This window comes from Caulobacter sp. FG121, assembly GCF_057809815.1.
In genome coordinates, this window is record NZ_JBMDKR010000002.1 from 333,314 (window position 1) to 386,865 (window position 53,552).

The window sequence follows — 53,552 nt, forward strand, 5'->3', positions numbered from 1 at the left end:
GCCATCGGCGAACCGCTTGAGGTAGGGAAGCCGCCCCTCCGGTCCGAGCGCCGCCCAGGCCGGGAAAGCCCGGCGCGCGGCGTCGACCGCCTGATCAGCCTCGGCCTTGCCGCCCGACGCGACGTTCGCCAGGTGTGAGCCATCGACCGGCGACAGGTTCTCAAACCGCTCGGACGAAGAGACGCGGCGTCCGTCGATCCAGTGATCGGTCGAGACCTCTACGCCCGCGACTGTAGCTGTGTTGCTGGCCACTCTTCGTCCTCCCTGGCGCGCAGCTCTGCGGCTGCGTCTTCGCGTCAGGCCGGATCGACACTGACGGTCTTCATTTATGACTACAGTCAGTTTATAGAGGAGTCCGTCGCCGTCAACCCCGCTCGGCACGGCGATGGGAAATGGTCGCGCCGGCCGCATTGACTTTGGACCGGCAAGCCCGAAAGGGTTGGTCAGACGAGCGTGAGCCGGAGGTCGGAAACAGGTGGCTGGACAGCGGAAAGCGCAGAGCGTCATGAGCGACACCCCGGACGCCTCGGCGCCCCGCGTCGGCCGGCGGGAGCGCAACAAGCAGGAGAAGCTGGCGCGGATCGTCGGGGCCGCCCGCCAGCTGTTCCGCGATCGGGGCTTCGCCGAAACGACCACCCAGCAGATCGCCGAGGCCGCCGACATCGGCACCGGCACCCTGTTCCTCTACGCGCGCTCCAAGGAAGACCTGCTTGTTCTGGTGTTCAGCGACGAGATGCTGGAAACGGCTCGCGTCGCGTTCGCCAACGTGGAGCCGGATGCGCCGCTGCTGGACCAGCTGATGCAGGTCTTCTCGTCCATGCTGGCCTACCATGAGCGCGATCCGGACATCGCCCGGCTGCTGCTGAAGGAAGTGATGTTCCCCGATGTCATCGGGCGCAGCGCCAACATCACCGAGCTGCTCGATGTGATTTTCGCCGGTCTCGCCGACCTGGTGGTCAGGGCGCGGTCCGCCGGAAAGTGTCACCAGGAGGCCCCGCCCTTGATGATCGCGGAGAACCTGTTCGCCAACTACTATCTGGATCTGCTCGGTCGCATGGGCGGGCGGACGACGGCGGCGCAGTTCCAGACGCGCCTGCGGCAACACCTGGCGATCACCATCAACGTCCCGGCCTGAGGGTCCGGGCGTACCTGGCCGCCCGATCTATATTGACCCTAGTCATTTATGATGACACTCATTTCATAAGCGCCGCCGCTCGCGAGCGGGCTGTGAACACGGGGAGGATCAGGCTTGTCACTCAAGACCCGCTGGGCGGCCGGCGAAGCAACCCTGGGCGCCTGGTGCATGATGCCCGGCGCGATGTCCGCCGAGGCGCTCGGCAAGGCCGGCTTCGACTGGGTGCTGATCGACATGCAGCACGGCTGCATGGACTACGAGATGGCGCTGTCGATGATCCGCGCCGTCGACCTGAGCGACGCCGTCCCGATCGTCAGGGTCCCCTGGAATGATCCCGGCATCATCGGGCGTGTGCTGGACGCCGGCGCGCTGGGCGTCGTCATCCCGATGATCCAGTCCGCCGCCGACGCCCGCCGCGCGGTCGACGCCTGCCTCTATCCGCCGGCCGGCAGCCGCAGCTTCGGCCCCGTCCGGGTCGGCCTGCGGGATGGACCTGGCTACTTCGCCACCGCCAACGCGCGGGTGGCAGTGATCCCGATGATCGAGACCGCCCAGGCGCTGGAAGAGGTCGAGGAGATCGCCCGCACCCCCGGCGTCGACGCCCTGTTCGTCGGCCCGTTCGACCTGTCGATCGCGCTCGGCCTGCCGCCGGGCGACAATGACGGCGAGCCAGTATTCGACGCGGCCATCGCCCGGGTCGCCGCCGCCGCCAAGGCCGCCGGCGTCGCCACGGCCGTCCTGTCCAACGCGAAGGTCGCGCCGCTGCGGCTGAAGCAGGGCTTCCAGATGGTCTCCGTCGTCACTGACATCAACGCCCTGACCATGGCCGCCCGCGCCGACCTGGACACCGTCCGCCGCGCCACCGCTCCCGGAGAGACCCATGCTTGATCAGGCCACCCGCGCGAAGATCGTCGAGGATCTGATCGGGACCTATGAGACCCGCCAGGGCCTGCCTTTGCTGTCGAAGGGCTATCCCGGCATCGAGGTCGAGGACGCCTACCGCATCCAGGAAGCCTTCGTGGCCCGCCGGGTCGCGGCCGGCGCGCGCATCAAGGGCTACAAGGTGGGCCTGACGTCCAAGGCCATGCAGGAGATGTCCGGCGCGACCGAGCCCGACTTCAGCGCCATGACCGATGACCTGTTCCTGCCGGAGTCCACGCCGCTGCCGATGGCGCGCTTCTTCGATCCGATGGTCGAGATGGAGATCGCCTTCGTGATGAAGGACGCCCTCTCCGGCCCGGGCATCTTGCCGATGGACGTGATCCGGGCCACCGACTTCGTCGTTCCGGCCATCGAGATCGTCGACTTCCGGGTCTCCCGCGCACCGGGCATGAACATCATCGACACCGTCGCCGACCTCGCCGCCTGCGGCGCAGCCGTTCTGGGCGCCAACCCGCGCCGGCTGGACGCGATCGACATCCGCCGCGTGAAGGGCGAGATCCTGCGCAACGGCGTCGTCGAACACACAGGCGAGGCCTCGGCCGTCCTGGGCAATCCGGTCACGGCCGTGGCCTGGTTGGCCAACAAGCTCGGCGAGTTCGGCGTCAGCTTCCAGCCTGGCGACGTGATCCTGACCGGCTCCTTCGTCCGCGCCTTCCCGGTCAAGGCCGGCGACGAAATCCTCTGCCGCTTCGACCAGGGCCTCGGCGATGTGGCGACGTCGTTCGTGTGATCACTACGGTTGCAAGTCAGCTGAAAGTCGATCTCGCACGGCTCCGCTTGCACCTGCGGATGCCTGCAGAAGGGTACACCCTAGCGTCAGCCCGGCCGGGTGAGTGCCTGGGGCTGACATACGGGTTGTCTGGGACTTTCGTCAGTCGGTGGCGGCCGGGTTAGCCTTAACGTCAGCGCCCTGCGCCAGCCGCTTCAGCTCTCTGTGCACAGTCGTCGGCGTCACGCCGATCTTCCTGGCGATGGCCGTCGGCCCCAGCCCTTCGGCCCTCAGCGCGGCGATCTCCGCAGGCTTCACCTTCTTGGGCCGGCCCTTGTAGACGCCCTTGGCCTTCGCCGCGTTGATCCCGGCCTGTTGCCGTTCCCGCAGGAAGCGACGTTCCAGTTCGGCGACCATTCCCAGCACAGTGACTACGATCCGCCCGACATCGCCTGCGGTGGTGATCTCAGGTTCGAGGACGCGGAGACCGGCGCCGCGCTCGTCTAGTTCATGGACGATGTTCAGCACGTCGCGGGTCGAACGACCGAGCCGGTCGAGGCGAACGACTACCAGTTCGTCGCCCTCCCGGATGAACTCCAGAATGGACCGAAGTTCGTCCCGCCCCTCGCGTGACTTGCCACTGACCTTCTCCGCCCTGATCGGCGAACACCCCGCTGCCTCCAGCCGCACGCGCTGGGTCTCAAAGTCCTGGTCGAGCGTGCTGACCCGCGCATAGCCGATTTTCAAAGCGCACCTCCCTGGCTGTTCGGCATCGGCCTAGTGCCAAGGAGGCTTGCGGGCGACCGGAGAAGGCTGGGTGACGGTGAGAAGGTGAAAGCGAGGCACTATCAGGCGAACCGTTCTTCCTCGCGCGTCGGACTGTCCTCATCGTCCGACTGGGAGCTGCCGTGGACGGCCCTGAGCACCTTCCTATGCTGCCGGATATGAGCCAACGGATCCGGGTATCGAAACAGGTCCCTTACGACATCGACTGCACGAACTAGCGCTTCAGGGGCATGGAAGGCGGCCTCCTTTTCGAGATCAAAAATGGCGTTAGCGCTCCGTATGGCGGCCAACTGGCCCTCAAGGTTATGGTTCGTGAGCATGATCCCGGAAAGCTCATCGTAGGCGTTTCCGTTCCGGTAATCCGTGCGGACGCAGAGATCGCCCATGGTCAGTCGGTCTCCGATTTGGCTTCGGAACGGATATGGGGAGGCCTTCCCTATGAGTGCATCGCCGCTCGGCGACGGCGCTGTCGTGACGCTGAAGCGCTTGGTGTTCATCGTGACACCGGCAATCGCCTTGCCATTCTGGGTAAGGATACTCGGCATCGCGGAGTCGAACGTAATCCGGAACGAAGGAAGCTTTAGGTGTGTGCGGACGGCACGCTGAAGCGCGGTAAGGATCACGGCCATGCTGAGCCTAGATGTCCCCAGCACGTGAAGGTGCAGGATCGCTTTTCCGGGAACTGCTGCCAGCGTCCGCCGAGACAAGCATCATCGAGCCGCGCATGGAATTTGCGCAACTGGGCCTCCACCGCACTGACGGTGGTCTGGCGGTTTAAGGCGAGCGTGATGAAGAGGTGGGGGTCGAAGTCGGCGATAACCCGTTGAATGCCATCCCGGAAGTCCTGCGCACCAACGGATACGGCCTTCGGCCGTGTCCGTTGATGCTTCGGCTGCGCCAGGTCCAACCTCCCGGCGACAAGGGCAGCTCTTTCCTCGTCAGTGGGAATGACGGGTTGGGAGCTGCGTCCGTATGACCTGCGGACGGCGTGAGCCGTCGGCGGTGTGGTGCGTAATGTAGTCTGGTGGCTAAGGCCCGCGGTTGGATTGTGCGGCATGTTGGGTCTCCGGCTTCGTTCACATCTATTTATGCCGGACGGTCAGATGGCCCCTTCGGCCAAAGACGCTCACACAGGGGCGCCGCCCCCCTCCCGCGCCTTGTAAAGAGGAACGCCCTGTTCGCCCCTTGCTGAGCGCCGCAGGGGGTCAGTGAATTGCCCGCACGCGTTCTCCACCGGCCAAAGTCGCCGGCACCGTCGCCATAGCGTGCGGGTGAACTTTCTGGTCTGGCGACCACCGCCTTTTCGGTCGCAAGGCTGGAGAGCGGCATTAGAGCGACGACATCGGAAACCAACGAAGGAGTTGCCCATGTCGGTCCTCAAGACCCTGAAACTTGCCGCCCCCGTGAAGCCCGCCGCCGCGCCGGCCAACCCCACCGAACGTGGCCGCGCCAAGCTGCGCAGCTACCTCGCCGACCAGCGCGCGCTGCTCACCGCGACGCTGGAAGGCAAGCCGTTCGCCGCTGTCCGGACGGTCAACCGCAAGGATGAAGCGGGCAACCGCGTCCGCGCCGAAGTTCCCAAGATCGTCCGCCAGGGCTGGTTCGCCGGTGACGGCGGCAAGACCTACTTCCAGCTCCTCTACGGCGCGAAGCCTCTGGAACTGGCCAAGGGCATGACCGCCGTCGAGATCGAGAAGCTGGACGCCCTGCCCGGCGTCATCGACACGCTGGATCAGGCCGTGGTCGCTGGCGAGTTCGACGCCATCGTCGCGGCGGCAGCGAAGGAGCGCGGGGACGCGTTCAAGTCGCGGGAGAAGAAGGGCTAGCCACTGCGCTAGAGCGAGTGCGACGGGCGGCGATGCCGCTCGTCGTCATCTCACCGGAGTAAGAACCGTCATTCGTAAACAGGCCTGCGCCAATGGTCGATACGGCTACCCTAGCGTCAAGGCCACGGATTTGCCAGCAGCTTCCTTCAACACCGCCACGTACCCGCCTCGTTCAATCAGCATCCTTTCGTGAACGCCTTTCCGTTCAAGCAGCCTATGCAGTTTCGGCAAATTGTAGCAGCATACGTGCATGAACATGTGATGTTCGCAGTGATAGTTGACGTAGTAGGGCGCCATCATAAGCCGGGCGACGGGTCCGGCGATCGTGGTGCGGGCATGGCGCAGGGGATCGGGCTGGTCCTTTCCGACCAAGGCGTGTTCGGCGATGTTCCGCAGGCGGGTGATCAGCGGATACCAGGTCGCCATCGGCAGCAGCCACAACACCGGCCAGGCCCACCACAGGCCGACCGCTGACAACAGGATGATCAGCGGGATGTGGAAGACCAGGAACGGCTTCCAGAAGGTCAGCACGCCCTTTAGCGTCTTGCGGAACGGGATGCCCTTCTTGGCGCCGGTCCTGAACGCGTCGAGGCTGGGCTGGATGCGCTGCTTGTAGAAGGTCTGGCCGGTCAGGTCGCGGACCGCCTTGCGCCACAGCGAGTTGCGGGTGATCGGGAACGGTGCGGAGAGGCCCAGATCCGGGTCTTCGTCCTGCTGGGCGAACTTGTGATGCTGCAGGTGATAGTCGCGGTAGCGCCGAAGGTCGCCGTTGGTCGGGGCGCCGCAGAGCCAGTGGCCGACCCAGTCGTTGACCTTCTGGTTCGGGTGCAGGCAGCCGTGGGCCCCGTCGTGCATGAGGATGGCCAGGCCGAGCTGCCGGCCGCCGATGATCATCACCGCCAGGACCAGGGTCAGCGGGTTGGGCCAGACGACGAACATCGCGCCGGCCGCCAGGATGGTCAGCCAGGCGTGGGCGATCATCCAAAGGCCCTTCCAGGACGAGCGAGCGGCCAGCGGCGCCCACTCCTCGTCGGTGAAGAAGTCCTTCGGTTTTACGCGTGCTGCGACGGCCATGGGTCGACTATCTCACTTCGGCGTCGGGATGTGTAGGATGACCAAACGTCACTTTCCGGAGGCTCTTCCATGCGTGTTCGCCTGTTCGCCGTGGTTCTCGCGATCGGCTTCCTCGGCGCCGGAGCGGCCAGCGCCGCCAGCTTCGACTGCAACAAGGCCCGCGCGCCCGACGAGAAGGCCATCTGCGCCGACCGGGCCCTGAACGACCAGGACGTTCGCATGGCCCAGCTCTACGACATCGTCCGCCATCTGGTGCCGATGGGGACGCGCGGCGCGATCATGGACGATCAGGGCGCCTGGCTGCGGCAACGCCATACCTGCGGCGCGGGGCGGGCCTGCATCGCGCGGGCCTACGTGACGCGCATCGGCCAGCTGAACCAGGTGCTCGAGACCCGGGTCTATCCGAACGGTCCATTTTAGGCGTGACCGGAGCCGCGCCCTCTCTGGATCGATCCGTCCGGTCGTTTCTGCTGTTGCTGTTCGGGCTATCGCTGCCGTTCTGGCTCGCCGGCGCGGTCGCGGACCGGTTCCTTCCGGCCTCCATGCCCATCAGCCTGCCGCCCAGCGCCCTGATGGCCTTCATGCCGGTGGTCGCCGCCCTGATCCTGACCGCGAGGCAAACCGGCGCCGCGGGCGTTCGCGCGCTGCTGGCGCGGGCCGTTGATGGCGGGCGCGTCCGCGCGCCTGTCTGGTGGCTGGTCGCCCTGCTGCTGATGCCGGCGGCGATGCTGCTGGAGTACGGGCTGATCCTGTTGCGGGACGGGCCGATCAGCCATCCCGTATTTCCACTAGCGCGCCTGCCGCTGTTCTTCCTGATGTTCCTGGCCGCAGGTCTGGGGGAGGAGCTCGGGTGGCAGGGCTTTCTCTACGAGCGGCTGACCCCGCGCCTGAGCGCCCTTGGCGGCGCCCTGGTGATCGGCGCGATCTGGGTGGTCTGGCATGTCATTCCCATGAGCCAGACCGGCCACGACGCCGCCTGGACTGCATGGCAGCTGGCGGCGATGATTCCCTTGCGCGTCATCACGGTCTGGCTGTTCGCCGCCTCCGGCCGCAGCGTTCTCGTGGCGGCCGTCTTCCACGCGATGACCAACGTTTCGGAGTTCATGTTCCCGAACTACGGGTCGCACTTCGATCCGTTCCTGACCTTTCTGATCCTGGCGGTCATCGCGGTGGTCGTGGTCCTCGGCTGGGGCCCGGCCTCTCTGGCCGGACGTCGGCGTTAGAACATCCCGCCCGGCTTCCAGACGCCGACCGCCAGGGCCACGACGAGAATCACGCCGGCCCAGGTATTGGACTTGAACAGCGCCAGGGCACCGGCCGGATCGGCGACGTCGAGCTTTGACGCCTGCCGCGACAGATGCAGGGCGAACAGCGCCGCGGGCGGCAGGAACAGCGGGCCGAGGCCACCGATCCAGGCGCCGATCAGCACGAGCGCGAATGAAAGCCCATAAAACAGCAGCACGGCCTGCGGCGCCTGGGCGCCCAGGGCCCGGGCCGAGGACTTGACCCCGGCCAGCGCGTCGTCCTCGAGATCCTGCACCGCGTAGATGGTGTCGTAGCCGAGGGTCCAGAAGACGAGCCCGGCGTAGACGAGGACGGCAGGCCAGCCCGGTGCGCCGGCGACGGCCGAAAAACCCATCAGCGCCCCCCAGTTGAACGTCAGGCCCAGCCAGGCCTGCGGCCACCAGGTGATCCGCTTCATGAACGGATAGGCCGATACCAGCGCCAGCGACGCGACGCCCAGGCCGATGGTCCACCAGTTCATCGCCAGCAGGATCAGCAGGCTGACGAGGCAGCAGCTGATGACGAAGGCCCAGGCCTGCTTGACGCTGATCTGGCCCGACGGAATCGGCCGGCCGGCGGTGCGGGCGACCTTCGCGTCGATGTCGCGGTCGACGATGTCGTTGTAGGCGCAGCCGGCCGCCCGCATCAGCGCGGCCCCGAGGAAGAACAGGATCAGCAGCACCAGATCCGGCGCCTTGCCGCGCATGGCGGCGGCGAGCGCCAGACCCATCCAGCCCGGCAGCATCAGCAGCCAGATGCCGGTCGGCCGGTCAAACCGCCCCAGCTTCAGCCACGGCCGCAGCGCGGGCGGCGCGTGCCGGTCCACCCAGTTGGTCGGCGCGGCGTCGGGGAGGATGGAGGTCATGGCGTGTTGGTGGCGGAAAGCGGCGCAACCCGCAATAGTCGCCGCCATGGAGAGCCCGCTGCCCAACCGCCGCCCGGGCCGCGCTCGACGCCCTGGGCGCGACGCTGGTCGCCGTGGGAGCGGTGCGCATCGTTGCTCGGCCTGTCGGATACCCGCAATACGCGAACCTCTTTGCAATCTGAACGTGAAGCCACAGGCTAGGCTGGGGCGTGACCGCCGGGGGGCATCGAATTGGATACAAGCGTCGAACAGGTGCGCGCGCCCGCATTTGTGACCAACGAGTCCAAGGCCAAGAAAAGCCAACGGACAAAGCACCCCGAAGATCGGCGCCCGGTTCGCGCCGTCATGCAGGGTGTGGTCATCTTCATGTGCGTGAGCGCGGCGACCATCGCCCTCCTGCTAACCGTTGGAATTGTCTTCGTTTGGCGAAACCCAAACATCTTGCCAGGGCATTGGTTCACCGACCCAGGGCTGATCGAGAACATGCTCGCAGGGGCGGTGTTCTTCTGGCTCGAACTGCTCGGAATCGTCGCCGGCGCGCGGCTTCTCTCAGAGCTGAGCGACTGGTTTGACCAACGCTATCTCTACAAGAAGCAGCTGTCGGAATTTCACGAGCGCCTCGCCAATCTGATTATCAAGATCGACGACGCCCGTTTCGACTTCGCCGTCAAACTTGATAAACATCGGACGCCGAAGGGCTTCTACGACACGCCGCTACACGAAATCGAAGTCTGTCTGAAGTTCTTTCGTGACAGGTTCCACGTGAAGGAACTGTCCAATCCCGAACTGACCTCAAGGGCGCGAGAGGTGCTGATCGAGGTATACGACGAGCTTGAGCGTATGACTGAGCAAGTCTACTGGGCGGTAGACCAATGCATCGATGCGATGCGGCGAAAGGATGCCAGCGGGCTCGATAGCGCTCTCACCCGGCTCTTCGCCGAATGCGACGTTGCACGGGAGCCCGGTCTCCTCACGATCTATGATAAACTCTACGACCTTCGAGGCTTATCCCGTCCGACCTGACCGGTTGTGGCGTTGGCGTCGCTGGTCGGGAAATTCCAACTGCACCTCTCCCGCCGATCTCCGTTCAGGACTAAGACCGTCCCACAGGTCTTTCCATGAGCGAGCAATACGAAGACGAGGCGGTCACCCGGGGACGGGTGCTGTCCAACGGCCAGGTCATGGCCTTCATCGCCGGCTTCTGGCTGCGGCGGCGATGGCTGCTGCTCGGCTCCGTGGGGGGCATGCTGGCGGCGATGGGCTGTGAGCTGGCGTTGCCCTGGGCGGCGCGAGGTCTGGTCAACGCCGTCACGCCACCGGCCTCGCCGTCCCGCACCGTGTGGGTCGCCTGGGCCCTGTTCGTCGGCGCCTTCCTTGGTTTTTCGCTCCTGCGCAACGTCGCCTTCCGCATGTGGAATCCGCTGGCCGCGCGGAACATGGAGGAGATGACCAACGAGGGGTTCCAGCGCGTGCAGTCCTTCTCGGCCGACTGGCATGCCGACACCTTCGCCGGCGCCACGGTGCGACGCCTCTCGCGCGCCATGTGGGGCTATGACGGAGTCTCCGACGCCGTGGTGCTGTGGCTGGCCCCGGCCCTGCTGCTGCTGGTCGGCCAGTCGGTGCTGATCGCGCTGCAGTGGCCGCTGATCGGGGCAACCGCCCTTTTCGTGATCTTCAGCTTCCTGTGGCTGAACCTCTGGATGGTGAAGGTCTACGTCCGGCCGGCCAATCTGCGCTCCAACGCCCTGGACTCCCGCATAGGCGGCGCACTGGCCGACGCGCTCGGCTCCAATCCGACGGTGAAGAGCTTCGGCGCTGAAGCGCGGGAGGAGGCGCGGTTCGCCGAGCTGACCGCGGAATGGCGCGCCGCGGTGCAGGTGACCTGGGGACGGTTCATGGACATCTGGCTGACCCAGAACCTGCTGACCATGCTCCTGCAGGCGGTAATGACCGGCACGCTGGTCTGGCTGTGGACGAAGGGTCGGGCCAGCCCCGGCGACATCGCCTTCGGCATCACCACCTTCATGCAGATGAACGGCTATCTGCGGAACATCGGCGAGAACGTGCGCATGTTCCAGAAGGGGGTCGATGACGTCGAGGACGTCGCCAACTACGCGCGAATGGCTCCCCAAGTGGCCGACCCTGTCGAGCCGGAGGTCTTCAAGGGCGCCGAGGGCGAGATCGTCTTCGACGCTGTGACATTCCGCTACAAGAGCGCGGACACGCCGCTGTACGACGCCTTCTCGCTGCGGATCGCCCCGGGCGAGCGAGTGGCGCTGGTCGGGCCAACGGGCGCCGGCAAGTCGACGTTCGTCAAGCTGATCCAGCGGCTCTACGCCCTGAACGCCGGGGCCATCCGCATCGACGGCCAGGATATCGCGGCCGTCGCCCAGGGCGCGCTGCGGCGGGCCATCGCCGTGGTGCCGCAAGACCCTGCCCTGTTCCACCGCACCATCGCCGAGAACATCGGCTACGCCCGGCCCGACGCGACGCTGGACGAGATCCGCCTGGCGGCGAAACGCGCGCGAGCGGACGAATTCATATCGAAGCTGCCGAAGGGCTACGACACCCTGGTCGGCGAGCGCGGCGTCAAGCTGAGCGGCGGCGAGCGCCAGCGTGTGGCCATCGCCCGGGCCTTCCTGGCCGACGCGCCGATCCTGGTGTTCGACGAGGCGACCAGCTCGCTGGACGTCGAGACCGAACTGTCGGTCCAGGCGGCGATGGAAGAACTGATGGCCGGCCGGACGACGATCGTGATCGCCCACCGCCTGTCGACCATTCGCCATGCCGACCGCATCCTGGTGTTCGACCGGGGCCGGATCGTCGAGGAAGGAAAGCACGCCGAGCTGAAAGCGCGCGGCGGGGCCTATGCGCGGCTGGCGGCGGTGGCCGAGGGGACGGCTTGATCGCTTTCCTCTCCCGGAGGGAGAGGGGGACCATGCGGAGCATGGTGGAGAGGGAGACGCCGGTGGCGGATCACCCCGCGCGAAATCTCCGGCCGTCGCGCCTCCCTCTCCGACCCGGCTCCGCCGGGCCACCTCTCCCTCCGGGAGAGGAAGGACGCGGACAGAGCTTGACCGGTTGTAACTTTCCCCCCGCCCCCCGGCCCGATACCCTTTCCGGCGACATGTCGTTCGGGGGGAGTCACCATGCGTGTTCTGACGGTTCTGGGCCTGGCGGCCGCGTTGGCGCTCGGCGCCCTGGGCGCGGCGCAGGCTGCGGACAAGCCCGCCGACGCCGCGGCCGGCAAGGCGCCTGACGCCGACCTGCCGCCGTTCCCCGCCGACGCGACCGTCAAGCAGGTGACCCACGTCGCCGGCAAGACGCTGAACTACACGGTCACGGTCGGCTCGCTGCCGGTGCGCGACGACAAGGGCAAGATCACCGCCGAGGTGGTGTTCACGGCCTACGTGCTGGACGGCCCGCGCAATCCGGCCCGCCCCGTGACCTTCGCTTTCAACGGCGGGCCGGGGGCGGCCAGCGTCTATCTGAACCTCGGCGCCATCGGGCCCAAGCGGGTGCAGTTCGGGGCCCAGGGCGACGCGCCGTCGGACTCAGCGGTGCTGCAGGACAATCCCTACACCTGGTTGGACTTCACCGATCTGGTGTTCATCGACCCCGTCGGCACCGGCTTTTCGCGCTCGCGGACCAGGCCGGAGGAGAGCAAGAAGGCCTTCTTCGGCGTCAAGCAGGACATCGCCTACCTCTCGCGCATCGTCTACGACTGGCTGCTCAAGAACGGTCGCATGACTTCGCCCAAGTATATCACCGGCGAGAGCTACGGCGGATTCCGCGGCCCGCGCCTGACCCACTATCTGCAGACCGAGCTCGGCGTCGGCATCAACGGCGTGGTTCTGGTCTCGCCCTTCTTCGACGGGACCAGCTGGTCGGGCGGCGACTTCTCGCCGATGCCCTGGGTCGTCACCCTGCCGTCGATGACAGCCGCGAACTACGAGCGCCAGGGCAAGACCCTGTCGCCGGAGCTGATGGCCGAGGTCGAGGGCTATGTCCGCACCGAATTCCTGACCGATTTCATGGCCGGCCGGACCAACCCGGCGGCGCTCGAACGGATCATCAAGCGGGTCACGGCCTATACCGGCCTCGACGAGCCCGTCGTGCGCCAGATGGGCGGCCGGATCGACAGCCGGGCCTTCCTGCGCGAGCTCTATCGCAAGGAGGGCCGCATCGGCAGCTGGTACGACTCCAACGTCACGGCCTGGGACCCCTACCCTTTCTCGCCCAGCCAGCGCAGCGGCGACCCGATCCTCGACGCCCTCATCGCGCCGACGACCAGCGCGATGGTCGACTTCGTCACCCGCGTCGTCGGCTGGAAGGTTGAGGCCCGCTACAACGCCCTCAGCGACGCGGTGAACGAGGCCTGGGAGGACGAGCTGCCGACGATCGAGGCGGTGTCCGCCTTCCGCAAGGCGCTGGCCAACGATCCGAAGATGAAGGTGCTGATCGTTCACGGATACGACGACCTGAGCTGCCCCTATTTCTCCTCGCGGATCGTCATCGACCAGCTGCCGCCGATGGGCAATCCAGGCCGGGTGCAGCTGAAGGTCTATCCCGGCGGCCACATGTTCTACAGCCGCCCCGACAGCGGCGCCGCGATGCGGCGGGACGTCATGGCGATGTACGGGGCGTCCTAGGTAGTTGCTCCCCATCGGGGGAGCTGTCGGCGCGTAGCGACGACTGAGGGGGTCCGCTCAGATTTCGGGTGACCCCCTCCGTCCCGGCTTCGCCGGTCCACCTCCCCCGATGGGGGAGGATCTTGAGTCAGGCCCCTGCGAACAGCAGGCGGCCGGCGTCCATGTCAGGGCGCAGGGCGCCCAGGTCCGCCTGCGAGACGGCGAAACAGCCGAACGAACGGCCGAGCTTGCCATTGGCGGCCAGATAGGACGGCTCGCAGTAGTCCGCCGCGTGGACGATGATCGCGCGGTCGCGGACTTCCGAATTGGTCGGGTCCAGCCCGTCCAGCAGGACGTTCGGGCCGTGCTTGGAGCCCCAGGCCTGACCGACGGTCAGATAGGCGCCGACCGACGAGGCGTTCGAGTCCGGCACGTTGGAGAAGCGTTCGGCGTAGCCGGTGTGGGCCGGATCGGAGCCCCGGCCGTGAGCCGTATGATAGGCCTTCGCCTCGCCGGTCGTCAGGTCGAGACGGAACAGCCGCGGCTTGCTGGAGTGGGCCTGGAAATCGACGATGTAGAGCCGGTCTTCATGGGCGACCTTGCCGCGATGACGCTTGAGGGCGTCGAGCGCCGCGTGCATCAGCGGACGTCGGATCAGGCCCTGGGGATCGAGTTCCGGGCCGAGCGCCACGGCAGGCGGCGGCGGAACGGCGAGCGGAGGCGCGGCGGGAACAGGATTGAAGGTCTGCGAAACCAGCGCGGGTTTCGGCGTCGAGGTGGCGCAGGACGCGGTCAGCGCCGCCAGTCCGACAATAAGGCCGCGTCGCGACAGACGTGGATCCAGCTCTCTCAAGATGGCTACTCCGCTTGGCGCCCCCGCGCGGTCGAGGGGCGTCGATAGCCCATCATCTCGCAGTTGCGAACCCGACCCGGTGTCGCACCCGCTCACTTTCTCGCTAGTGATCAGTTCGCGGGCGCCTGAAGGGCTGACTGCAAACGGCCGGCCAGATCGCCCTTGCCGGCAACCTCGACCCCCTCAAGGCCGAGCCATCCGGCCATCCTCGTCAGCTCGGCGGCGAGCGCCGTCGGAGTTTCCGGTCCGGCTTCAGGCTCGGCATGGGCGGCCTGAACGCGCAACACCTTCGCCTGCCGGTCCGCTTTCAGATCGACGCGCGCGGTGATCGCCTCGCCCTCGAGGAACGGCAGGACGTAGTAGCCGTGCACCCGCTTCTCGGCCGGCGTGTAGATCTCCAGGCGGACCCGCAGGCCGAACAGCCGCTCGGTGCGGTCGCGAAACCATATGAGATTGTCAAAGGGCGACAGCAGGGCGTGGGCGTTGATCCGCTTCGGTCTGGCGTCCGGATGCAGGTAGGCGGGCTTGTCCCAGCCCTGGACCCTGACCGGCGTCAGGGCGCCGGCCTCGACCAGCTCGCGCACCGCCCGGCGGGCGCCGTCGAGCGGCAGGCGGTAGTAGTCGCGCAGGTCGGCCTCAGTCGCCACGCCCATGGCCTTCGCCGAGCGCAGGACGAGGTCGCGCAGCGCGTCGGGCTCGTCGGGCGTCGGCAGGTTCATGACCGCCGCGGGCAGGGCTCGTTCGGTGAGATCATAGACCCGCTCGAACCCGCGCCGGGTCGCCGTGGTCAGGTAACCGGTCCAGAACAGCCACTCGAGCGCGCGCTTGCCTTCCGACCAGGACCACCAGCCGGGCTGGCCGCGCGGGCCGGTGGCGAAGTCGCCGCCGGTAACCGGGCCGCGCTGCTCGATCTCGGCGAGGATATTGTCGATGTAGTCGCGGCGCTCGCGGCCGAAGCGCGCCAGCCCACCCCAGGTCTCGCCGGCCTCGGCGCGGGCCATGCGCCAGCGGAACAGCGGCTGCATCTCCAGCGGCAGCAGCGACGCCTCGTGGCCCCAGTACTCGAACAGGGTGCGCTTCTTGCCCCAGGCCTCGGCCTCCAGCACCGCCTGCGGATAGTCGCCCAGCCGCGAGAAGGCCGGCAGATAGTGGGTGCGCGTCAGGACGTTGACGCTGTCGATCTGGATCACGCCAAGTCGCTCGGCGACCTTGCCGAAATGGCGTTTACCCGGGGCGTCGTGGCGGCGCGACTCGGCGAAACCCTGGGCGGTCAGGGCGATGCGGCGGGCCTGCTTGAGGGAGAGGTCGAAGCCCTTCACGCGTGGTCCAGCACGGGTTTGGGTTTGTAGGGTTTCTCCAACGTGGCGACCTCATCGCCGCCGAGCGCCACGTCCAGCGCCGACAGGGCGTCGGTCAGGTGATGCAGCTTCGAGGCCCCGATGATCGGGGCGGTGATGGCCGGATTGCGCAGCACCCAGGCCAGGGCGACCTGCATGTTCGACAGCCCCCGCGCCCCGGCGATGGCTTCGACCGCCTCGACCACGGCGAAGTCGGCATCCTGATAGTAGAGGCGCGGGGCGAACTCGTCGGTGCGGGCGCGTTCGGTGTTGCCCTCACCGACCTTCGCGCGGCCGCCGGCCAGGAAGCCGCGCGCCAGCGGCGACCAGGGGATCACCCCGATGCCCTCGGCCTTGCAGAGCGGCAGCATCTCCCGCTCTTCCTCGCGATAGACGAGATTGTACTGCGGCTGCATCGAGACGAACTTCGTCCAGCCGTTCTGCGCGCTGACGCTGAGCATCTTCGCGAACTGCCAGGCGTACATTGACGAGGCGCCGATGTAGCGGGCCTTGCCGGCCTTCACGACGTCATGCAGCGCCTCGAGCGTCTCCTCGATCGGAGTGTCGTAGTCGAAGCGGTGAATCTGGAAGAGGTCGACATGGTCGACGCCCAGCCGCTTCAGGCTGCCGTCGATCGAACTCATGATGTGCTTGCGTGACAGGCCCTTGTCGTTGGGCCCCGGCCCCATCGGGAAATGGACCTTGGTGGCGATGACCACCTCGTCCCGGCCCGCGGCGAATTCCTTGAGCAGCTTGCCGGTGACCACCTCGCTCTGGCCGAGCGAGTACATGTTGGCGGTGTCGAAGAAATTGATCCCGCCTTCGATGGCCGCCTTGAAGAACGGCCGGGCCGCGTCCTCCTCCAGCACCCACGGCCGCCAGCTGCTGGCGCCGTAGGTCATGCAGCCGAGGCAGAGGCGGGAGACCTTGAGGCCGGTCCTGCCGAGTCGCACGTATTCCATGAGCCTTCCCTTGCGGCTGTCGTGACAGGCCGCCGGTTCCCGTCGCATAAACGCTCCCCGGGGGCGGCCTGATCAGGCTGACGGGGGAGAGTGACGACGTTGACGACTTTGACAAGAAGCGACGTGCCGGAAATCCAGCGCGGGGGCGAGGCTGCTGACAGGGCCTTCCGCCTGCACTGCATCAATCGCGACAGCACCAACGGCGCGCTGCTGAAATATCGCGACTGGCAGGGCTACATGGTCACTGGCCAGCACTCGGGCACCCACTGGATCAAGTGGATGCTCAGCCACGCGATCGCCCACCGCTACGGCGTCGAGCCGCCGCGCTATTTCAACAATTCCTCGTCCAACGAGATCATCGGCCACCCCAAGCACAAGCGCATTCACGGCGCCCTGCCGCGAATCGCCAGCTCGCACTCGATCCCGCCCTATGCGCTCGACTGGGGCTGGCTGCGGGGTCTGGCGCCCGTTCCGCCATACGGCGTGGTGGTGCGGAACATCCGCGACGTGATGGTGTCGAACTACGAAAAATGGCGGGGAACGGATCGCAAGACCTATGACGTCCCCTTCTCGCGCTATGTCGCGGGCGACCCGACCGGCAAGGCCTACGTCTGCGATGTCTGGTGGTACATCCACTTCCTCAACCGTTGGGGCGAGGTGGCCAGCCGGTTTCCGAAGGAGACGCTGGTGATCCGCTACGAGGACTTCCAGGCCGACCGGCGCGCGGCGCTGGAAAAACTCGCCCGGCATCTGGGACTGGACCTGGGCGCGGCATCGCTGGACGTCGGTGCGGCGGCCGGCGCCAAGGACGTGATGGCGAACCATCAGGATCCCGAGATCGACGAAAAGCCATTGCGCGTGGACGGCGTGCCGGCTGCGACCTTTTCGGACGCCGACGAGGCGCTGCTGAAGGGCATCCTCGACCGAAACCTCAAGCACGACTTCGGCTATGGCTATTGCGGCGCGCCGAGAGGGTTTCAGGCCTAGACGTGAAGGCGGCCGTCCGTCAGGGCGGCTGGGTCGAAACGGAAAATCACCTCGCCGTCCGGCTTCTTCACGCCCTTGACGACCTTTTCGGGCGCGATCGTGTGCAGCATCCAGCGCAGGATGTTCAGGCGGGCCGCCTTCTTGTGATCGGCACGAACACAGACCCATGGCGCCTCGTCGCAGTCTGTCCGGCGCAGCATCTCATCGCGGGCGGTGGTGTAGTCCGACCACTTTTCCTCAGCCACATCGTCAAGCGGGCTGGTCTTGAAGACCTTGAGCGGATCGGTGCGGCGGGCCTTGAGGCGCTTGGCCTGTTCCGCCGGGCTGATGTCGAGCCAGAATTTCAGCAGCTTCACGCCGCTGGCGACCTGCATCTTCTCGAAATTGGGGATCTCGCGCAGGAACTCCTCGTGTTCCGCGGCGGTGCAGAAGCCCATGACCGGCTCGACCCCGGCGCGATTGTACCAGGACCGGTTGAACAGCACGAACTCCCCAGCCGCAGGCAGGTGCGCCACGTAGCGCTGGAGATACCACTGGGTGCGCTCCCGGTCGGACGGCTTGGGCAGCGCCACGACACGCGTTTCCCGGCGGGCGAGCGGCCCGGTGATCCGGGCGATAGCCCCGTCCTTGCCGGCGGCGTCGCGGCCCTCGAAGATCGTCAGGATCTTCCAGCGGTCCTTGATCGCCTGCTGCTGCGTGCGGATCATGGCGATCTGCAGATCGCGCAGTTCGTCGTCGTAGGCGTCGTTTTCCATGCGCGGACCCTACCGCCGGAACACGGTCCGCGGCTAGAAGAGTCCGGATGATCCGTCTGTATGTCCCCAACGATCTCGCCGGCGGCGGCGATATCAGCCCGTCACCCGAGCAGGGCCGATACCTGACGGCCGTCATGCGGCTGGCCGTTGGGGCAGAATTGCTGCTGTTCAATGGCCGGGACGGCGAGTGGCGCGCGACGCTGGTTGAGGCGGGCAAGCGCGTCTGCCGCCTGACCGTCGGCGCGCGGACGCGGGCCCAGTCCACCGGGCCGAACCTCGATCTGGTCGTGGCCCTGGTCAAGCGCGCCCGCCTGGAGACGATCATCGAGAAGGCGGCCGAGCTCGGCGCGCGGCGCGTTCGCCTGGCCATCACGCGGCGGACCAACGCCGACCATACGAATGTCGCCCGGCTGCAGGCTATCGCGATCGAGGCCGCCGAACAGACCGGCCGGCTGGACGTCCCGGTGATCGTCGCACCGGAGAAGCTGGACCGGATGCTGGACGGCTGGGAGGCTGACCGAACGCTGATGTTCTGTGACGAGGGCGGGGGTGTCCCGCCGGCGCTTGAGGCCCTGCGGGCTGCATCCGGCGGCCCGGGCGCAGTCCTGATCGGGCCGGAAGGCGGCTTCGCCCCGGAAGAAGGCGAGCGGCTGCGCGCCCTGCCCTTCGTCACGTCTGTCTCGCTCGGCCCGAGAATCCTGCGCTCCGACACCGCCGCCATCGCCGCCCTGACCTTGTGGCAGGCGGCGCTTGGCGACTGGCGGTAACAGTCGCTGTCACGAAGCCTTGCGACGAGCGTGATTGTCTCCCACCTGCACTTGAGCGTATTGATCGCGCCCGGTCGGGGAAGGGGCCTCCCTAACCACTGCAAAATGCCTGGGGAGGCACCAAACTATGGCCACGACCGTCCGTGACGACCGGCCCCTTACACTCGATGACCTGACCGGATGGTTCGCCTCCGGCAGCAAACCCGCGAGCGAATGGCGCGTCGGCGCCGAGCACGAGAAGTTCGGCTTTCATCTCAAGGACCACACGCCCGTCGAATACGCGGGCGCCAATGGCATCGAAGCGATGCTCAAGGGCCTGATGCGGTTCGGCTGGGAAGGCGTCTACGAGGACCGCGCCGATGGCGGTCGGACGCTGATCGCGCTGGAGCGCAACGGCGCCAGCGTCAGCCTTGAGCCCGGCGGCCAGTTCGAACTCAGTGGCGCGCCGCTGAACTCGATGCACGAGATTTGCGAGGAGACCGGCAGCCACCTGGCCGAGGTCAAGCAGGTCGCGGACGAGATCGGCATCGGCTTCCTGGGCCTGGGCTTCCACCCGACGCTCAGGCGCGAAGACGCCGCGATCATGCCCAAGGGCCGCTACGTGATCATGCGGCGCTATATGCCGCTGGTCGGGTCCATGGGCCTGGACATGATGTTCCGCACCTGCACGGTGCAGGCAAACCTCGACTTCAGCTCTGAAGCCGACATGGTCGCCAAGTTCCGCACCAGTCTGGCGCTGCAACCCATCGCGACCGCCGTGTTCGCCAACTCCCCCTTCACCGAAGGCAAGCCCAACGGGTTCCTCTCCGCGCGCGCCAATGTCTGGACAGACACCGACGCCGACCGGACCGGCATGCTGAACTTCGTGTTCGAGGACGGCTTCGATTTCGAGCGCTATGCGCGTTACGCCCTCGACGTGCCGATGTACTTCGCCAAGCGGAAAGGTCTGTACGTCGACGTCGCCGGCAAGTCGTTCCGCGACTTCATCGACGGCAAGCTGGACGCTCTGCCCGGCGATCGCGCGACGCTGAAGGACTGGGTCGACCACACCAGCACCATCTTCCCGGAAGTCCGGCTCAAGACCTATCTGGAGATGCGCGGCGCCGACGGCGGCCCCTGGAGTCGGCTGTGCGCCCTGCCTGCCCTGTGGACCGGCATCTTCTATGACAGCGCCGCGCTCGCGGCGGCCTGGGACCTGTGCAAGCACTGGACCCCGGAAGACCGCGAGAACGTCCGTCGCGACGTGAACCGCCTGGGCCTGAAGGCCGTGGTCGCCGGCCGCACGGTGCAGGACGTGGCGAAGGATATGATCGCGATCAGCAAGGAAGGCCTGAAACGCCGCGCCCGGCTGGACGGGGGCTTCATCGACGAGACGACCTATCTGGGCGAGCTGGAAGCCATCGCCGACAGCGGCCTGACGCCGGCCGAACGCCTGCTGGAGAAGTTCCACGGCGAGTGGAACGGCGACATCAGCCGGATCTTCGTGGACTGCGCCTACTAGAGCGCCTGGGAACATGCACTTCAGGGCGTGCCCCCATCGGCTCGCAACACCCAACCGTCATCCTCGGGCTTGTCCCGAGGATCCCTGAACGCCTTGGCGGCCAGGCAATCGCCAACGTCACCGCATCACTGACCTCGGTCCATGTGCATGGGTCCTCGGGACAAGCCCGAGGATGACGGCATTTGGGGATGTCCCAATACAGCCCTCACACGTACGGCGGGTCGTGCGCGTCCACGTGGGGGACCGGCGCGGGTTCGTCCAGCTGGAGTTCGACATGCTCCGGCGCGAACGCGATGTAGCCAGCGAAGGCGGCTCCCTCGTCCAGCGGCTGTTCGTAGGACCAGGCCACGTTCTCGATAATCTTGGCGTCACGCGAGATGGTGTACCAGGTCGCGGCCCCGAACCACGGACTGGTGGTTGTCCGGTCGTTCCGGCGCAGGAAGGCCATCTGTACGTCTTCCACAGGAAAATAGGCCGTCCGGACTCCGTCCGGCTCGGTCACGAGCAGGGCGCGGGCGCTGTCCGCCATTTCATGGCCTTCGAACAGCACGCGGGCCCGACCGCCTGCGGCGACCAGATCGGGCCTGGTTACCTGAACATCGTTCATCATGGCGTCGTCCTCCATTGAGCCTAACGCCGGGGCCACAGGTCGGCTCCCGAATGACGTTCACGGCAAGCCGTTGCTTGTGAAACGCGCTCGCGCGTGATTTTCTCGCGCTCAAATCGCGGCGGTTCGGGGGAATCTTGCCGTTATCCCGACCGCGCGGGCCATAGAGTCACAGGGTAGGCAGTATGAATATCGTTATCGCGCTGGGGATCCTCGTGACCCTGGCCACCGGCATCCCGGTGCTTCTGCAGATGCGGAATCACCCGAAGGGCCTCTTCATTCTCTTCTTCGCGGAGATGTGGGAGCGCTTTTCCTACTACGGGATGCGCGGCATCCTGATTTTCTACCTGACGCAACATTTCCTGTTCAAGGACGACTACGCGAGCGGCCTGTACGGCTCCTACACCTCGCTGGTCTATCTGCTGCCCTTGCTGGGCGGCATCCTGGCGGACCGGTTCATCGGCACCCGCAAGGCCATCGCGTTCGGCGCCCTGCTGCTCGTCGCCGGTCACGGCATGATGGCGGTCGAGGGCAAGCCGGCCCAGCAAACCCTGAACTACCAGGGCCATGCCTACGAAATGCAGGTCACGGGCCGCGGCTCCGACCGCAAGGTCTGCCTCCAGGTCGGCGAGGGCTGCTACGCCTTCGGGCCCGGCGAGGACGGCGCCCTGCTGTTCAAGGATCTGCCGGCCGCCTCGCCGCTGCCCGCCAGCCTTGCCCACGGCTCCTATGAGATGAAGGAGACGCGCAGCACGACCTACGTGAACATCTTCTTCCTGGCCGTGTCCCTGATCATCATGGGCGTCGGCTTCCTCAAGGCGAACATCTCGACCATCGTCGGCCAGCTGTATCCGCAAGGCGATCCCCGGCGTGATCCGGGCTTCACCCTCTACTACTACGGCATCAACCTCGGGGCTTTCTGGGCCTCGGTGCTGTGCGGCTATCTGGGTCAGACCGTCGGCTGGTGGGCCGGCTTCGGCCTCGCCGGCGTCGGCATGCTCGCCGGCTACATCGTCTTCGTGCTCGGCAAGCCGCTGCTGCAGGGCAAGGGCGAGCCCCCCAATCCTGAAAAGCTGGCCAAGCCGATCGTCGGTCCGGTCAACAGCGAAGGCCTGATCTACATCCTCGGCCTGCTGGGCGTGGGCGTGGTGTTCTACATGGTCCAGTACAACGCCGTGGTCGGCACGGTGCTGAGCATCAGCATCCTCGCCTCGCTGGCGGCGGTGGCCTACATCATCGCCGTCGTCTGCAAGACCTGGGTCCAGCGCCAGCGGATGATGCTGGCCATGGTCCTGATCATCGGGGCCGTGGTGTTCTTCACCCTGTTCGAACAGGCCGGCACCTCGCTGAACCTGTTCGCGGACCGCAACGTCGACCTCTCGCTGATCAGCGCGCCCTTCTCCTTCAACCTGTTCGGCCAGAACATCTTCTTCGGCACGCGGGAGATGCTGGCGGCCGCCACGCTGCCGACCGGGACCTTCTGGGTCGACATGGGCATCACCGCCGCCCAGACGCAGTCGTTCAACGCCGGCTTCATCCTGATCTTCGCCCCGGCCTTCGCCGGCGATGTGGCTGTTCCTCGGCAAGCACAACCGCGACCCGAACCCGGTCATGAAGTTCGGCCTCGGCCTGCTGCAGGTCGGCCTCGGCTTCATGGTCATCGTCTGGGGCGCGGGGATGGCCAACTCGGCCTACCAGATGCCGCTGATGATGCTCGGCCTGCTCTACCTGCTGCACACCACCGGCGAGCTCTTCCTGTCGCCGGTCGGTCTGTCGGAAATCACCAAGCTGTCCATGCCGACCGTCGCCTCGTTCATGATGGCGGTCTGGTTCCTGTCCAGCTCGATCGCCCAGTTCGTCGGCGGCAAGATCGCCGGCGCGCTCGGCACCGAGACGGTCGGCGGTCAGGTCCTCGACCCGGCCGGCGCCCTGGCGACGTCCATCAAGGGCTTTGGCCAGCTCGGCATGGCCGGCATCGGCGTGGGCGTGTTCTTCGTGGCCATCAGCTTCTTCATCAAGCATTGGGCGCACGAAGCCAGCAACGTCGAAGCCACGCCGGACGTCCAGATCGACTCCTGACAGCGACGGCGTTCGTCCCTGAAATGACAAAGGGCCCCGGGAGCGATCCCGGGGCCCTTCTTCGTCGGCCGGCCCGCACTCGGGGCAGGGGGTGAGCCGGCCGACGCCGTCTCCGCCTCAGCTGAATGTGTGACGGATGCGGAAGTACAGGAACGGATCAAAGCCGAGCGGGCGGCGGTCGACGAAGTCGAGGCCCGAGGTGTTGCGCGGGCCGCTGTACACGTCGCGGACACGGGTGAAGTCGCGGGCGGCGAGGTTCTGCGCCTCGATGCGGAAGCTCAGGTCGGGGCGGGGCTTGTACTCGGCGTAGAGCTCGACCCAAGTGCCCAGCTTGACCGTCTCGATCTGGTCGAAACGGTAGAACCGCTGCTCCCAGCCGATGAAGGTGTCGATGCCCCACTGCGTCTTGTAGCGCGGCAGGTCCTGCGAGAAGTGGATCTCGGCGGTGAACGGCCGCTGGCCGCTGATGCGGCGCGACTCGCCGGTGACGGGGTCCGTCACCTCGGACTTGCGCCAGTCGGCCGTGCCGCGCAGCAGGCCGCCCGGCACGCCCAGTCGCACAAGCGGCATGTTCAGCGAAACCGACAGGGTGTCGCTCTTGCCGTCGCCGATGTTGCCGGGCGCATCGAAGGCGTAGCCCGGGCCGATGATCGGCACCCGGTCGGTCGCGTCGGTGATCTCCTGGTGGACGCCGGTCAGAACGATGGCGCCGTCCTTCCAGAATTTCCGCTCATAGGCCGCCTCGACGACCCAGGACTTTGACGGCTCGAGATCGGCGTTGCCGGCGGTGCCGGTCCCGGTCGAGAAGGCCACCGAAGAAACGAAATCGCCGAAGTCCAGCTGGCCGACCTCGCGTTCGATCCGGAGGCGGACCTGGTCTACCGGCGTCGGCGACCAGGTCACCGCCAGACGCGGCTTGGTGTAGGTGAATGACCGCTCCAGATCGACGTCGCCGGTCTGGGAAATGGTCGAGACCTCGATCCGCAGGCCGGCCTCGACCGAGAGTTTGGGCGAGAGGCGCCAGGTCGAGGCGCCGAACACCTCGCCGCGCCGTTCCTCGACCCGAACCTGGGCCGCCGGCAGCGTGACGGGCGCGCCGTTCTCGACATAGTCCACGGCGCTGTCGAGGACGTTGAACGCCGTCTCACCGCCGCCTTCCAGCGACCATGTCGGGCTGGCCGTGTAGCGCAGCACGCCCCGGGCGATGCTCTCGCCCGACTCATTGTGCTGGCTGAACAGCCCGTCGTTGGTCCCGTCGTCGAAGGCCGAGGCGTAGTCTGTGTAGGACCGCTGCACGAGGCCTGTGAACTCGAACCGGGTCTTCGGTCCCAGCGCCCGTTCCCAGTTCGCCCCGACCTCGCCGGAATCGCGGACATTGTCGTCGTTGACCGAAAGGCGGCCCGTCACGGGAAAGGAAATGAAATCGTTCAGCGACCACTCGTAGTGATCGCGATCCAGCTTGGCGTTGACGGCCAGTCGGCCGCCCAGCAGCGGCGTCTTCAGCCCGCTCTTCAGCGTATAGCCGCCGCCGCCGCCGGTCTCGTCGGACTGGCTTGCGCGCAGCAGGCCGCCGGCGCTGTCGATCCGGCTGCGAGGCCCCTCGCCGGCTCCGTCGTCGATGTAGGAGAAGGCCAGCGCCGACCAGTCGAACGTCTTGTCGCCGTCAAACTTCCGCGTGCCCTCGAAGCGCGCCGCCGGGGCCGAACGGCCGTCCTGGTAGAAGATGTCCGCCACGGCGAACAACCACTGGCCCTTCTGGTCCTTGCGCAGGATGACGTTGGCGATGACCGTCTTGCCCTGCATGTCGATGCCGGGCGCGCCGCCATGGATGATGTCGATCCGCTCGACCTGGCCGGCCTGGATGCGCCGCAGGGCGTCCTCAAGGCCTTCGCTCTTGGTCGCCGGGCGCTGGCCGTCGATCAGCACATTGCCGGCCGCGCCGCCGTAGCCACGGACATTGTCGCCGCCATCGAAGGCGAAGCCCGGAATCCGGACGATCATGTCCATCGCCGAGTTGGGCTGCGATGCCGCGAAGAAGGCCGCCACGTAGGGCGTCACGGCGTTGCTTTCGGCGGGCTGGACCACGCCGGCTTCGGGCGTAGCAGCGGCCAGCACGGCCATGAGCAGCGGATAACTCATCGAACGACGTCCCCTCGGGCCCCCCGGCCAGATTGAAGGGAACCCTGAACGGCGATGCCCGCCGGGGCACGTTACAAGCCCGAAAGGTGGATTAAATCTGAGAAAGGTTGCCGCTGATCAGTCAGCAGACCCTCCCTCTCGGGGGAGGTGGATCGCCAAAGGCGAGACGGAGGGGCCCCGCTCAAATCACGGGTGACCCCCTCAGTCCGCTCCGCGGACAGCTCCCCCGATGGGGAGCATCCTTCAGACCGCCGTCCCGCCGACCGTCAGGCCGGTGATCTTCAGCGAGGGCTGGGCGACGCCGACCGGGACGCCCTGGCCGCCCTTGCCGCAGACGCCGATGCCGGGGTCCATGGCGAAGTCATCGCCGATCATGGTGATCCGGGTGAGGGCGCTGGGGCCGTCGCCAATCAGGCTGGCGCCCTTGACCGGCGTGGTCAGCTTGCCGTCCTCGATCAGCCAGGCTTCGGTGCACTGGAAGACGAACTTGCCGTTGGTGATGTCGACCTGGCCGCCGCCGAGATGGGCGCAGAAGATGCCGCGCTTGGTCGAGGCGATCATCTCGGCCTGGGTGTCCTTGCCGCCGAGCATGCCTGTGTTGGTCATGCGGGGCATGGGCATGTGGGCGTAGGACTCGCGGCGGGCGTTGCCGGTGGGCGCAAGGCCCATCAGTCGCGCGCTCATGCGATCGTGCATGTAGCCGACGAGGATGCCGTCCTCGATCAGGATGGTCCGTTCCGTTGGCGTGCCCTCGTCGTCGACGGTCAGGGAGCCGCGACGGCCGGGGATCGTGCCGTCATCGAACACCGTGACGCCCGGGGCGGCCACCCGCTCGCCGATGCGGCCGGAGAAGGCGCTGAGGCCCTTGCGGTTGAAGTCGCCCTCGAGGCCATGGCCGACGGCCTCGTGCAGCAGCACGCCGTTCCAGCCTGGGCCGAGCACCACGTCCATCTCGCCCGCCGGGCAGTCGACGGCGTCCAGATTGGTCATCGCCTGGTGCAGGGCGGCCTCGACCTGCTCCTGCCATTTGTCGGGCGAGATCCAGGCTTCAAAGCCGGCGCGGCCGCCGGCGCCGGACGTGCCCGTCTCGCGGCGGCCGTCACGCTCGACGGTCACCTGCACGTTCACGCGAACGAGCGGGCGGACGTCGCGAATCAGTCGGCCATCGGCGCGCAGGATCTCGACCGTGCGGCGCTCTCCGGCCATCGAGGCCATCACCTGAACCACATGCGGATCGCGGGCGCGGGCGAAGGCGTCGATTTCCTGCAGCAGGGCGACTTTGTCGGAGAAGCCCGGCGAGGCCACCGGATCGTCTTCGCCATAGAGTTTGGTGTTGGTCGCCCGCGGCGCCTCGGCGGCCACCCCGGAATAGCCGCGGCGCGCCAGCCGCGCCGAATCGCCGGCGCGGCGGATGGCGGCCTCGGAGATCTCGCTGGCGTGGGCGTAGCCGGCCGTCTCGCCGGCCACGACGCGCAGACCGAACCCCTCGCTGGTGTCGTACGAGGCGGTCTTCAGCCGTCCGTCGTCGAACACGAACGCTTCGCTCTCGCTGCGTTCGAGGAACAACTCCCCGTCGTCCGCGCCGGCGAGGGCGTCACCGAGGATGGCGCGGGCGCGATCAGGGTCGACGCCGGCGGAGTCGAGGAGCGAGGGAGCGAGTACGGAAGCGGTCATGCCCTACAGGTAGGACGTTCGACCGCTTCCGTCATCCTCACGGCAGGTGAAGATCGCCGGAACCGGCGATATTGCTGCTCAGGCTGGCCGGTTTGACGGTCAGGGTGACGTCGCCGCTGCCGGCGATGGCCACCTGGACCGCGCCCCGGGCCTGGAGTTCGGCGTCGCCGCTGCCGGACAGGCTGACGTCGGCGTTCTGCGCCTGCAGGTCGGCAAGGCTGGCCCCGCCCGATCCGGCGATGGTCAGGGTCAGGGCCTGGGTCTTCCCCGTTCCCGAGACTTCGCCCGAGCCGTTGATCTCCACGGCCAGCGCCGGCTGGTCATAGGCGGACAGGGTGAGCGACGGCGAGCCGTTGAGCACGAACTTCGTCACCGCCGGAGCAACGACGGTGATCCTCAGACCATCCCGGACCGTGTCGATGTTCACCCCGTGGCCATCCACGGTGACGCGGGATTCGCCGCCATTGGGCTCGAAACGCAGGCTTCCGTCGACGATCGCGACGCGATCGACCAGGGCCTTGGGACCGTTGACCGTGATCTTTGCCGTCGGTCCCTGAACATAGGTGACCTCAGCCGGCAGGTTGATCGTCAGGCCGGGGCCGCCGGCCCAGGCGAGGTCACGGGTCGTTTCAGGACCGAGGTCTTCCCGGCCGCCGACAGAGATGTGCACGTCGTCGCCGTTGTCGGAGACATGGATGTTTCCCGGGATGGACCAGCCGTGCTCGAGCAGGTCCCGGCCCCCGAGGGCGACCACGCCGGCGGCGCAGACCACCGTCAGCACGAAGCTGGCGACGGCGATGACTATCAGATTGCGGATCATGGCCAGCCCTCAGCCCTGCGGATCAATGGCCGGCTTCAGCAGCCGGTAGTGAAGACGGCCGTACCAGACCATCAGGTTCATCAGCCCGATCGTGACCATCGTCGTGATCGCGCCGAGCGACGTGGAGCCGGCCATCAGGCCGAGACCGGCGAGAATCGCCGTCAGCGGTCCGCCCGGCGGGTCGAAGAAGGGCCCTGCCGCCATCACGACGCCGCCGGCGATGACGCAGGCGATGACGGTGATGTACATCGCCAGCAGCGTGCCCAGCACACTCATCAGAATCGGCAGCAGGATGATGATGTCGATCGCGCCCAGCCCCAGCACCGCGAAGACGGCGGCGGCGGCGGCGGACGGGTTCTTCTGCTCTTCCCACTTTTTCAGGCCGGCCTCTGCGCGCAGTTCGCGGGCGAGTCGGTCGGGGTTGCCCAGCGCGGCGGCCACCTCCTGCTCGCTGCGACCAGCCGCCGCACCGTCCGCGAAGTGGGTGTCGTAGTCGGCGGCGATGTCGGCGATGGCCGCCGCGGGTGCGCCCGCGAGGCCTCGACGCAACCGCGCCATGAAGTCGTCTCGGGTCATGCCCCTGCTCCCAGAATGTCGTCAACGGCGCGGGTGAAGGCGGCCCATTCGGCCTTCTGCTGCGTGAAACTGCCGCGGCCGGCGTCCGTCAGCCGGTAGTATTTCCGCGGCGGGCCGCTCTGCGATTCCACCAGATAGGTTTCGACCAGCCCGTCCGCCTGCAGGCGGCGCATGAGCGGGTAGATCGTGCCTTCCCCCATGTCGATGTCCTTCGCGAGCCGGCTGGCGATCTCGTAGGCGTAGCTGTCGGCGCGCGACAGCAAGGCCAGGACGCAGAGCGCCAGCACCCCTTTTTTCAGTTGGATTTCGATAGCTTCGGTCACGTGTTCCATTCCCAAATCTGGGACCTGTCTACCGCATGATACTGACTAATGCAAGATAGCTGTTCACGCACGATACCGGGGCCAGATCAATGACAACGGCCGGCCCATGTCGGGTCAGGCCTTGAGCCGCTTGGCAATCCGGGTTCCAGCGCGTATGCACCGGGCCTGAAATGGCGAAAGGGACGGGGGGAAAGAGGCGCGCGCAAGCGGGCCGGGCCCGCCGCCGAGTAGCTCCTGACTGCCGGCGACTTTCAAGGACCGGCGAAACGGACGTGAGGCGCATGAACGCGAAGGTTAAGGGGATGCGGGGGCTGTTTGCGGCGCTCGCCGCCGTCGTAATGACGGCGATGGCCGCGGGTGGGGTCCGCGCCGATGATTTGATGGGGCAGCCCACCCCCGGGGGCATGGGTCTTCAGCCGGCGGCCTCGCCGCTGAAGCACCAGGTGATCTTCTTCCACGACGCGATCCTGCTGCCGATCATCACGGTGATCAGCCTGTTCGTGCTGGGCCTGCTGCTCTGGATCGTCGTGCGCTACAACAAGAAGGCCAATCCGGTGCCTTCGAAGTGGAGCCACAACACGCTCATCGAAGTGATCTGGACCCTGGTCCCGGTCCTGATCCTGATGTTCATCGCGATCTTCTCGTTCCGGCTGCTGTTCGACTACCACAACATGCCCAAGCCGGACGTGACGGTTAAGGCGGTCGGCTACCAGTGGAACTGGGGTTACGAGTACCCCGACCAGAAGGTCCCCGAATTCATCTCGGCCATGCTGCCCGAGGAAGAGGTCGCCGCGCGCGGCCTGCCCCACAGCCTCTACCGCCTGGCCGCGACCGAACCGATGGTCGTGCCGGTGGGCAAGGTCGTGCGGGTCCAGGTGACCGGCGCCGACGTGATCCACGCGTTCGCCCTGCCCGCCTTCGGTCTCAAGACCGACGCCATTCCGGGCCGGCTGAACGAAACCTGGTTCAAGGCTGAAAAGGTCGGCACCTACTACGGACAGTGCTCCGAGCTGTGCGGCATCGACCACGCCTTCATGCCGATCGAGATCAAGGTTGTGAGCCAGGCCGACTTCGACGCCTGGGTGGCCACCAAGGCTCCCGCCGCCGCTCCGGCGCCGGCGGCCGCTCCTGCCGCTCCGGCCGCAACCGCGGCTGCTCCGACCTCCCCGGCGGCTCCCGCCGCCCCCGTCGCCGGCGCCGCGCCGGCGGCCGCGCACTGATTTCAGGATAAAGACCGATGGCTCACGCCGCCGCTCATGACGATCACGAAGCCGAGCACATCCCCGGCTTCTTCACCCGCTGGTTCTTCTCCACGAACCACAAGGACATCGGCACGCTCTACATCATCTTCGCCATCATGGCGGGACTGGTGGGCGGCGCGCTGTCCGGCCTGATCCGCTGGGAGCTCGCCGCTCCCGGCATCCAGATCTTCGGCCCCAACTCCTCGGTCAGCCTCCTGGGCCTGATCGACCAGAGCCACCACGGCTACAACGCCGTCGTGACCGCTCACGCCCTGATCATGATCTTCTTCATGGTCATGCCGGCGATGATCGGCGGGTTCGGCAACTGGTTCGTGCCGATCATGATCGGTGCGCCGGACATGGCCTTCCCGCGGATGAACAACATCTCGTTCTGGCTTCTGGTCGCCGCCTGGGTGCTGCTGCTGACGTCGATGTTCGTCGACGGCGGTCCGGGCCACGGCTTCGGCGGCGGCTGGACGATCTATCCGCCGCTCTCGACCTCCGGCCACACAGGGCCGTCCATGGATCTGGCGATCTTCTCGCTCCACCTGGCGGGCGCCAGCTCGATCCTCGGCGCGATCAACTTCATCACGACGATCTTCAACATGCGCGCGCCGGGTATGACCCTGCACCGCATGCCGCTGTTCGTCTGGTCGATCCTGGTCACCGTCTTCCTGCTGCTGCTGTCGCTGCCGGTTCTGGCGGGCGCCATCACCATGCTGCTGACCGACCGCAACTTCGGCACCCACTTCTTCGATCCCGCCGGCGGCGGCGATCCGGTCATGTTCCAGCACCTGTTCTGGTTCTTCGGTCACCCGGAAGTGTACATCCTGATCCTGCCGGGCTTCGGCATGATCAGCCACATCGTCTCGACCTTCTCGAAGAAGCCGGTCTTTGGTTACCTCGCCATGGCCTACGCCATGGTCGCCATCGGCTTCGTCGGCTTCATCGTCTGGGCCCACCACATGTACACCGTGGGCATGGGCATCAACCTGCGGGCCTACTTCGTGGCCGCCACCATGGTCATCGCGGTTCCGACGGGCGTGAAGATCTTCAGCTGGATCGCCACGATGTGGGGCGGCTCGGTCAGCTTCAAGACTCCGATGCTCTGGGCGATGGGCTTCATCTTCCTGTTCACCGTCGGCGGTGTCACAGGCGTGGTGCTGGCCAATGCCGGCATCGACTACAGCCTGCACGACACCTACTACGTCGTCGCCCACTTCCACTACGTGCTCAGCCTGGGCGCCGTGTTCGCGATCTTCGCCGGCTTCTTCTACTGGTTCGAGAAGATGTGGGGCGTGAAGTACAACGAGTTCCTGGGCTGCGTGCAGTTCTGGGTCATGTTCGTGGGCGTGAACCTGGTGTTCTTCCCGCAGCACTTCCTGGGCCTGCAGGGCATGCCGCGTCGCTACGTCGACTATCCCGACGCGTTCACGCTGTGGAACCAGGTCTCCTCGTTCGGCTACCTGATCACCGCGGCCGGCGTCGGCGTCTTCCTGATCATCCTGATCGAAGCCGCCATTCGCCGCCGTCCTGCGGAGGCCAACCCCTGGGGCGAAGGCGCCACGACGCTGGAGTGGACCCTGTCCTCGCCGCCGCCGTTCCACCAGTTCAACGAACCGCCGGTCATCGAAGACGACCACCACTAGGTCTTCGATCACCACAAGCACATCGGGGGCGCGTCAGGGTTGGACCCGGACGCGCCCTTCGCTTATGAAGCCTTCACCCATGACCCAGCCCACCACCCTCAACGCCCGCGCCGCCGTTCCGGCGCTGTGGTCGGACTATCTGCAGCTGCTCAAGCCGCGCGTGATGTCGCTGGTGGTGTTCACGGCCCTGACCGGATTCGTCTGCGCCGGCGTGAAGGCCAATCCCTTGCTGGCCGCGATCGCCATCCTCTGCATCGCCGTCGGCGCCGGCGCCTCGGGCGCGCTGAACATGTGGTTCGACGCCGATATCGATGGCCGGATGCGCCGCACGCGCGGCCGTCCCGTGCCGATGGGCAAGGTTCTGGGCGCCGAGGCGGCGACCCTGGGCGTGGTGCTGTCGCTGTTCTCGATCATGCTGCTCGGCATGACCACCAACTGGCTGGCGGCCGGCATGCTGGCCTTCACGATCTTCTTCTACGTCGTCGTCTATACGATGTGGCTCAAGCGCTGGACGCCGCAGAACATCGTCATCGGCGGCCTCGCGGGCGCCCTGCCCCCGGCCATCGGCTGGGCCGCAGCGACCGGATCGGCGCCGCTGAACGCCTGGCTGATGGTGCTGATCATCTTCATGTGGACGCCGCCGCACGCCTGGGCCCTGGCCCTCTATACGTCCGAGGACTACGCCAAGGTCGGCGTGCCGATGATGCCGGTTGCCCGGGGCGCGGCCTCGACCCGTCGACAGATCTTCATCTACTCGCTGCTGTTCACGCCGATCTGCCTGATCCCCGCGTTCACCGGCCTGGGCGGCCCCGCCTATCTCGCCGTCGCAGCCCTTGGCGGCGTGGTCTTCCTGGTCCTGGCCTGGCGAGTGTTCCGCTCCAGGGCGGGCGACGTGCACGACGAACGCCTCGAGGGCGAGGACCGGCTCTACGCTGTCCGCGCCGGGGCGAAGGACGCGCGCAATCTGTTCGCCTTCTCGATCCTGTACCTGACCCTGCTGTTCGCCGCCCTGCTGGGCGAGCATCTGCTGGGCGTCGCGCCGCTGGAGCTGCTCTCATGATGCCTGAACCCATCGAACGGCCGGTCTACGACGTGGAGGCCTTCCGCAAGGCGCGCGCCGGGCGCAACGTCGCCTTGGGTCTCGGCCTTCTGGCCTTTGTCGTCATCGTGTTCGTCGTGACCGTGATCCGGATGGGAGCCAATGCCCAACCCCACTTCTGATCCCGGCAAGAAGAGGTTTGGCCGCAACGCGCGCCTGGGCGTCATCTGCGGCCTGGTGTTCGCCGGCATGGTCGGCGCAGCCTACGCGTCCGTGCCCCTGTACCGCGCCTTCTGCAATCTGACCGGTTTCGACGGCACCGTGCGCAAGGCCGAGAAGGCTCCCGACCGGGTGCTGGACCGCAAGCTGACCATCCGCTTCGACGCCAACGTTCGCGACCTGCCCTGGACCTTCACCCCCAACCAGGTGAGCCAGGAGCTGAAGATCGGTGACACGGGGCTGGCCTTCTACAAGGTGACCAACAACGGCAAGACACCGCTGACGGGCCGCGCCGCCTACAACGTGATCCCCGAATCAGCCGGCCCCTACTTCCAGAAGCTCGAGTGTTTCTGCTTCACCGACCAGACGATCGCGCCGGGCGCCACCGTCGAATTCCCGGTGGTCTATTTCGTGGACCCCAAGTTCGCCGAGGATTTTGAAAGCCGCGGCGCCCAGGAAGTCACACTTTCGTACACGTTCTTCCCTTCGACAGAGAAGAAAACCCAAGCGGCTCTTGGCGGAAACGCCGGGGCGAGGCTATAGCACCCTGAAAGTTGGAGCGGCTCGCCGTTCCGGGGGAACAAGAGGTTCAGGCACGATCATGGCCCACGGCGCTGTCAAACACGACTATCACCTGGTCAACCCCAGCCCGTGGCCGCTCGTCGGCTCCTTCGCCGCGATGGTGATGATGATGGGCGTGGTCGCAGGCCTGAAGGGCCTGTTCTGGGTCGAAAAGGGCGACTGGCTGTACGCCATCGCCGGTTTCGCGCTCGTCCTGTTCACCATGCTCGGCTGGTGGATGGATGTGACCAAGGAAGCCAACGCCGGCGACCACACCCCGGTGGTGTCGATCGGCCTGCGCTACGGCATGATCCTGTTCATCGCCTCCGAAGTGATGTTCTTCGTCGCCTGGTTCTGGATCTTCTTTGAAATGGTCCTGTTCCAGGGCCACCGCACCCTGACGCCGGAGATCGGCAACTTCGAGGGCGTGGCCGAAGCCTGGAAGACCTGGCCGCCCAAGGGCGTCGAACTGGTCCCCGCCTTCCACCTGCCGCTGGTCAACACCCTGACCCTGCTGCTGTCGGGCACCACGGTCACCTGGGCGCACCACGCGCTGCAGGTCGGCGACCGCAAGGCCGCCAAGATCGGCCTGTTCCTGACCATCTGCCTGGGCATCCTGTTCACCTCGATCCAGGCCTTCGAGTACAACCACATCCTGCACGAGAAGCTGTTCTACTCCGAGGAGGCCGCGAACGCGGGCCTGTACGGCTCGTCCTTCTTCATGGCCACGGGCTTCCACGGCTTCCACGTGCTGATCGGCACCATCTTCCTGATCGTCTGCTACCTGCGCCTGCTCGGCGGCGGGTTCAGCCCCAAGCAACACTTCGGCTTCGAGGCGGCGGCCTGGTACTGGCACTTCGTCGACGTGGTCTGGCTGTTCCTGTTCGCCTTCATCTACGTGATCTTCGGGACGGCCTGACGTGGTCAACCCTTACGCGGCTGGGGCGGCGGGTCGCTGCCCCAACTGCGGCGAAGGCAAACTGTTCGAGGGCTTCCTCAAGATCGCCCCGACCTGCGAAGCCTGTGGCTTCGATCTGAAGACGGCCGATACCGGAGACGGTCCGGCCGTCTTCGTGATTCTGATCGGCGGCTTCATTGTCGCTTTCGGCGCGGTGTTCACCGAGATCGCCTACAGTCCGCCGATCTGGCTGCAGCTGCTGATCTGGCTGCCGCTGACCGTGCTGGTCTGCGGCGCGTTGCTGAGGCCCTTCAAGGGCCTGCTGATCGCCGCACAGTTCACCAACAAGGCCCGGGAGGCCGGCCGGGATGACCGCTAGGCGTTTTCCGATCGGACTGACCGTAGCGACGGCGATCGCCCTGGCCATCCTCTGCGGGCTCGGCGTCTGGCAGCTGAAGCGCCTCGCCTGGAAGACGGACCTGCTGGCGAGCATTGCCGCTGCCCAGGCCCAGCCGCCGAAGCCGATCAGCCTGGTGCCGCTCACCCCCGCCTACCGTTTCCGGCGCGTGACCCTCGACTGCCCGGGCCTCGCCAGCGCTCCGTTCGTCGAACTCTACGCGATCAACGCCGACGGCGAAGCCGGCCACCGGCTTGTGTCGCTCTGCAGTCCTGTCGGCGCCCGGACACAGATCATGGTCGACCGGGGTTTCGTCGCCGACACGATATCCGCGCGGCCGGCTGTGAAGCCCTCGACGGCGGTCGTCCACCTGACCGGCGTGCTGCGCGAGGGCGAGAAGCCCGGCGCCTTCACGCCGCCGACGCTGCACAATCTGTTCTATGTCCGGAACATCGACCAGATGGCCCTGGCGCTCGGCGCCAGCCGCCATCCCGACGTGATGATCCTGGCCGAGACCTCCAGCAATCCCGAGTGGGCGGCGCTGGTCCCAACGCCCCTGCCGCCGAATATTCCCAACCGCCACCTCGAATACGCCCTGACCTGGTTCGGCCTTGCGGGCGCGCTGGTCGCCGTCTATGCGGCCCTCGTCAGGCGAACGATGAAAGCGGCATGAAATACGTCTCCACACGGTCGGGCTCGGGCCCCGAAGCGCCGGCTGTCGGTTTCCTGGAAGCGGTCCTGTCGGGCCTGGCGCCCGACGGCGGTCTTTATGTGCCCGAGGTCTGGCCGGAGATGACGGCCGACGAGATCGCCGCCCTGGCCGGACAGCCCTATCACCGCGTCGCAGCGGAAATCCTCGGCCGGTTCACCGGCCACGACATCCCGCGCGACGCGCTGGAGGACATGTGTGAGGAGGCCTATTCGACCTTCACCCACGCCGCCGCCTGCCCGGTGAAACAGCTGACGTCCGGCCTGTTCCTGGTCGAGCTGTTCCATGGCCCGTCGCTGGCCTTCAAGGACGTGGCGATGCAGCTGCTGGGGCGGCTGTACGACTACGCCCTGTCGCGCCATGGCCGGACGATGACCGTGGTCTGCGCCACCTCCGGCGATACCGGCGGCGCGGCGGTGGAGGCCTTCCGCGGCCGGTCCCATGCCCGCATCGTCGCCCTGTTCCCCGAAGGCCGGATCAGCGAGGTCCAGCGCCGTTTCATGACCACCGCCGGCGACGCCAATGTCGCCTGCGTCTCGGTCGACGGCACCTTTGACGACTGTCAGGCCATCGTGAAGGCGATGTTCGGCGACGATCAGTTCCGCCACGCGGTGGACCTGTCGGGCGTCAACTCGATCAACTTCGCCCGCATCGCCGCGCAAGCCGTCTACTATTTCACCGCCGCCGTGGCGCTGGGCGCGCCGCACCGGCCGGTGGCCTTCGCCGTGCCGACCGGCAACTTCGGCGACGCCTTCGCCGGCTGGGTCGCCAGGCGCATGGGTCTGCCGATCGACCACATTCTGGTCGCCACCAACAGTAACGACATTGTCGCCCGCGCCTTCGAGAGCGGCCGCTATTCGCGTGGCGTGGTGGCCCCGACCCAGTCGCCCGCGATGGACATCCAGGTCGCCTCCAACTTTGAGCGTTTGTACTACGAAAGCGTCCGCCGGGACGGGGTCGAGACAGGCCGCGCGTTCCGGGCGTTCAACGAGACCGGCGTCATCGACCTGCCGCCACAGGCGCTGGCCGCCATGCGCGAAACCTTCTCCGGCGCCTCGGTCACAGAGGACGACACCGCCCGCAGCATGTTGTCGACGCTGAACGAGACCGGCGAACTGATCGACCCTCACACCGCCGTGGCCATGGCCGCGGCGCGCCGGGCCAGCCTGCCCGATCCAACGACACCGATGGCCATCCTGTCGACAGCTCATCCGGCCAAGTTCCCCGAGGCCGTCAGCGCCGCCACGGGCGTCACCCCTGCCGTACCCGCCGCCGCGAGCGGCCTGAACAGCCGGCCGGAACGCTATGACCGCCTGCCGGCCGATGCGGACGCCATCAAGGCCTACGTGCGCGCGTTCGCCTCCCGGTGACGGCGCGCCTCCACACCCTGTCCAACGGCGTCCGGGTTGTGTTTGACCCCATGCCCGGCCTGCAGACCCTCGCCCTGACCGTCGTCGCGGGACGCGGGGCCCGCTACGAGGACGAAGCCCGCAGCGGCTGGTCGCATCTACTGGAGCACATGGTCTTCAAGGGCGCCGGCGACCGCACGGCCCGCGCCATCGTCGAGGACATCGAGGCGGCCGGCGGCAACCTGAACGCCGCCACCGGCTACGAGCGCACCAGCTTCCAGACCCGCAGCCTCGCGGGCGGCCTGCCGCTGGCGATGCGCATCACCGCTGACCTGGTCCTGCGCCCGACCATGGACGCCGGGGACCTGGTTCGCGAGAAGCAGGTGGTCGGCCAGGAGATCGCCGAGGCGGCTGACACGCCCGACGACCTGGTGTTCGAACTTGCCCAGGAACAGGCCTTCGCGGGGCAGCCGCTGGGTCGGCCTATCCTCGGCACCGTGAAGTCTCTGAAGAGCGCGACCCCGGGCGCGCTGTCGGACTGGCGGGCGGCCCTTTATGCCACCGACCGGCTGGTGATCAGCGCCGCCGGCGCCGTCGACGAGGACGATCTGCTGAAGCTGGCCGAGGAGTCCTTCGGACACCTTCCATCGGTCCCCGGCGCCGTTTTGCCCCCCTCGCCAACCTTCACTGGCGGCGTGGCGGCCAAACTGCGAAAGCTGGAACAGGCGCATGTGGTGATGATGCTGCCGGCCGTCGGCGCGATGGACGAAGACTACTTCGTGCTCCGGCTGTTCGCGGAGGCGCTGGGCGGCGGCATGTCCTCGCGACTTTTCCAGGAAGCGCGCGAGAAGCGCGGCCTGGCCTACGCCATTGACGCCTATGCCGACACCTATGCCGAGGTCGGGATGCTGGGCGTCTACGCCGGCTGCGCGGCGGGCGACGCAGCGGAGCTGGCGAAGATCACCGCTGGCGAGACCCAGTCTTTGGCCGCCTCGGTCACGGAGACCGAACTGGCCCGCGCCAAGGCCCAGCTGAAGGGCAGCCTGTTCATGGGTCGCGAACAGCCGTTGAACCGCGCCGAACAGGCCGCCGGACAGACCCTGATGTTCGGCCACCTCTATGCCCCCGACGCCATCGCCGAGGCGATCGACAAGGTGACCCCCGCAGACTTCGCCCGGCTGGGCGAGCGGTTGGTGGCGGACAGGCGGTGCGTGGTCTCGGTGCTGGGGTCGAAAGCGGCGCAGTCGGCGCCGGACGAGTTCGCGCGGGCGGCGTTCGGGTAGGCTGGAGCGTCGGGCCATTCGCCGGTCAGTCGACGCGGATCACCTGCCTGTAACGGGCTTCGCACGTCACCTTGAGGCGCGGGAAGCTCGCCCTTCCCTCCGCCGGCAGGACCGCACCTCCCGGGACGGTGCGGGACGGTCTGAAGCAGCCTGGCGAGAAGGCCGTGCGCGGCGAAGACACGTCGCGCACGGCCAGGCCGCCGCGTCAGGCGACTTTGGTTCCCGCGCTCATGGCATGGACCGCCGCGGCGTTCAGCTTTTGACCGCCGATCGCCCAGTCATTTTCAGCGATCTCGTTGATCTTCACCCAGGTCACCCCCCGCATCGCTTCGCCTTCCACGGCGAGCATGGCGTCGGTGACCTTTTCGATCATGGTCTTCTTCTGGTCCGGCGTGAAAACGTTCTTGATCACGTCGATTGTCACGAGAGGCATTGGGGTTCTCCAGTTGCGCCGCGCCGAACGGATGCGGCGAGGCTGGCGCGCTTCTAGGACCCGCCACCGGCGCCCATCCACTTCAGCGTCTGTAGGATTCAACTACAACTTGTGAAGTGGCGACGCGGACCGGCGATGGTTATGTCCGCCCCCTGGAGGCGCTATGCAATACGGACAATTTTGCCCGATCGCCAAGGCGGTCGAAATCGTCGGAGAGCGCTGGACGCTCCTGATAATTCGCGAGCTGCTGATGGGCGCCCGCCGTTTCAGCGAATTGCAGCGTGGGCTGGGCGCCATTTCGCCCGCGCTCCTCGCCGCGCGCCTGAAATCGTTCGAGGCGGATGGCCTGCTCGTCCGTCGGCATCTCAATGGCCAGCGCGGATATGAATATTTCCCGACGACCGCCTGTGAGGAGCTCCTGCCGGTCATCCTCTCACTGGGCGAATGGGGTCTGTGCTGGGCCCGCCACAGAATCACCGCTGATGATTTCGATGTCGAACTGCTGATGCTGTATCTGCAGCGGAGCATCGACCCCGCCGAGATTCCGGGGAGTGAGACCGTGATCAAGTTCAAATTTCACGACTTCACGGAACAGCCTGACTGGTGGCTGCTTGTTCGACAGGAGAACGTGGACGTCTGTGTCACGGAGCCTGGGCGCGATGTCGACGTCTTCTTCACCACCACGGTGCGCACGATGACCGACGTTTGGACGGGCGATCGAAGCTATCGCGAAGCGACGCTTGCGGGCGACCTCACCATCGAGGGCGATCCGGCGCTGACCCGTCGCATCAGCGCCTGGCTGCGCCCAAGTGTGTTCGCCAGATCCAGGGGCGAGGCCTTGCCAACACCCCCGGCCTCGGCCGGCGCCCCCGATCTGTTTCCCATCCAGGCGGACCCTGGTCGCTTTCGGACCGCCTGACCGGGCTCCATTCACGCCTCTCCCTCGCGGGAGAGACTTGCCCTCTACTGCAATGCGCGTGACTCTCCGCCCATGTCGCTCCTCGAATGGATCTCGCCGGAAAGCGGCCCCAGCCTGCAGGGGGAGGGCGTTGTGCTGCGCCCACCCCGGCGGCGGGACTATCCGGAATGGCAGGCGCTGCGGCAGACCTCGCGGTCGTTCCTGCAGCCGTGGGAGCCGGTCTGGTCGCCGGACGAGCTGAGCCCGGCCGCCTATGCGCGACGCCTGTCGGCCTGGCGAACCGGGCGCGATCTGGACCAGATGTACGCCTTCTTCGTCTTCCGGGAGAGCGACGAGGCCCTCGTCGGCGGGATCACCCTCAACAACGTCCGGCGCGGCGTCGCTCAATCCGGAACGGTCGGCTACTGGTCAGGTCAGCCCCATGCGCGACAGGGCCATACGCTGGCCGCCCTGCGCGCGGTGATCCGGTTCGCGTTCGGCCCGCTGGGCCTGCACCGGCTGGAGGCCGCCTGCCTTCCGACCAACGATGCGTCCGCCGCCCTCCTGCTGAAAGCGGGCTTCGCGGAGGAGGGATACGCCAAGGCTTATCTGAAAATTAACGGCGATTGGCGAGATCATCGCCTGTTCGGGCTGGTGTCACGCGAGGGCGCGTACGGCCGTCCGTGAGGAGTAGCCGGCGTGAACCGGTCATGAGGCTGAACGCTCAGGATCGACGGGTGTGGGACGCAGCGGCCACGCTTGAGGCGCTCGGCGGCGCCCATGTGGCCCTGTGGGTCTGGGAACCCGAGGAAGACCGGTTCCGCCTCTATGGCGCGGCCCGCCAGCTGGGTCTCGGACCCCTGGCGCCCGAATGCTCCTCCGCCGCCTTCCGCGCTCTGGCCTTGCCGCAGGATCGCGCGACCGCCGAGGATCTGCTGCGCGTCCAGGAACCCGGAACCGAGATCACCCTTCGTATTCGTATGCGCGGCGGCGAAACCTGCCTGTGGCGCGGCGTCTGGCTGGAAGAGGGGGTCCGGGCGTCCGGCGTCGTCGCCCCGGAGACCCGCTTCGCCGCCTCCGAGTTCGACACGCTGACCGGCCTGCTTGATCGTCGCAGTTTTGTGGCCCGGTGCCGTGAACGCCTGACCCAGCCGTGTCGACAGACGCTGGTGGTGGCCGATCTCGACCGCCTTCGCCGGCTCAACGAAGCGCTCGGCCACGACCGGGCCGACCTCGTGCTGGCCGCGCTTGGCTCGCGACTGGCTGCCGCGTTCGGCGCGGAAGCCATCATGGCCCGTGTCGGCGAGGACGAATTCGCCATCATGACCTCCGGCGACCGCGATCCAGTCGAGCGCCTGCGCAAGGCGCTGGAGCAGCCTCTGCGCATCGCCGGGCTCGACATCCTGCCCACGCTGGCCATCGGCGCCGTTGAAGCCGAGGGCGGCGAGGATGCGCCCGAGGCCTCCGAACTGCTGCGTCGCGCCGAGCTGGCCGTGGAAGCGGCCAAGGGCGCCGGGCGTGGCGGCGGCGCCGCCTATGGCCGGTCCATGGAGAGCGATGGCCTGTCGCAGCTGGCGCTCGAGTCGGACCTTCGCGGCGCCATCGGTCGCGGCGAGATCGTGCCCTACTACCAGCCGGTCGTCCGGCTGTCGGATGGCGCCCTGTCGGGCTTCGAGGCGCTGTGCCGCTGGCGTCACCCCCGGCGCGGCCTGATCCCGCCGGACGACTTCCTGCCGCTCGTCGAGGAACTGGGCATGATGGCCGAGCTGGGCGCGCACATGCTGCGCACCTCGGCCCGGCAGCTGGCGGACTGGCGCCAGACCCACCCGGCCGCCGGCAATCTGACGGTCAGCGTCAACCTATCGACCGGCGAGATCGATCGTCCGGGCCTGATCGATGACGTGACCGGCCTGATCACCAAGCACCGCCTGCCCGCCGGCTCGCTGAAGCTGGAGATCACCGAAAGCGACATCATGCGCGACCCGGACGGCGCGGCGAAGATCCTGCGCGCGCTGCGGGCCGGCGGCGCGGGCCTGGCGCTGGACGACTTCGGCACCGGCTTCTCGTCGCTGAGCTACCTGACGCGCCTGCCCTTCGACACCCTGAAGATCGACCGCTATTTCGTGCGCACGATGGGCGCCAACGAGGGTTCGGCCAAGATCGTCCGCTCGGTGATCAAGCTGGGCCAGGACCTGAACCTCGAGGTCGTCGCCGAGGGTGTCGAGAACTCGATCATGGCCCGCCAGCTGATGGAGCAGGGCTGCGACTATGGCCAGGGCTTCGGCTACGCGCCCGCGCTGTCGCCGCAGGAGGCCGAGGTCTATCTCAACGAAAGCTACGTCGACGGGGCCGCGCCGGTACGGCGGCAGGGGTAGCACGGCTCCTCCCCCACCGGGGGAGGGGGACCACGCGTAGCGTGGTGGAGGGGGTCGCCCGAGACCTGAGGGGACCCCCTCAGTCGGCTTTGCCGACAGCTCCCCCAGAGGGGGAGCATCCTGACGTTAAGCCCGCCCCCCCACGTCCGACAGCATCGCCGCCGATACGCCAAGCTTCTCCAGCGCGCGCGACCATTTGTGGTCGAAGTCGTCGTCGAAGATCAGCGCCTCGTCCGGATCGCAGACCAGCCAGATGTTCTGGCGCACTTCCTCTTCCAGCTGGCCGGGCCCCCAGCCGGCATAGCCCAACGCCAGCAGGGCCCGTCGCGGCGCCGTCTCGCCGCCCAGCGCTTCCAGCACATCACGCGTGGTGGTCAGGGCGAGGCCGGTTTTCACAGGCAGGCTGACGCCCTCGAGGAGGTAATCGTCCGTGTGCAGGACGAACCCACGCTCGCGCTCCACCGGCCCGCCCATCAAGACCGCCTCGTCGGCGACGCGGCGTAGTGGCGGATCAATACCGATCTTCTCGAACAGCGATTCCAGCGTCAGCCCGTCCAGGGGCCGGTTCACCGCCAGGCCGATGGCGTGCTCGGCGTCATGCGCACAGAGAAACACCACGGCCCGTTCAAACCGGGTGTCGCCGATGCCGGGCATGGCGATCAGAAGACGTCCGGAGAGAAAGTCTGCGTCCGATGGCTCGGTCATGCGTTGATGATTGGCCTTCGAGGAGACGGATTCAAGCTCGCCTGCTTGGCGAACCGCTCCGCCGCCTCTATTTGCACCATCGAGCGCCGTTCGGCGACAAGGGAGAGATCACATGACCATCAAAGCCGGCGACAAGCTGCCCGACGCCACCTTCATGACGTCCAGCTCGGAAGGCCCCCGCCCGATCACCTCGGACGAACTGTTCAAGGGCAAGACCGTCGCGGTTCTGGCCCTGCCGGGCGCCTTCACCCCGACCTGTTCGGCCAAGCACCTGCCGGGCTTCAAGGAGCACGCCGCCGAGTTCCGCGCCAAGGGCGTCGACACCATCGCCTGCATCTCGGTCAACGACGTGTTCGTGATGAAGGCCTGGGGCCTCGACCAGGGCGTGGGCGACGACATCATCATGCTGGCCGACGGCAACGGCGACTTCACCAAGGCTATCGGCCTGGAGATGGACGGCAGCAAGTTCGGCATGGGCCTGCGCTCGCAGCGCTACTCGATGATCGTCAAGGACGGCGTCGTCGACACCCTGAACGTCGAAGCCGGCGGTGAATTCAAGGTCTCGTCCGCCGACTACATGCTGGCGCAGCTCTAGGGACGACGGGGACATGTACTGCACGTACGTGTCCCCTGAACCCGGAGGCTCGATCGGGGGACACGTACCTGCGGTACATGTCCCCTTTTTCTACTCCATCTCAAGCACGGCAGCACCCTGGACCACCCCGGCCACCTGGCCCGGGACCGTCGCCAGGATCTGTTCGGCGTAGAACCGCCAGACGCCGGCGTAGGCTGCGTCCGAGCCGGCCATTCTCGCCAGCATCCAGCCCCCCACGACATCCCCAGCAAGCGTCAGGAACGCGGTCGCACCCGCCAGGGCGTCCGGCGTGTTGCGCCGCGCCGACAACCAGCTGGCGGCCTCTTCAAGCGCGTCGGCACCGGCCGCCAGCCGCGGTTCGCCCACCGCCGCCTCCCGAACGTCGGCAAGCAGGGACGCCAGCGCCGCGCCACCGCCGAGCGTCAGCTTGCGGCCGACCAGGTCGATGGCCTGGATGCCGTTGGTCCCTTCGTAGATCGGCAGGATACGGGCGTCGCGATAGTGCTGGGCCGCGCCGGTCTCCTCGATGAAACCCATGCCGCCGTGGATCTGCACGCCGAGGCTGGCGGCCTCGACGCCGAGGTCAGTCGACCAGGCCTTGGCGATCGGGGTCAGCAGCTCTTCGCGCAGCTTGGCTGCCGTCCGTTCACCCTCGCTCGCCGCGTGGCGCGACAGGTCTGCGGCCACCGCCGTCGACAGGCAGATGGCCCGGGCGGCGAGGATCTTCGCCCGCATCAGCATAAGCATGCGGCGGACGTCAGGGTGGTCGTGGATCGGGGCGTTGTTCTCGCCGGTCCAGGCCGAACGGCCCTGACGGCGCTCCAGCGAGAAGGCCAGCGCCTGCTGGTAGGCGCGCTCGGCGATGCCCACGCCCTGGGCTCCGACCTGGAGCCGCGCGGCGTTCATCATGGTGAACATGGCCGCCAGACCCTGGTTCTCGACGCCGACCAGTTCGGCCCGGGCGCCCTCGAAGGCCATCACGCAGGTGGGCGAGCCATGGATGCCGAGTTTGTGCTCGATACCGACAGGCCGCACATCGTTGGCCGCGCCGACGGTCCCGTCGGCGTTCAGCAGCCGCTTGGGACAGACGAACAGCGAGATGCCGCGGCTGCCCTCGGGCGCGTCCGGCAACCGTGCCAGCACCAGATGGATAGTGTTGTCGGCGACATCGTGGTCGCCCCAGGTGATGAAGATCTTCTGCCCGGTCAGGCGATAGCCGCCCTCCCCGTCCGGTTCGGCGCGCGTTGTCAGGGCAGCGAGGTCCGAACCGGCCTGCGGCTCGGTCAGATTCATCGTGCCGGTCCACTCGCCGCTGACCAGCTTCGGCAGGAAACGGGCCTTCTGGCTTTCCGTGCCGTGCGCGGCGAGCGCCTCGATCGCCCCCTGGGTGAGCATGGGGCAGAGGCCGAACGCCAGGCTGGCGGCCTGGATCATTTCGAACACGGCGATCTCGAGCGTCTTGGGCAGCCCCTGCCCACCGAATTCCGGATCGGCCGACAGGCTGTTCCAGCCCCCTTCGGCGAACTGGCGGTAAGCGTCGGCGAAGCCGGGCGCGGCGGTGACCTTGCCGTTGGCGTACTGCGCCCCGGACTGGTCGCCCTTGCGATTCAGGGGCGCGATGACGCCGGACGCGAACTCTCCCGCCGCTTCCAGCACGGCCCAGACGGTCTCCGCATCGGCGTCCGGAAACGCCCCGCCGAGACGGTCAAAGCCCGCCGCCTTCAACGCTGCTGTCATATCCCGGAGCGGCGCGGTGTAGGTCATGGAATATCTCCCAGTCGGCAGGGTTTTAGGCCCGGCGCCACCCGTTCGTGAAGCCCGCGCCTTTCCATCGCCACAACCCCGCCCTATCTCATTCGCAACCTGAACAGTCACAGACGAGGTCGTCATGCTCCGCCCCTTCGCCGTCGCCCTCGCGCTTGTTCTGATGACCGCGCCGATGGCGTCGGCCGCGCCGTCGGTCGACCCCGCCGACATGCCCGCCGGGACCTACGTGGTGGACAAAACCCACGCGAGTCTGATCGCCAGGGTCAAACACATGGGCCTCTCGGCCTACACCGTGCGCTTCACGGGCTTCGAGTCGTCCTACAGCTGGGATCCCAAGTCGCCCCAGACCGCGCAGGTCGAGGCGACGATTCAGGCCGCGTCGCTGGACACCGGCGAACCCAAGTTCAACGGCGAGTTCGCCGAGAAGTTTCTCGACGCGAAGGCCAATCCGACCATCAAGTTCGTCTCGACCTCGATCGTCCAGACCAGCCCCGGCAAGGGCACGATGACGGGCGATCTGACGTTTCGTGGCGTGACCAAGCCGGTCACCCTCGACGTCGCCTTCGCGGGCTACGCGTCCGGCCTGGGCGGCCAGCGCTCGGGCTTCTCGGCCAAGGGCGTCATCAAGCGGTCCGAGTTCGGCTCGACCTTCCTGCTCAATCCGCCGCTGGCGATGGTCGGCGACGAGGTCGAGTTGATTCTCGAACTGGAGTTCGTGAAGAAGTAGGCTCAGGCAGAACCCCGGAGTCGCCATGACCAGAACCCGCTATTCGACCGCCGCCATCCTTCTGCACTGGCTCATTGCCGGGCTGCTCGTCTGGACTGTCCTTCTCGCCTGGCAGTCGGAAGACCTGAAAGGCGCGGCCAAGATCGCGGTTCTGCAGCTGCACAAGCCTCTCGGCATCACCATCATGCTGCTGACGCTGCTGCGCATCGGCCTGCGGTTCGTCTATCCGGCGCCGCCGATGGGTGATCACCTGAAGCGGTGGGAACTGATCCTCGCCAAGTCGGTCTACGGCCTGTTCTACCTGCTGCTTCTGTTCCTGCCGTTGAGTGGCTGGGCCATGGTCTCGGCCAGCGCCCTGATCCACCAGTACCCGATCAACATGTTCGGCCTGTTCAACTGGCCGGTCATCACGCCGCTGTTCGAGCTTCCGGGCGAGTTGCGCCACGCGAAACATGAGCAGCTGGAGGCCATCCACGGCCTGGTCGCCAAGGTGATCATCTACGGTCTGGTCCCGCTGCACATCCTCGGCGCGCTGAAGCACCAGTTCATCGACAAGGACAACGAGCTGGCCAAGATGATCCCGTTCCTCGCCAAAAAGGACGCCGTTGCATGAAATCCTTCGCGCCCATGTTCGCCGTCGCCGCGATCGCGGTGGCCTCCCAGGCCTGGGCGGCCCCCGCGCCGGTCTGGACCGTGGACAAGGGCGCCTCGAAGGTGGCGTTCGCCTCGAGCTTCGACGGCGGCGCCTTCAGCGGCGCTTTCCGGCGCTGGGACGCGGCGATCCGCTTCGATCCGGCCAATCTGCCGGGCTCCTCGGCAGTCGTGACCTTCGACATGACCTCGGCCGTGACCGGCGATTCCAGCCGCGACGGCGCCCTGCCGCAGGACGACTGGTTCGCTGCAGGCAAGTTCCCGAAGGCGACCTTCACGGCGAAGACCTTCAAGGCGCTGGGCGGCAATCGCTACCAGGCGGTCGGCGACCTGACGATCCGCGGCGTCACGAAGCCGTTGACCCTGCCCTTCACCCTCGTCATCACCGGCGGCGTAGCGAAGATGAACGCCAGCGTGGGCCTGAACCGTCTGGCCTTCGGCGTGGGGCAGGGCGAGTGGAAGACGACCGAGGTCGTGCCGGGAACGGTGACGGTCAACATCAGCCTGACAGCGAAACGCGCCGGCTAGACCGCGCGGTCGCGACCCTGCGCGCCGGCGATCTCGTCATCCTGCCGACCGAGACCGTCTATGGCCTGGCCGCCGATGCGGCCAACCCGCTGGCCGTCGCCGCCGTCTACGCGGCCAAGGGCAGGCCGAGTTTCAACCCCCTGATCGCCCATGTCGCCGACCTGGCCGCCGCGCGACGGATCGCCGTGCTCGACGACCGGGGCGAACGATTGGCGCAGGCCTTCTGGCCGGGGCCGCTCACGATTGTCGCGCCCATCGCGAACGCCGCCGCCGTCTGCGACCTGGCGCGAGCTGGGCTCGACACGGTCGCCGTGCGCGTGCCGGGCCATCCGATCGCCCGCGCCCTGCTGGAGGCCTTCGGCGGGCCGGTCGTGGCGCCGTCGGCCAACCGCTCGGGCCGGCCGAGCCCGACGACCTTCGCCGACGCGGTCGAGGAAACCGGCCCGTCCGCCGCAGCTGCGCTGGACGGCGGCTCCTGCGCGGTAGGCCTGGAATCGACCGTTGTCGCGCTTCTGCCCGACGGGCCGGCGCGCTTGCTGCGGCCGGGCGCGGTGACCCGGTCGCAGATCGAGGCCCTGATCGGACCGCTGGTTGAAGCAGACGGCGACGCGAAGCGCTCACCCGGCCGGCTGGCGCTCCACTACGCGCCCGATGCACCGGTGCGGATCAATGTAAGCCGGCCTGAACCCGGTGAGGCATTCCTCGCCTTCGGCCCGTCCGACAGCCCGTTCAACCTCAGCCAGACCGGCGATCTCGTCGAGGCGGCGGCGAACCTGTTCGCGATGCTGCGCGCGGCGGACCGAACGAAGCCCGCAGCCATCGCCGTGGCGCCGATCCCGGGCGAGGGTCTCGGCGAAGCGATCAACGACCGCCTGAAGCGCGCCGCCGGCTTCATCGGCTGACGGCCGGCGCGCGGCGGGCTATGCTGCCCTCATGACCATCTCCGTGCCCGCAGACGTCATCTCCCGCCTGAAGGCCGTCCTCGGCGAGGGCGGCTGGAGTCAGGATCGCGACCGCATCGCCCCCAAGCTCGTCGAATGGCGCGGCCGCTGGGAGGGGACGACGCCCCTGCTGGTTCTCCCGAAGACCACCGAAGAGGTCGCGGCCGTCATCGGCATCTGCGCCGAATCCGGCACGGCGATCACGCCGCAGGGCGGCAACACCGGCCTCGTCTCCGGCCAGATCCCCCAGGGCGAAATCCTGCTGTCGACGGAGCGTATGAACCGCATCCGAGACATCGACGGCTTCGACGACGTGATCGTCGCCGAGGCCGGCGTGACGCTGGCGGCTGTGCATGAGGCTGCGGCCAGGCTGTCGCGCCGGTTCCCGCTGGGTCTGGCGTCGGAAGGCTCGGCGACCGTCGGCGGGGTGATCTCGACCAACGCCGGCGGCACCCAGGTGCTGCGCTACGGTACGACCCGCAATCTGGTGCTGGGTCTTGAAGCCGTGCTGCCCAACGGCGAGATCTGGAACGGCCTAAAGCGGCTGCGCAAGGACAACACCGGGTACGACCTCAAGCAGCTGCTGATCGGCGCCGAGGGCACGCTGGGCGTGATCACCGCCGCCAGCCTGAAGCTGTTCCCGGTGCTGAACTCCCGCGCCACGGCCGTGGTCGGCCTGGCCTCCCCCGCCGACGCCATCCGGCTGCTGGCGCGTGCCAAGGAAGAGACCGGCGGGGCCGTCGAAGCCTTCGAGCTGATGAGCCGGCTGGGCGTGCAGTTCGCCGTCGACCATATCCCGGGCCTCCGCGAGCCGCTGGACGCCATCCATCCCTGGTATGTGCTGGTCGAGACCGCCAGCGGCGAGCCCGGCGCGGCCGAGGGCGCGATGGAGCGGCTGCTGGGCCGAGCGCTGGAGGACGGCCTGATCACCGACGCGGCGATCGCCCAGACGCAGGCCCAGGCGAAGGCCTTCTGGGCCGTGCGGGAGAACCAGTCCGGCGCCCAGAAGCCCGAGGGCGCGGCGTGGAAGCACGACGTCTCTGTCCCTGTCTCGCGCATCGCCGACTTCATTGAGCAGGCGACGGCGGCGGTGCTGAAGCATGATCCGCGCGTGCGGGTCGTGGCCTTCGGCCATGTCGGCGACGGCAATGTCCACTACGACGTGCTGCGGCCGACCGGCGGCTCGGACGAGGCGCACAACGAGGGCCGCGACGCGGGCTCGCGCATCGTCCACGACATCGTCGATTCCATGGAAGGCTCGATCAGCGCCGAACACGGCCTGGGCGCCGCCAAGACCGGCGACGCCCTGCGCTACAAGTCCGCCGTCGAGGTGGAGGCGCTGCGGGCGATCCGCAACGCGCTGGATCCGAAGCGGATCATGAACCCGCGCGTGCTGTTCTAGGTCACCTGCGAGGGCTTGGTCACCGTCACCGCAGACGGCGGCGCGGTATTCACCGGGCCCTCAAAGGTCACGTGGATGCCGGTGATCTGCCAGCCGCCGACCTTGCTCTTGGCCAGCACAGTCTGGGCAAGAACGGTCTGCGACGGATAGCTGTAGGCGTGGACCAGCACGGCGTTGGTCCCGCCCGTGCCGGCATTGATCGACCAGCTGCGGGTGACGGCGGCGGTCGGGGCCCCTTCAGGCAGCGACGATTTCACTGCCGACAGGGCGGCCAGCGACTCCGGCGTGCGCAGGGCGGGCGACAGGTCCGCGTCCTGGCTTAGGTCCGCGCCGGTGCGGATCTGCTCGTAGAGCGCCCGGGCCTTGGCGTCGGCGGCCTTGTCCATGGTCGGCAGGCTGCAGGCCGCGAGGGCGAGACAGGCCGATATCATCACCAGAAAGGTCCGCATGGCCGTCACTCCGTCCTGAACAGACCTGGATGATGGCCTTGCCCGCTCGCTGGGAGCAAGCCCGGCGTCAGACGTCGGGCCCGGCGCTCGCGATCAGGGCGTTCAGCGCCGTCAGATGACCCTTGAGCGCCTTGCGGCCCGCCCCCGTCAGCGCCAGCCAGGTTCGCACCCGCCCGCCTGAGGGCGTCTTGCTGACCGACAGATAGCCGGCTTCCTCCAGCAGCTTCACATGTTTGCTCAGGACGGACTCGCTGACGTCGAGCGATTCCCGGATGGTGGCGAAGTCGATGGTGTCGGCTGCCGCCAGCATGCAGCAGATCTGCAACCGGTTGGGCGCGTGGATGACAGGGTCGAGGACGCCCATCACAGGTGCGCCCCGTCCTGCAGATCCCGGCGATAGGCGATCTCCCACAGGAAGCCGCCGGCGGTCGTGACAAGCGCGGCCAGAACGCCGGCGACGAACGGCGCCGTCGTCAGTCCGTGGCTGCGAACCAGCCATGTGCTGCCGAGCATGATGGCCACGGTCAGCGCCGCCATGCCCAGCGAGACGATCATTGTCCGTCCCTTGCGATAGCCGTTGACCCAAAGGCCGGTGCGCGCCCGATAGACCCGGATCAGGCCAGCCAGGCCGAGCAGAAAGACGGCGTAGTAGGGGCCGACGATCCACAGAGACTGTCCCTGGACGGCGACCAGGCCGCCGATCAGCAGGCCCAGGGCCGGGTGGTACCAGACCGGCGCAACGGCGCGGCGCGCCATCTCGGTTCGGGCGGCGTTGACCTCGGCCAGCATGCGGGCGGCGTCGGCGGGTGAAGGCGGGGCCATCGGCGGCTCTTGAGTTTCCATAGTGGAAAGTTATGCGTCACTTTCCATATCGTCAAGTGATAACTTTCCAGGTCGGAAAGTGCACGACCCGGGCCGTGTCCGACAGGGCTGGTCTTCCAGCGCCCCGCGCTCTATCTCCGCCCGCATGCTGATGGTCATCTCGCCCGCCAAGGCCATGAATTTCGAGGCGCCGGAGCGGGTCCTGCCGCTGACCACGCCTGCGCTCAAGGACGACATCGCCGAGCTGGACACGGTCACCCGCAAGCTCCGGCCGCGCGACCTGCGCAAGCTGATGGATATTTCGGAAAAGCTGGCTGACCTCAACCACGCCCGGTTCCAGGCCTTCGACCCTACCGTTGAAGAGGGGCTCCAGGCGGCGGTGGCGTTCAACGGCGACGTCTATGCCGGCCTGAATGCTCGGTCGCTCGACGCGAAAGCGTTCAACTGGGCGCAGGATCACCTGCGCATCCTGTCGGGCCTCTACGGCGTGCTGCGGCCGGCCGACGCCATCCAGCCGTACCGGCTGGAAATGGGCATCCAGCTGAAGACGAAGCGCGGGAAGAGCCTCTACCAGTTCTGGGGCGACCGCATCTCCCGAACGCTCAACGAAGCCGCCGAGGGCCACAGGGACCGCCGTCTGGTGAACCTGGCCAGTCAGGAATACTTCGGCGCTGTCGACCTCAAGGCCCTCAATCTGCCGGTGATCACCTGCCGGTTCTTCGAGGACCGCGGCGAGGTGACCAAGCAGATCAGCTTCATGGCCAAGAAGGCCCGCGGGATGATGGCCCGCTACGCCATCGACGGCCGGATAGACCGGGCCGAGGGGCTGAAGGACTTCGACCGCGAGGGCTATGGCTACCGTCCTGATCTCTCGACCGACACGGACTGGGTCTTCCTGCGGAAATCGGGATGAATTGCCGCTCGCGCTCGCAGGCGCGAAGGGTTATGCTGCACTGCAACAATAACGAGGCGGGAGCTATCGCCAATGACCTCCGAACTTCGGGGACAGGTCGCCATCGTCACCGGATCCACAAGCGGAATCGGCCACGGACTGGCTGACGCGCTCGGCGCCGCCGGCGTTAATCTGGTGATCAATGGACTCGGCGATCCGGCCGCCATCGAGGCGACGCGCGCCGATCTGGCCAAACGCCACGGCGTCGAGGTCCGCTATCACGCCGCCGACATGACCAAACCGGACCAGATCGCCGACATGGTCACCTCGACCGTCGCCGCTTTCGGTCGGCTCGACATCCTGATCAACAACGCCGGCGTCCAGCACGTTTCGCCGATCGAGGATTTTCCCATCGACTGGTGGGACCGGATCCTGGCCATCAACCTCTCGTCGGTATTCCACGCCACCCGCGCGGCGATTCCGACGATGAAGGCCGCGAAACGCGGGCGGATCGTCAACATCGCCTCGGCCCACGCGCTCGTCGCCTCGCCGTTCAAGAGCGCCTATGTGGCCGCCAAGCATGGCGTGGCCGGCTTCACCAAGACCGCGGCCCTGGAACTGGCCACGGCCGGCGTGACCGTCAACGCCATCTGCCCCGGCTATGTGAAAACGCCGCTGGTCGAGGCCCAGATCGCCGATCAGGCCAAGGCGCGCGGCATCAGCGAGGAGGCGGTCATGCGCGACGTGATCCTCGCGGCCCAGCCGACCAAACAGTTTGTCACCGTCGAGCAGCTGGCCGGCATGCTGCTGTACCTGTGCTCGGACGTCGGCGCCTCTGTGAACGGCGCGATCCTCTCCATCGACGGCGGCTGGACGGCCGCGTGAAACCGCCCGCCCACCGCAGCAAGCCGCGGCCCATCAGCCTGGCGCTGCAGGGCGGCGGGTCTCACGGCGCTTTCGAATGGGGCGTCATCGAACGTCTGCTCGAGGAAGAGTCGCTGGAGATCGCGGCCGTCACCGCCGCGTCCGCCGGCGCTATGAACGCCGCCGCCCTCGCCACGGGTCTCGCCGCCAATGGCCGGGACGGCGCCAAAGCCAGCCTTGCCGCGCTCTGGCGCGCCTCCAGCAACGCCGACAGTCGCAACGGGACCGTCTTCGGCGACTCCAGCGTCTGGACCTCGATGTTGCGACCGGACTGGCTGAAGGACAGCCCGGCCTGGCGCTGGGCAGAGAGTTTCGGCGCAACCCTCAGCCCGTACGAATTCAACCCGTTCAATCTGAATCCGCTGAAGGCCGTTCTGGAAAAGGTGGTCGACTTCGAGGCCATCCGGGCACCGTCGGCGCTTCAGCTCTATGTCTCGGCCACCGGGGTGCGCACGGGCAAGGCGCGCATCTTCCGCAACGACGAGCTGACCGTCGACCATCTGCTGGCCTCGGCCTGCCTGCCGACGCTTTTCCACGCCGTAGAGATCGACGGCGAGCCCTACTGGGACGGCGGCTATCTGGCCAATCCCGCGCTCTGGCCCCTGCTCTATGCCGATACGCCGGACGACGTGCTGCTGGTCAGCCTCAATCCGTTCGAGCGCAAGGAACTGCCGAAGAGCCCGGCGGAAATCATGGACCGGCTCAACGAGATCACCTTCAACGCCAGCCTGTCGGCAGAACTGCGCGCCATCGCCTTCGTGCGCAAGCTGCTCGACGAGGGCTTGCTCAAGGAGAGCGCCCGCAGCCATTACCGGCACATGTACGTGCACGCGATCACCGCCGACGGCTATCTGGGCGACCTGTCGATGGCGTCGAAATTCAGCACCGAGTGGTCCTTCCTGAGCGACCTGCGCGCGCGGGGCCGAAAGGCCGCTGACGCCTGGCTGGCGGCGCATCTCGATCAGGTCGGCGTCGCCTCGACCGTCGATCTGAAGGCCGAGTTCCTGTGACCGACCAGCATCCACGGCCCACAGCCGGCGTCGTCTGCCTGCGAGGGCGCGAGGTCCTTCTGATCAAGCGCGGCACGGCGCCCCGGCTGGGTCAGTGGAGCCTGCCGGGCGGCCGAATCGAATGGGGCGAGACCAGCGCCGAGGCGGCGCTGCGGGAACTGGCCGAGGAAACTGGCGTCGCCGCAGAGCTGCTGGGCCTGATCGATGTCGTCGACGGCATCATGACGTCCCGCGAGACGGGCGAGATCACCCGCCACTACATCATGGTCGACTATGCCGCCCGCTGGCTGTCCGGCGATCCCATCGCAGGGGATGATGCGGCCGACGCCCGGTTCTTCTCGCTCGAAGAGGCGCTGGCGATCATTGAGTGGGATGTGACCCGCAAGGTCGTGCAGGAAGCCGTCGACCGTTTCGGCGCTTGACCGCCGCCGCGTCACCCGCCTTTTGTCACTCCAA

Annotated in this window: 57 protein-coding genes and 1 pseudogene (1 of these 58 cut by a window edge); 36 read left to right on the forward strand and 22 right to left on the reverse strand. The window is 67.2% G+C overall.

Annotated elements, in window-relative coordinates; genetic code table 11:
• A protein-coding gene (locus tag ACODSL_RS07560; protein WP_488900051.1) for an aldehyde dehydrogenase crosses the window boundary here: on the reverse strand, nucleotides 1-252 show its 5' end (the start). The gene continues 1,221 nt to the left of window position 1, outside the view; 252 of the gene's 1,473 nt are visible here — the first part of the coding sequence; its start codon is at nucleotides 250-252; the stop codon falls past the left edge of the window.
• 253 nt (nucleotides 253-505) lie between these two features.
• Between ACODSL_RS07560 and ACODSL_RS07565 the strand changes: the two genes are divergently transcribed.
• From ACODSL_RS07565 to ACODSL_RS07575, 3 genes are all read left to right on the forward strand, one after another.
• Nucleotides 506-1,135 carry a TetR/AcrR family transcriptional regulator gene (locus tag ACODSL_RS07565; protein ID WP_488900052.1) on the forward strand — a complete coding sequence of 210 codons (630 nt, stop codon included), beginning with the start codon at nucleotides 506-508 and terminating at the stop codon, nucleotides 1,133-1,135.
• 114 nt (nucleotides 1,136-1,249) lie between these two features.
• The gene (locus tag ACODSL_RS07570) at nucleotides 1,250-2,023 is read left to right on the forward strand and encodes an HpcH/HpaI aldolase family protein (protein WP_488900053.1); all 774 of its coding nucleotides are present in this window, start codon (nucleotides 1,250-1,252) and stop codon (nucleotides 2,021-2,023) included.
• Entirely contained in the window at nucleotides 2,016-2,807 is a 792-nt protein-coding gene (locus ACODSL_RS07575) for a 2-keto-4-pentenoate hydratase (protein WP_488900054.1), read from the forward strand. The genes ACODSL_RS07570 and ACODSL_RS07575 overlap by 8 nt, the downstream gene beginning before the upstream one ends.
• A gap of 141 nt (nucleotides 2,808-2,948) precedes the next feature.
• On the opposite strand, the gene ACODSL_RS07580 is transcribed toward ACODSL_RS07575, so the two are convergent.
• The 3 genes from ACODSL_RS07580 to ACODSL_RS07590 form a co-directional block, all read right to left on the reverse strand.
• Nucleotides 2,949-3,533, reverse strand: coding sequence for a recombinase family protein (locus ACODSL_RS07580; protein ID WP_488900055.1), 585 nt, complete (start codon nucleotides 3,531-3,533; stop codon nucleotides 2,949-2,951).
• Nucleotides 3,534-3,634: 101 nt separating this feature from the next.
• Nucleotides 3,635-4,201 carry a hypothetical protein gene (locus tag ACODSL_RS07585; RefSeq protein ID WP_488900056.1) on the reverse strand — a complete coding sequence of 189 codons (567 nt, stop codon included), beginning with the start codon at nucleotides 4,199-4,201 and terminating at the stop codon, nucleotides 3,635-3,637.
• Nucleotides 4,192-4,479, reverse strand: a complete 288-nt coding sequence (locus ACODSL_RS07590; protein ID WP_488900057.1) for a hypothetical protein — start codon at nucleotides 4,477-4,479, stop codon at nucleotides 4,192-4,194. The genes ACODSL_RS07585 and ACODSL_RS07590 overlap by 10 nt, the downstream gene beginning before the upstream one ends.
• A gap of 460 nt (nucleotides 4,480-4,939) precedes the next feature.
• Here ACODSL_RS07590 and ACODSL_RS07595 point away from each other — a divergent pair, with 460 nt between their 5' ends.
• Entirely contained in the window at nucleotides 4,940-5,398 is a 459-nt protein-coding gene (locus ACODSL_RS07595) for a hypothetical protein (RefSeq protein WP_488900058.1), read from the forward strand.
• A gap of 105 nt (nucleotides 5,399-5,503) precedes the next feature.
• Here ACODSL_RS07595 and ACODSL_RS07600 read toward each other — a convergent pair whose 3' ends face one another.
• The gene (locus ACODSL_RS07600; protein ID WP_488900059.1) at nucleotides 5,504-6,472 is read right to left on the reverse strand and encodes a fatty acid desaturase family protein; all 969 of its coding nucleotides are present in this window, start codon (nucleotides 6,470-6,472) and stop codon (nucleotides 5,504-5,506) included.
• A 69-nt stretch (nucleotides 6,473-6,541) separates the two neighbouring features.
• On the opposite strand from ACODSL_RS07600, the gene ACODSL_RS07605 reads away from it, so the two are divergent.
• Nucleotides 6,542-6,892 carry a lysozyme inhibitor LprI family protein gene (locus ACODSL_RS07605; RefSeq protein WP_488900060.1) on the forward strand — a complete coding sequence of 117 codons (351 nt, stop codon included), beginning with the start codon at nucleotides 6,542-6,544 and terminating at the stop codon, nucleotides 6,890-6,892.
• Nucleotides 6,893-6,894: 2 nt separating this feature from the next.
• Nucleotides 6,895-7,695, forward strand: a complete 801-nt coding sequence (locus ACODSL_RS07610) for a CPBP family intramembrane glutamic endopeptidase (RefSeq protein ID WP_488900061.1) — start codon at nucleotides 6,895-6,897, stop codon at nucleotides 7,693-7,695.
• Here ACODSL_RS07610 and ubiA read toward each other — a convergent pair.
• Nucleotides 7,692-8,621, reverse strand: coding sequence for a 4-hydroxybenzoate octaprenyltransferase (ubiA, locus tag ACODSL_RS07615; protein ID WP_488900062.1), 930 nt, complete (start codon nucleotides 8,619-8,621; stop codon nucleotides 7,692-7,694). The genes ACODSL_RS07610 and ubiA overlap by 4 nt on opposite strands.
• Before the next feature lie 231 nt (nucleotides 8,622-8,852).
• On the opposite strand from ubiA, the gene ACODSL_RS07620 reads away from it, so the two are divergent.
• The 3 genes from ACODSL_RS07620 (at nucleotide 8,853) to ACODSL_RS07630 (ending at nucleotide 13,273) form a co-directional block, all read left to right on the forward strand.
• Nucleotides 8,853-9,644, forward strand: coding sequence for a hypothetical protein (locus tag ACODSL_RS07620; protein WP_488900063.1), 792 nt, complete (start codon nucleotides 8,853-8,855; stop codon nucleotides 9,642-9,644).
• A gap of 95 nt (nucleotides 9,645-9,739) precedes the next feature.
• On the forward strand, nucleotides 9,740-11,527 hold the full coding sequence (locus tag ACODSL_RS07625; protein WP_488900064.1) for an ABC transporter ATP-binding protein: 1,788 nt from the start codon (nucleotides 9,740-9,742) through the stop codon (nucleotides 11,525-11,527).
• 243 nt (nucleotides 11,528-11,770) lie between these two features.
• The gene (locus ACODSL_RS07630; protein WP_488900065.1) at nucleotides 11,771-13,273 is read left to right on the forward strand and encodes a S10 family peptidase; all 1,503 of its coding nucleotides are present in this window, start codon (nucleotides 11,771-11,773) and stop codon (nucleotides 13,271-13,273) included.
• Nucleotides 13,274-13,400: 127 nt separating this feature from the next.
• Here the strand turns inward: ACODSL_RS07630 and ACODSL_RS07635 are convergent, their stop codons facing one another.
• From ACODSL_RS07635 to ACODSL_RS07645, 3 genes are all read right to left on the reverse strand, one after another.
• On the reverse strand, nucleotides 13,401-14,105 hold the full coding sequence (locus tag ACODSL_RS07635; RefSeq protein WP_488900066.1) for a murein L,D-transpeptidase catalytic domain-containing protein: 705 nt from the start codon (nucleotides 14,103-14,105) through the stop codon (nucleotides 13,401-13,403).
• Between the two features lie 110 nt (nucleotides 14,106-14,215).
• Nucleotides 14,216-15,424 carry a winged helix-turn-helix domain-containing protein gene (locus ACODSL_RS07640; RefSeq protein WP_488900067.1) on the reverse strand — a complete coding sequence of 403 codons (1,209 nt, stop codon included), beginning with the start codon at nucleotides 15,422-15,424 and terminating at the stop codon, nucleotides 14,216-14,218.
• Nucleotides 15,421-16,404: an aldo/keto reductase gene (locus ACODSL_RS07645; RefSeq protein ID WP_488900068.1), complete on the reverse strand. Its 984-nt coding sequence runs from the start codon at nucleotides 16,402-16,404 to the stop codon at nucleotides 15,421-15,423. Before ACODSL_RS07645 ends, ACODSL_RS07640 begins: the two co-directional genes overlap by 4 nt.
• A 99-nt stretch (nucleotides 16,405-16,503) precedes the next feature.
• On the opposite strand from ACODSL_RS07645, the gene ACODSL_RS07650 reads away from it, so the two are divergent.
• A complete protein-coding gene (locus ACODSL_RS07650) occupies nucleotides 16,504-17,391 on the forward strand; it encodes a sulfotransferase domain-containing protein (RefSeq protein ID WP_488900069.1) in 888 nt (295 codons plus the stop codon).
• Here ACODSL_RS07650 and ppk2 read toward each other — a convergent pair.
• Entirely contained in the window at nucleotides 17,388-18,146 is a 759-nt protein-coding gene (gene ppk2, locus ACODSL_RS07655) for a polyphosphate kinase 2 (protein WP_488900070.1), read from the reverse strand. The genes ACODSL_RS07650 and ppk2 overlap by 4 nt on opposite strands.
• Before the next feature lie 47 nt (nucleotides 18,147-18,193).
• Between ppk2 and ACODSL_RS07660 the strand changes: the two genes are divergently transcribed.
• Nucleotides 18,194-18,913, forward strand: a complete 720-nt coding sequence (locus tag ACODSL_RS07660) for a 16S rRNA (uracil(1498)-N(3))-methyltransferase (RefSeq protein ID WP_488900071.1) — start codon at nucleotides 18,194-18,196, stop codon at nucleotides 18,911-18,913.
• Nucleotides 18,914-19,040: 127 nt separating this feature from the next.
• Entirely contained in the window at nucleotides 19,041-20,414 is a 1,374-nt protein-coding gene (locus tag ACODSL_RS07665) for a glutamate--cysteine ligase (protein WP_488900072.1), read from the forward strand.
• 205 nt (nucleotides 20,415-20,619) lie between these two features.
• Here ACODSL_RS07665 and ACODSL_RS07670 read toward each other — a convergent pair whose 3' ends face one another.
• The gene (locus tag ACODSL_RS07670) at nucleotides 20,620-21,024 is read right to left on the reverse strand and encodes a DUF427 domain-containing protein (RefSeq protein ID WP_488900073.1); all 405 of its coding nucleotides are present in this window, start codon (nucleotides 21,022-21,024) and stop codon (nucleotides 20,620-20,622) included.
• 182 nt (nucleotides 21,025-21,206) lie between these two features.
• Here ACODSL_RS07670 and ACODSL_RS07675 point away from each other — a divergent pair.
• Nucleotides 21,207-23,100, forward strand: a pseudogene (locus tag ACODSL_RS07675) (peptide MFS transporter).
• 117 nt (nucleotides 23,101-23,217) lie between these two features.
• Here ACODSL_RS07675 and ACODSL_RS07680 read toward each other — a convergent pair.
• From ACODSL_RS07680 to ACODSL_RS07700, 5 genes are all read right to left on the reverse strand, one after another.
• A complete protein-coding gene (locus ACODSL_RS07680; RefSeq protein ID WP_488900074.1) occupies nucleotides 23,218-25,239 on the reverse strand; it encodes a TonB-dependent receptor plug domain-containing protein in 2,022 nt (673 codons plus the stop codon).
• A gap of 243 nt (nucleotides 25,240-25,482) precedes the next feature.
• Nucleotides 25,483-26,913: a metalloprotease TldD gene (tldD, locus tag ACODSL_RS07685; protein ID WP_488900075.1), complete on the reverse strand. Its 1,431-nt coding sequence runs from the start codon at nucleotides 26,911-26,913 to the stop codon at nucleotides 25,483-25,485.
• A gap of 37 nt (nucleotides 26,914-26,950) precedes the next feature.
• The gene (locus tag ACODSL_RS07690; protein ID WP_488900076.1) at nucleotides 26,951-27,733 is read right to left on the reverse strand and encodes a GIN domain-containing protein; all 783 of its coding nucleotides are present in this window, start codon (nucleotides 27,731-27,733) and stop codon (nucleotides 26,951-26,953) included.
• Nucleotides 27,734-27,742: 9 nt separating this feature from the next.
• On the reverse strand, nucleotides 27,743-28,309 hold the full coding sequence (locus ACODSL_RS07695) for a DUF1700 domain-containing protein (protein ID WP_488900077.1): 567 nt from the start codon (nucleotides 28,307-28,309) through the stop codon (nucleotides 27,743-27,745).
• Nucleotides 28,306-28,632, reverse strand: a complete 327-nt coding sequence (locus tag ACODSL_RS07700; RefSeq protein WP_488900078.1) for a PadR family transcriptional regulator — start codon at nucleotides 28,630-28,632, stop codon at nucleotides 28,306-28,308. The genes ACODSL_RS07695 and ACODSL_RS07700 overlap by 4 nt, the downstream gene beginning before the upstream one ends.
• Before the next feature lie 281 nt (nucleotides 28,633-28,913).
• On the opposite strand from ACODSL_RS07700, the gene coxB reads away from it, so the two are divergent.
• From coxB to ACODSL_RS07750, 10 genes are all read left to right on the forward strand, one after another.
• A complete protein-coding gene (gene coxB / locus ACODSL_RS07705) occupies nucleotides 28,914-29,852 on the forward strand; it encodes a cytochrome c oxidase subunit II (RefSeq protein ID WP_488900079.1) in 939 nt (312 codons plus the stop codon).
• A 17-nt stretch (nucleotides 29,853-29,869) separates the two neighbouring features.
• The gene (ctaD, locus tag ACODSL_RS07710) at nucleotides 29,870-31,522 is read left to right on the forward strand and encodes a cytochrome c oxidase subunit I (protein WP_488900080.1); all 1,653 of its coding nucleotides are present in this window, start codon (nucleotides 29,870-29,872) and stop codon (nucleotides 31,520-31,522) included.
• 79 nt (nucleotides 31,523-31,601) lie between these two features.
• Nucleotides 31,602-32,582: a heme o synthase gene (gene cyoE / locus ACODSL_RS07715; protein ID WP_488900081.1), complete on the forward strand. Its 981-nt coding sequence runs from the start codon at nucleotides 31,602-31,604 to the stop codon at nucleotides 32,580-32,582.
• On the forward strand, nucleotides 32,579-32,743 hold the full coding sequence (locus ACODSL_RS07720) for a hypothetical protein (RefSeq protein WP_488900082.1): 165 nt from the start codon (nucleotides 32,579-32,581) through the stop codon (nucleotides 32,741-32,743). Before cyoE ends, ACODSL_RS07720 begins: the two co-directional genes overlap by 4 nt.
• Nucleotides 32,724-33,323 (forward strand): cytochrome c oxidase assembly protein, encoded by a 600-nt coding sequence (locus tag ACODSL_RS07725; RefSeq protein WP_488900083.1) that lies wholly within the window; start codon nucleotides 32,724-32,726, stop codon nucleotides 33,321-33,323. The genes ACODSL_RS07720 and ACODSL_RS07725 overlap by 20 nt, the downstream gene beginning before the upstream one ends.
• A 58-nt stretch (nucleotides 33,324-33,381) precedes the next feature.
• Nucleotides 33,382-34,260 (forward strand): cytochrome c oxidase subunit 3, encoded by an 879-nt coding sequence (locus ACODSL_RS07730; RefSeq protein ID WP_488900084.1) that lies wholly within the window; start codon nucleotides 33,382-33,384, stop codon nucleotides 34,258-34,260.
• 1 nt (nucleotide 34,261) lies between these two features.
• Complete coding sequence (locus ACODSL_RS07735; RefSeq protein WP_488900085.1) at nucleotides 34,262-34,618, forward strand: DUF983 domain-containing protein; 357 nt, start codon at nucleotides 34,262-34,264, stop codon at nucleotides 34,616-34,618.
• Entirely contained in the window at nucleotides 34,608-35,309 is a 702-nt protein-coding gene (locus ACODSL_RS07740; RefSeq protein WP_488900086.1) for an SURF1 family protein, read from the forward strand. Before ACODSL_RS07735 ends, ACODSL_RS07740 begins: the two co-directional genes overlap by 11 nt.
• Nucleotides 35,306-36,715, forward strand: coding sequence for a threonine synthase (gene thrC / locus ACODSL_RS07745; protein WP_488900087.1), 1,410 nt, complete (start codon nucleotides 35,306-35,308; stop codon nucleotides 36,713-36,715). The genes ACODSL_RS07740 and thrC overlap by 4 nt, the downstream gene beginning before the upstream one ends.
• Complete coding sequence (locus ACODSL_RS07750; RefSeq protein WP_488900088.1) at nucleotides 36,712-37,977, forward strand: M16 family metallopeptidase; 1,266 nt, start codon at nucleotides 36,712-36,714, stop codon at nucleotides 37,975-37,977. The genes thrC and ACODSL_RS07750 overlap by 4 nt, the downstream gene beginning before the upstream one ends.
• A 205-nt stretch (nucleotides 37,978-38,182) precedes the next feature.
• Here ACODSL_RS07750 and ACODSL_RS07755 read toward each other — a convergent pair whose 3' ends face one another.
• On the reverse strand, nucleotides 38,183-38,410 hold the full coding sequence (locus ACODSL_RS07755; RefSeq protein WP_488900089.1) for a tautomerase family protein: 228 nt from the start codon (nucleotides 38,408-38,410) through the stop codon (nucleotides 38,183-38,185).
• A 163-nt stretch (nucleotides 38,411-38,573) separates the two neighbouring features.
• Between ACODSL_RS07755 and ACODSL_RS07760 the strand changes: the two genes are divergently transcribed.
• The 3 genes from ACODSL_RS07760 (at nucleotide 38,574) to ACODSL_RS07770 (ending at nucleotide 41,683) form a co-directional block, all read left to right on the forward strand.
• Nucleotides 38,574-39,329 carry a winged helix-turn-helix transcriptional regulator gene (locus ACODSL_RS07760; protein WP_488900090.1) on the forward strand — a complete coding sequence of 252 codons (756 nt, stop codon included), beginning with the start codon at nucleotides 38,574-38,576 and terminating at the stop codon, nucleotides 39,327-39,329.
• Between the two features lie 72 nt (nucleotides 39,330-39,401).
• Nucleotides 39,402-39,995, forward strand: coding sequence for a GNAT family N-acetyltransferase (locus tag ACODSL_RS07765; RefSeq protein ID WP_488900091.1), 594 nt, complete (start codon nucleotides 39,402-39,404; stop codon nucleotides 39,993-39,995).
• 23 nt (nucleotides 39,996-40,018) lie between these two features.
• Nucleotides 40,019-41,683 (forward strand): putative bifunctional diguanylate cyclase/phosphodiesterase, encoded by a 1,665-nt coding sequence (locus ACODSL_RS07770; RefSeq protein ID WP_488900092.1) that lies wholly within the window; start codon nucleotides 40,019-40,021, stop codon nucleotides 41,681-41,683.
• A gap of 126 nt (nucleotides 41,684-41,809) precedes the next feature.
• Here ACODSL_RS07770 and ACODSL_RS07775 read toward each other — a convergent pair whose 3' ends face one another.
• Nucleotides 41,810-42,388, reverse strand: coding sequence for a YqgE/AlgH family protein (locus tag ACODSL_RS07775; RefSeq protein WP_488900093.1), 579 nt, complete (start codon nucleotides 42,386-42,388; stop codon nucleotides 41,810-41,812).
• A gap of 112 nt (nucleotides 42,389-42,500) precedes the next feature.
• On the opposite strand from ACODSL_RS07775, the gene ACODSL_RS07780 reads away from it, so the two are divergent.
• Nucleotides 42,501-42,983 (forward strand): peroxiredoxin, encoded by a 483-nt coding sequence (locus tag ACODSL_RS07780; protein WP_488900094.1) that lies wholly within the window; start codon nucleotides 42,501-42,503, stop codon nucleotides 42,981-42,983.
• A gap of 90 nt (nucleotides 42,984-43,073) precedes the next feature.
• On the opposite strand, the gene ACODSL_RS07785 is transcribed toward ACODSL_RS07780, so the two are convergent.
• Nucleotides 43,074-44,747 carry an acyl-CoA dehydrogenase family protein gene (locus ACODSL_RS07785; protein ID WP_488900095.1) on the reverse strand — a complete coding sequence of 558 codons (1,674 nt, stop codon included), beginning with the start codon at nucleotides 44,745-44,747 and terminating at the stop codon, nucleotides 43,074-43,076.
• 124 nt (nucleotides 44,748-44,871) lie between these two features.
• On the opposite strand from ACODSL_RS07785, the gene ACODSL_RS07790 reads away from it, so the two are divergent.
• Genes ACODSL_RS07790 through ACODSL_RS07810 form a run of 5 tightly spaced genes read left to right on the forward strand, consistent with a single transcriptional unit; the run spans nucleotide 44,872 to nucleotide 48,999 of the window.
• Entirely contained in the window at nucleotides 44,872-45,477 is a 606-nt protein-coding gene (locus ACODSL_RS07790; RefSeq protein WP_488900096.1) for a YceI family protein, read from the forward strand.
• A gap of 25 nt (nucleotides 45,478-45,502) precedes the next feature.
• The gene (locus ACODSL_RS07795; protein WP_488900097.1) at nucleotides 45,503-46,090 is read left to right on the forward strand and encodes a cytochrome b; all 588 of its coding nucleotides are present in this window, start codon (nucleotides 45,503-45,505) and stop codon (nucleotides 46,088-46,090) included.
• Nucleotides 46,087-46,656 carry a YceI family protein gene (locus ACODSL_RS07800; protein WP_488900098.1) on the forward strand — a complete coding sequence of 190 codons (570 nt, stop codon included), beginning with the start codon at nucleotides 46,087-46,089 and terminating at the stop codon, nucleotides 46,654-46,656. Before ACODSL_RS07795 ends, ACODSL_RS07800 begins: the two co-directional genes overlap by 4 nt.
• Before the next feature lie 17 nt (nucleotides 46,657-46,673).
• On the forward strand, nucleotides 46,674-47,558 hold the full coding sequence (locus tag ACODSL_RS07805) for an L-threonylcarbamoyladenylate synthase (RefSeq protein ID WP_488900294.1): 885 nt from the start codon (nucleotides 46,674-46,676) through the stop codon (nucleotides 47,556-47,558).
• 31 nt (nucleotides 47,559-47,589) lie between these two features.
• Complete coding sequence (locus ACODSL_RS07810; RefSeq protein WP_488900099.1) at nucleotides 47,590-48,999, forward strand: FAD-binding oxidoreductase; 1,410 nt, start codon at nucleotides 47,590-47,592, stop codon at nucleotides 48,997-48,999.
• On the opposite strand, the gene ACODSL_RS07815 is transcribed toward ACODSL_RS07810, so the two are convergent.
• From ACODSL_RS07815 to ACODSL_RS07825, 3 genes are all read right to left on the reverse strand, one after another.
• Complete coding sequence (locus ACODSL_RS07815) at nucleotides 48,996-49,448, reverse strand: hypothetical protein (RefSeq protein WP_488900100.1); 453 nt, start codon at nucleotides 49,446-49,448, stop codon at nucleotides 48,996-48,998. The two genes, ACODSL_RS07810 and ACODSL_RS07815, sit on opposite strands and share 4 nt — an antisense overlap.
• A 67-nt stretch (nucleotides 49,449-49,515) precedes the next feature.
• On the reverse strand, nucleotides 49,516-49,812 hold the full coding sequence (locus ACODSL_RS07820) for a transcriptional regulator (RefSeq protein WP_488900101.1): 297 nt from the start codon (nucleotides 49,810-49,812) through the stop codon (nucleotides 49,516-49,518).
• Nucleotides 49,812-50,270, reverse strand: a complete 459-nt coding sequence (locus ACODSL_RS07825; protein WP_488900102.1) for a hypothetical protein — start codon at nucleotides 50,268-50,270, stop codon at nucleotides 49,812-49,814. The genes ACODSL_RS07820 and ACODSL_RS07825 overlap by 1 nt, the downstream gene beginning before the upstream one ends.
• Before the next feature lie 145 nt (nucleotides 50,271-50,415).
• On the opposite strand from ACODSL_RS07825, the gene yaaA reads away from it, so the two are divergent.
• The 4 genes from yaaA (at nucleotide 50,416) to ACODSL_RS07845 (ending at nucleotide 53,518) form a co-directional block, all read left to right on the forward strand.
• A complete protein-coding gene (gene yaaA / locus ACODSL_RS07830) occupies nucleotides 50,416-51,183 on the forward strand; it encodes a peroxide stress protein YaaA (protein WP_488900103.1) in 768 nt (255 codons plus the stop codon).
• 72 nt (nucleotides 51,184-51,255) lie between these two features.
• Nucleotides 51,256-52,047, forward strand: coding sequence for a 3-hydroxybutyrate dehydrogenase (locus tag ACODSL_RS07835; RefSeq protein ID WP_488900104.1), 792 nt, complete (start codon nucleotides 51,256-51,258; stop codon nucleotides 52,045-52,047).
• A complete protein-coding gene (locus ACODSL_RS07840) occupies nucleotides 52,044-53,096 on the forward strand; it encodes a patatin-like phospholipase family protein (RefSeq protein ID WP_488900105.1) in 1,053 nt (350 codons plus the stop codon). The genes ACODSL_RS07835 and ACODSL_RS07840 overlap by 4 nt, the downstream gene beginning before the upstream one ends.
• Entirely contained in the window at nucleotides 53,093-53,518 is a 426-nt protein-coding gene (locus tag ACODSL_RS07845) for an NUDIX hydrolase (protein WP_488900106.1), read from the forward strand. The genes ACODSL_RS07840 and ACODSL_RS07845 overlap by 4 nt, the downstream gene beginning before the upstream one ends.
• Nucleotides 53,519-53,552: the final 34 nt, after the last annotated feature.

Excerpts from the sequence above, each read along its gene's own strand:
- ACODSL_RS07625 (WP_488900064.1), top strand. The coding sequence starts at position 9,740 with ATGAGCGAGCAATACGAAGACGAGGCGGTCACCCGGGGACGGGTGCTG.
- ACODSL_RS07605 (WP_488900060.1), top strand. The coding sequence starts at position 6,542 with ATGCGTGTTCGCCTGTTCGCCGTGGTTCTCGCGATCGGCTTCCTCGGC.
- ACODSL_RS07790 (WP_488900096.1), top strand. The coding sequence starts at position 44,872 with ATGCTCCGCCCCTTCGCCGTCGCCCTCGCGCTTGTTCTGATGACCGCG.
- ACODSL_RS07690 (WP_488900076.1), bottom strand. The coding sequence starts at position 27,733 with ATGATCCGCAATCTGATAGTCATCGCCGTCGCCAGCTTCGTGCTGACG.
- ACODSL_RS07825 (WP_488900102.1), bottom strand. The coding sequence starts at position 50,270 with ATGGCCCCGCCTTCACCCGCCGACGCCGCCCGCATGCTGGCCGAGGTC.
- ACODSL_RS07820 (WP_488900101.1), bottom strand. The coding sequence starts at position 49,812 with ATGGGCGTCCTCGACCCTGTCATCCACGCGCCCAACCGGTTGCAGATC.
- ACODSL_RS07775 (WP_488900093.1), bottom strand. The coding sequence starts at position 42,388 with ATGACCGAGCCATCGGACGCAGACTTTCTCTCCGGACGTCTTCTGATC.
- ACODSL_RS07645 (WP_488900068.1), bottom strand. The coding sequence starts at position 16,404 with ATGGAATACGTGCGACTCGGCAGGACCGGCCTCAAGGTCTCCCGCCTC.
- ACODSL_RS07765 (WP_488900091.1), top strand. The coding sequence starts at position 39,402 with ATGTCGCTCCTCGAATGGATCTCGCCGGAAAGCGGCCCCAGCCTGCAG.
- ubiA (WP_488900062.1), bottom strand. The coding sequence starts at position 8,621 with ATGACCTCCATCCTCCCCGACGCCGCGCCGACCAACTGGGTGGACCGG.
- ACODSL_RS07800 (WP_488900098.1), top strand. The coding sequence starts at position 46,087 with ATGAAATCCTTCGCGCCCATGTTCGCCGTCGCCGCGATCGCGGTGGCC.
- ppk2 (WP_488900070.1), bottom strand. The coding sequence starts at position 18,146 with ATGGAAAACGACGCCTACGACGACGAACTGCGCGATCTGCAGATCGCC.
- ACODSL_RS07720 (WP_488900082.1), top strand. The coding sequence starts at position 32,579 with ATGATGCCTGAACCCATCGAACGGCCGGTCTACGACGTGGAGGCCTTC.
- ACODSL_RS07760 (WP_488900090.1), top strand. The coding sequence starts at position 38,574 with ATGCAATACGGACAATTTTGCCCGATCGCCAAGGCGGTCGAAATCGTC.
- ACODSL_RS07575 (WP_488900054.1), top strand. The coding sequence starts at position 2,016 with ATGCTTGATCAGGCCACCCGCGCGAAGATCGTCGAGGATCTGATCGGG.
- ACODSL_RS07695 (WP_488900077.1), bottom strand. The coding sequence starts at position 28,309 with ATGACCCGAGACGACTTCATGGCGCGGTTGCGTCGAGGCCTCGCGGGC.
- cyoE (WP_488900081.1), top strand. The coding sequence starts at position 31,602 with ATGACCCAGCCCACCACCCTCAACGCCCGCGCCGCCGTTCCGGCGCTG.
- ACODSL_RS07815 (WP_488900100.1), bottom strand. The coding sequence starts at position 49,448 with ATGCGGACCTTTCTGGTGATGATATCGGCCTGTCTCGCCCTCGCGGCC.
- ACODSL_RS07755 (WP_488900089.1), bottom strand. The coding sequence starts at position 38,410 with ATGCCTCTCGTGACAATCGACGTGATCAAGAACGTTTTCACGCCGGAC.
- ACODSL_RS07670 (WP_488900073.1), bottom strand. The coding sequence starts at position 21,024 with ATGATGAACGATGTTCAGGTAACCAGGCCCGATCTGGTCGCCGCAGGC.
- ACODSL_RS07785 (WP_488900095.1), bottom strand. The coding sequence starts at position 44,747 with ATGACCTACACCGCGCCGCTCCGGGATATGACAGCAGCGTTGAAGGCG.
- ACODSL_RS07585 (WP_488900056.1), bottom strand. The coding sequence starts at position 4,201 with ATGGCCGTGATCCTTACCGCGCTTCAGCGTGCCGTCCGCACACACCTA.
- ACODSL_RS07810 (WP_488900099.1), top strand. The coding sequence starts at position 47,590 with ATGACCATCTCCGTGCCCGCAGACGTCATCTCCCGCCTGAAGGCCGTC.
- ACODSL_RS07665 (WP_488900072.1), top strand. The coding sequence starts at position 19,041 with ATGGCCACGACCGTCCGTGACGACCGGCCCCTTACACTCGATGACCTG.
- ACODSL_RS07780 (WP_488900094.1), top strand. The coding sequence starts at position 42,501 with ATGACCATCAAAGCCGGCGACAAGCTGCCCGACGCCACCTTCATGACG.
- ACODSL_RS07770 (WP_488900092.1), top strand. The coding sequence starts at position 40,019 with ATGAGGCTGAACGCTCAGGATCGACGGGTGTGGGACGCAGCGGCCACG.
- ACODSL_RS07725 (WP_488900083.1), top strand. The coding sequence starts at position 32,724 with ATGCCCAACCCCACTTCTGATCCCGGCAAGAAGAGGTTTGGCCGCAAC.
- yaaA (WP_488900103.1), top strand. The coding sequence starts at position 50,416 with ATGCTGATGGTCATCTCGCCCGCCAAGGCCATGAATTTCGAGGCGCCG.
- ACODSL_RS07565 (WP_488900052.1), top strand. The coding sequence starts at position 506 with ATGAGCGACACCCCGGACGCCTCGGCGCCCCGCGTCGGCCGGCGGGAG.
- ACODSL_RS07600 (WP_488900059.1), bottom strand. The coding sequence starts at position 6,472 with ATGGCCGTCGCAGCACGCGTAAAACCGAAGGACTTCTTCACCGACGAG.
- ACODSL_RS07795 (WP_488900097.1), top strand. The coding sequence starts at position 45,503 with ATGACCAGAACCCGCTATTCGACCGCCGCCATCCTTCTGCACTGGCTC.
- thrC (WP_488900087.1), top strand. The coding sequence starts at position 35,306 with ATGAAATACGTCTCCACACGGTCGGGCTCGGGCCCCGAAGCGCCGGCT.
- tldD (WP_488900075.1), bottom strand. The coding sequence starts at position 26,913 with ATGACCGCTTCCGTACTCGCTCCCTCGCTCCTCGACTCCGCCGGCGTC.
- ACODSL_RS07660 (WP_488900071.1), top strand. The coding sequence starts at position 18,194 with ATGATCCGTCTGTATGTCCCCAACGATCTCGCCGGCGGCGGCGATATC.
- ACODSL_RS07740 (WP_488900086.1), top strand. The coding sequence starts at position 34,608 with ATGACCGCTAGGCGTTTTCCGATCGGACTGACCGTAGCGACGGCGATC.
- ACODSL_RS07630 (WP_488900065.1), top strand. The coding sequence starts at position 11,771 with ATGCGTGTTCTGACGGTTCTGGGCCTGGCGGCCGCGTTGGCGCTCGGC.
- coxB (WP_488900079.1), top strand. The coding sequence starts at position 28,914 with ATGAACGCGAAGGTTAAGGGGATGCGGGGGCTGTTTGCGGCGCTCGCC.
- ACODSL_RS07835 (WP_488900104.1), top strand. The coding sequence starts at position 51,256 with ATGACCTCCGAACTTCGGGGACAGGTCGCCATCGTCACCGGATCCACA.
- ACODSL_RS07730 (WP_488900084.1), top strand. The coding sequence starts at position 33,382 with ATGGCCCACGGCGCTGTCAAACACGACTATCACCTGGTCAACCCCAGC.
- ACODSL_RS07680 (WP_488900074.1), bottom strand. The coding sequence starts at position 25,239 with ATGAGTTATCCGCTGCTCATGGCCGTGCTGGCCGCTGCTACGCCCGAA.
- ctaD (WP_488900080.1), top strand. The coding sequence starts at position 29,870 with ATGGCTCACGCCGCCGCTCATGACGATCACGAAGCCGAGCACATCCCC.
- ACODSL_RS07595 (WP_488900058.1), top strand. The coding sequence starts at position 4,940 with ATGTCGGTCCTCAAGACCCTGAAACTTGCCGCCCCCGTGAAGCCCGCC.